Origin of the sequence: Maricaulis maris MCS10, from assembly GCF_000014745.1 — a bacterium.
GTDB lineage: Bacteria > Pseudomonadota > Alphaproteobacteria > Caulobacterales > Maricaulaceae > Maricaulis > Maricaulis maris_A.
In genome coordinates this window covers 1,131,660-1,182,500 of record NC_008347.1, presented here as the reverse complement: position 1 = coordinate 1,182,500, position 50,841 = coordinate 1,131,660, and the positions used below count along the sequence as shown (strand labels likewise).

The following is a 50,841-nucleotide window of genomic DNA, read 5'->3' as shown; positions in this document are numbered from 1 at the left end:
CCGTGCAGGGCCATTTCCCGGACCAGGTCGCGCTCGGACAGGACGGCGATCGGCCGCCCAGCCCCATCCTCGACCAGCAAGGCCCCGATGGCGTGAGAATCAAGCAGGCGGGCGGCCTCTTCCAACGTCGCCATTTCGCGGATCGTGATCACGTCCCGCCCCTTGCTCCGAAGAATCGCGTCAACAATCATGGCCAACCTCCCGATCAGTGGAAGTTGCACGATACCACAAAACTGACCGTCTGTCCCCGGAACCCCGCCCCGCCCTTGCGCGATGTGAATCAAGCTTTCGTGGACAGGCCTGCACGCCTCCGCCACCCTGCCCGCTTCAATCTCGCGACACGGCCTCCGGGGAGTGCTGGCAGCAGGAGAGGCAATGATGGGTTATCTGCAACGCCTGACGCAGGACCTGGATCGCTGGGTCGAGGCCGGTCTCGTCGATGGCGGGAAGCGGGCTGCGATTCTCGCTGACGCCGCACGCCCGCGCCGCGGCGCCTCGGCACTGGGCGCCCTGACCATAATGGGTGCCGTTCTGCTGGGCCTGTCGGCGCTGACCTTTATCGGAGCCAATTGGGAGATGATTCCCCGCCTCCTGCGCTTCGGCCTGATGCTGGGCCTGTTATGGACCTGCCTGCTGGCGACCGGGCAGGCCTTCAAGCGGGACGCAAAAACACTGGGCCACGCCCTTGCCCTGCTGGGCGTGGTGTTGTTCGGCGCCGCGATCATGCTGACCGCCCAGACTTTCAACATGACCTCCTTTCGCAATACAGCCGTCCTGGTCTGGGCGGTCGCCGGCGGCCTGACCGCCTGGCAGGTCGGGTCGCGGCCGGTGCTGATCCTGGCCACCGGGCTCGGTGCACTGTGGGCGGGGCTGGAAGCGGGCAATGTCCATGTCCCGGGCACGGTCTGGGCCTACCTGCCGGTAGCCGCAGCCAGTGCCTTTCTGGCCGTGCGAATGCGCTCCTTGGTGTCCGTGCATCTGGTCTCGCTGGCGCTGGCAATCTGGACCGCACACGCGCTCTATGTGTGGCAGGACCGGCATGCCGTCGGCGCCCTGGAAACCCAGTCCGCGGCAATACTGGCCTTCGCAGCGCTGGCGTTGGCCGGCTCGGCCCTGCGCGACCGCAATATTACCGGCGCCGGCATTGTCGCCGGCTGGATGACGCTGATCACCCTGTTTGCGGCCTTGTTGATCCAGATCCCCCTGGACGGTCACCTCTCCGCCCATGACACGTCGGACGGCATCGGCTACGGCGCCCTCGCCCTGCCGGCACTGGCTGTCATCGCCCTCCTGTGTGTGCTGCGCGTGATCGCCGGACGGTTGAAGGTCTGGGAAGCAGGGTCATTGTTTGCCACTGCGCTGGCCATCGGTGCCCTTCCCGTCGCCCTGGGTGGCGAGCCGGACGCCGCGCCGCTGGTCCTGCGCATGCTGGTCGGCGGGTTGATCTACAGCGCCTGCGTGGCGCTGATCCTGATCGGGTCGCGCCAGTCGGCCACAACGCTGCGCACCATCGGCATCATCGGTTTCGTGGCACAGACGCTTTATGTCTATGCGGAGACCTTCGAAGGCCTGCTCGACACGGCCTTGTTCTTCTTCCTCGGCGGGTTGCTCCTGTTTGGAGCCAGCTTCGTGCTCTGGCAGGTAGATAAACGGCGGTCATCAACGGACCGGCCCTTCGACGATGCGTCTGCGGGAGGTCGATCATGAGTATCCTGATGCGACTGGGACTGATCGCCGCGGCGATGACCGGATTTCTGGTTTTCATGCTGGTCAGCCACCAGACTGCCCGAAACACCGGCGCCGAGCTGGTGATGGAGGTCGAGGGCTATGATCCGCGCGATATTTTCCTCGGTCACTACGCGATGATCCGCACACCACTGGCCGCGCTTGATCTCGCGACCCTGGATGGCGATGACGCGTTCGAGGACCACGCCCCGGTGTTTGTGACGCTGGAAATCGGCGCCGACGGGCTGGCCCGACCGGTCGCCGTGCATCAACACCATCCTGGCCGCGGCCTGGTGGCGGAAGGTCGTGCCGTATGGTCCGGGGACATCCTGCGCGCCCGGTTCAACATCGAGCGCTATTACGCCAGCCGTGACGCCGCGCTGGCCCTGGAGGACATGTTGCGCCAGCCACCGCGCGACGGCGAGGAGGACGAGACGTCCGATGTCCGGCTCATTCTCTCCCTGCCCGCCTCCGGGCGTCTCCTGATCAAGGGGTTCGAGATCGACGGCGAACGCCATATCGACAGGTTGTGGTAATCAGTCAGGCTGTTCCTCGAACACCGCGATCACCAGCGGCGTCAGGACGATGCCACCCAGCGTGCCGCCGATATGCCCGAGCCAGGCGATCGGGATCGGCATCATGTCGCCGAGAAGGCCGATCACCAGATTGATGCCGATCCACGGCAGGGCCAAGCCCGCCATGCCACGCCAGCCGCCCCGGACCCAGCCGGCGGCAGCGATCAGGCCGGAGACCGCCGTTGAGGCGCCCGCCATCGATACGGGTGGGCCCTGATGCAGGAAAGCTTCAAGCGAGGCACCGGTCGCCGCGCAGGCAAAGAACAGAAAGATGAAGCCCGCCGAGCCCAGAAGGCCCGGACCCAAACGCTGGCTGACGGCCCGACCGGTTGCCACCAGAATCGCCAGATTCATGGCGATATGGAGCAGACCGGCATGGATGTAGACGTGCAGGAACACGGGCGCGACCGGTCCCAGCGGCTGGCTCGGCAACGCGGCCCCACGTTCGGCCGCGATGAAGATTCCGGCATTGAAAACCCAGCGCTGGAAGTCTGGCCAGACCTGACCGAGCAGTGACACGCCGGCAATACTGAGGGCGATCAGCAATACGGCCGGTGGCATGGCGTTGAAAACCGGCGCTCGTGGTGGCGGCGGCGATTGCCAGGGCCCGTCCGACCCGTCCCGCTGCGGCACACTCATGGCGTCCACTCCCGTTTCACATTGCCCCAATCAGGCATTGCCCGATCAAGGGCGACACGATTCCCCCAACAGGGGAACGGCTTTAGCACGGCACACCCTTTGGCATGCGCGTTGCAACTCCGGACACAGAAAATCGCGTCGTAGAGGACATGACACAATGAAAACGCGCAGCTTCCCCACCGTTGTCGGTGCCGCTCTTGCCCTCGCAGCCATCAGTGCCGCGGCCCAGGCTCAGCAGGTCCAGACCACGGCCGGTTGGGAGCAGCCCTATGGCGGCACATCGGCCCAGGCCAGCCAGCCCTGGTCGGGTGCCACCGCCAGCGCCGGCGCCGCAGCGCGCTCAAGCGCCGGCAATCGCGTGATCATCGACGGAATCATCCAGACCGGTGTCGGGGTTTCCACCCAGGTCGGCCTGTTTGGCAGTGGCGGCGTCGGCGCAAACGCCTCCGCTATCGGCAACCAGCTCAACGTCAATGTGAGCGGCCAGTGGAACACGGTCATCGTGAATTCCACCCAAATCAATAATGGCGACATCAACGCCAGCGCGACGGCCCAAGGCAATGTGAGTACGGACAATGATCAAGACTAAGCTATTGATGGCGACACTCGTCAGCGCGCTGGCGCTGACCGGTTGTGCCACGACGGCCCGCACAGGTGGGGCCGACGGTAATTATGCGACGCCAATCGGCGGCGCGCCGGTCACCGCCAATCCGACGCCCTATTCCGAGGCGCTGGTCTGCCTCGCCAATTATGCCCGCCAGCATAATCTGCAATCGCCCCGCATCGCTGTCGGACGGCTGGCGGATTATACCGGCCGGGCCTCACTGGAAGGCGGAGCCGCGGTCACCCAGGGCGCGTCCCTGATGGCGATCTCGGCCTTTGCCAAGGCAGGTGTTCGCCTGGTGGAGCGTTTTGACACATCGGTGTCGGAGCTCGAGCTGCGCTACGCCAATAATTCGCTGATCGGCGATAATGGTACCCAGCGCCAGATCCACGCCGCCTCCCTGCCCGGCTCCGACTATCATCTGGTCGGCGGCATTACCGAGCTCAACTACAATATCCGCTCCTCGGGCATCGACGTCCTGGGCGGCGACCGGATCGACAGCGATCCGACCGGCGTCTTCAATCGCCGCATGTGGGTGATGAATATCGGCCTCGACCTGCGCCTCAACGAGACGCGCACGATGGAGACCGTCGACGTCATTTCCTACCAGAAACAGATTGTCGGCCGTGAAATCTCTGCCGGCGTATTCGCCTTCTGGGATGACGCGGTGATCGATATTTCCGGCGGTGGTCGCTCGCTCGAGCCGGTCCAGCTGGCCGTGCGTTCGGTGATCGAACGCGCCGTGCTGGAAATCTCGGCGCAAATGTATGGCGTCGATCCGGCTGCAGCCTGCATCTATGCCGATCCGATCGGCGGCAGCACTGACGGCCACACCAATGTTACCGGCGGCGTCAACGCCACCCACACCTACGGTCAACGGGAGACCTCCAATGTCCAAGCGCGCAGCAATGTTGATCGCGGGCATGAGCGCCGCGACGATCACGTGCGCTCCTATCTTCGCGGACGATACGACTGAGATCCTGAACGGCCAGGTCAATCTGGACGCCGCGATCACGGTCGTGACGGAGGGTGAAACCGATCAGGCCAATTCCGTATCCCAGTCCGCCATTGGCGCCGCCAACGCGCTGACCGTGGATGTGGTGGAGCGGCATGATATCCAGTCTGACCAGACCTTCTCCGGTTCGGTCGATGCCCGCGCGGAAACGCGTGCCACGATCATAGACGGCGCAGCCATCACCACCGCTTCGGCGATGGGCAATTCGGCCAGCGTGATCAATGACAATGGCATGGACGCGCAAATCAACCAGACGGCGCTGGACGGTTCGACCGTCTCGGCAACCGCTCGCCTGGAAGTCGGCAGCTATGCCATCTCCTCGATCACCTCGGCGACGGCCTCGGCAAATGCCTTTCAGGGCACGAGTTATGGCAGCGACACCAATCTCGCCCTGCGCCAGGATTCAGGTGCCGATGTGAGCGCCGACGGCTATGTCCTCGCCCCCGATGGCGGGCTGGGCTATGCGGCGAACGTACTCGGTGCAGCGAACGGCAATTCGGCGCAGCTGGAGGGCTATTACAATAGCCCGTCGCAAGTCGTCGATGTTGACCAGGACAATCGCGGCGCTGTCACGGCCCGCGCCCGCACGGACGCCGGCGGCACGGCGCGCACGCAGACCGTTGTCTCGTCCGCGAACGGCAACTCGGTGTGGATGCAAAACGAAAACGGCTATGCCCATATCCAGGGCGAGCAGGACAATGACGGCGCGGTCACCGCTGAATCGGAAATCCTGGTCGGCAATTTCGACGCCGATGTGCTGAGCGTCTCGGCCGAAGGCGTGGGCAATTCCGCCATCATCTCCAATATCGGCGCGGACGCTTTCATGGGCCTTGACCAGACCAATAATGGCGCCGTCATCGCACGGGCCAACCTGGGCGGCGATGCCGGCGGTTCGGCCCTGGTCTCGGCGACCGCCTTCGGCAATGCCGCCACGACCTATGTCTGTTCGGAATGTCCGGTCACCGCCTGGGGCAATACCAACCAGACCAATAATGCTGCGGTCAGCTCCTTTGTGACCGGCAGCATGAATACGGGTGGGATCCTGTCCGGCGCGGCCACCGCGATCGGTAATTCCGCCACCTACCAGACAGTGAACCCGCACGCGGGTAACTAACGAAATCCCATAGCCTTGGGAAACCCTGCCCCGGTCGCGTGTTGTGCGACCGGGGCTTTTTTTTTCTGGATTGAACGTGGCGGCCCGCCGGTGCTCAGTTGGCGACGAGTTCGAATGCCCCTTCGGCGGGACCGTCGATAGTCGTGCTGCAACTCTCCTCATCGATGCCGGCGTCGAACGGGCAGGCAAACCCGTCTGTTTCGATGAAACGGATAATCAGTTCGCCACCGTCCGACACGCCATAGGTGCAAGCGGCACTGAGCGCGTCGTCCACGCGGATGGCGTCATACGCCGAGGCCCGCGCCCGGGCGCGCCGGGTGGCGTTGCCATCGGTCGTCATGATCGCGCATTCCACGGTGCCACGACCGATGATCCGGATATTGATGTCGGCCCCGGCAGGCTCGACGCTCGCACCAGCCTGCAGGGTCACCAGCGCTGCGATAATTCCCAAAATAGCCATTCATTCCTCCCATTGGTGATGGCGGGAATGAATATGCCGATGGCCGGAATTAAATTCAATGATTCATGTATAATTGAATCAACAAGACGTCCGCAAATGCTTGCCCAGCGCATCACAAACCTCGGGATGCCCTTGGCAACAATCAGCGACCAGATAGCCGATCGTGTCCGACACGGCCGTCAGATTGATCCGATAGATGCGTTGCCGCCCCGAGGGTTCGACATCCATCAAACCGGCCTGGAGGAAGATATTGAGGTGGGCGGACAGGTTATTGCGCGAGATCTCGACGGCATCAGCGATCTTGCTGGCCGGCATGCCCGCGGGGCCCGCCGACATCACCGTCCGGAACACGCGCAAACGGACATCATGCGCGAGGGTGGAAAGCCGGGTCGCCGCGTCGTGGTCGTTCATTATATTGTCACTTCAATTATTCTTGAATCATTGAACCGGGCACGCTAAGCGGCAAGCGCCTGTGGTGCAATCATCCAATCTTGCGTGAAAATCGGGAAGAGTCATGAAGCGTTTCTGCGTATCCAAGCTGAAAACCGGTGTGTTCACCGGCCCTGCCCGGCTGCTGGCGATCATCGCGGCCTTCATGGCAGCTGCCGCCGGCGCACGGGCCCAGACCGACACATCAACCGATTTCCGGTTCGACCTCTCCGGCGAAACCCGCGCCCGCTATGAAAGCCTCAACGGCCAGTTTCGCGCCGGTCGCACCGGTTCCGACCAGGCACTCTTCCTGCGCACCCTCCTTCACGCCCGCCTGACAACCCCGGTCGCGCGCTTCGGCATCGAGCTGCAGGACAGCCGTGCCTATTTCGACGATATCGGAACTCCGCTCAGCACCGGGACCGTCAATCCGCTCGACATCTTGCAGGCCTATGTCCGTGTCGACGCCCCGTCCGTTTTCGGGGACGGGTCCGACGCCCGCCTCACCCTGGGTCGGCAGACCGTCAGTATCGGCTCGAAACGCCAGATCGAACGGATCAGCTATGCCAATGTGATCAAGAGCTATACCGGCGCCTATTACTCGGCGACCAGCGCGCGCGGCGACCAATTCCACGCCCTGATGCTGGCCCCGGTGGGGCGGCACCCGGGGGACCGCGCCGCGATCGGCGACAATCAGATGTCAGGCGATGAAGAAGAATGGAACCGCACCATCTGGGCCGTCCACTACCAACGCCCCGACCTGATTCCGGATTTCTGGCCCGGCTTGTCTGGCGACCTCTTCGTCTACGGTCTGGAGGAACGCGACACCGACGCCACGCCGACCCCGAATCGCCACTACGTCACGCCAGGCTTTCGCCTGCATCGCGCACCGGCTACCGGACAGGTGGATCTCGATCTTGAAGCGGCCTGGCGGTTCGGGCGCCGTCGGGCCGGCAGCGCCGCGAGCGACACCACCAATCTGGACGTCAGCGCCGGCATGGTCTTCGCGGCGCTTGGCTACACATTCGAGCATGCTTGGAAGCCGCGCCTGGCGTTGGAGTATTATTGGGCCAGCGGTGATGACGACCCGAATGACGGGCGCTTCGATCAGTATGAACGCCTGTTCGGTTCCCGCCGCACCGATCTCAACAATACCAGCCTGCATGGGCCGCTCACGCCGGCCAATCTCAACGCGCCCGGCATGCGGTTGGAACTGGCACCCAGCCCGGATTGGGACGGCCGGCTGGCCTGGTCTGCCGCCTCGCTCGACAGCGCACGAGACAGCTGGGTGATCGCCGGCCTGCGCGATGAAAGCGGCCAATCGGGACGTTTCATCGGTCACACCCTGGACAGCCGCGTCCGCTATCGCGGCCTGATCGACGGTCTCGAACTGGAACTCGGCGCCTCCATCCTCCTGCCCGGCGGATTTGCCGACAACGCGCCCGGCAGCCCGGCCCCCGACCGGACAGTGTTCGGCTACGCCCAGGCGACATTCACATTCTGAGACGGGCGCAATAGCGGGGATTGATCCCGAGCGTGATTGTCCGTTCTGCGGTTGTTTTTGGTGGCAGATTGAGCGGGGCTAACCAGGTCACCTCGCCTCAGTTTTGTCATCCCGGGCGGAGCCCTGACTTGATCAGGGCGAAGACCCGGGACCCATAAGCCCGGAGCAGCCGATAGCGGCGCGTACAGGTCGCGGCTCTGCCGCCTGCGCACACAGGCCATTCGGCCGGGATGACAAGATTTTTGTGCCTTTATCCCCGTCCTGCACCACTTTCCTTCTCCCGAGGGAGAAGGTGCGCGTAGCGCGGATGAGGGGGGAAATTCCTGCGGTCACCGGGATTTACCCCTCACCCTGGCCCTCTCCCCGGGGAGAGGGAACGCATCACACAGCATAAAATTCAGGAAACTTATCCTCCCCCCATTTGACCCATGGGAGACTGCCCTCGGTTTTCGGGACGGGAGGCGCGAGCTCAGTCACTTGTGCCCGGGAACTTGCGGAGCCTGTCCGCGCTTTGGATGTGACAATCCATAGCTCCGGCAGGGCGTGTGATCAGGTCCAGGGGCACTAAACGACCGACCCTCAGTACCTGACGCATTGGAATCGGGGGCGAGAGCGTCCGGGAAATCTCCGCGAACGGGATGTCGGCGATGTCACGTTTTTCAAATCAAACCGGTTGACGGCATTGGCCGACATCCCGTTCCCCTCCCATCCAAAACGCCAGGCGCAAGCGCCGTGGCGACATTGGCGCTTGGGGACACAAAAAATGCCCCGACCTGAAACCAGGCCGGGGCAGTCAGTGGATGATGATGTCTTGAAAGTCTGATTAGCGATAACCGCCGACGCCGCCGTCCAGCATGAGCGTCATGGAGACCGTCTGGCGGCTTTCACGCGAGACCTCGCGTTGCATCCGTTCGGTGTAGCGTTCCTCGCGGCGCATGAAGACCATTTTCACACCGGGCCCGTGCATGCGCAGGAGCGAGCGTTCATTGCAATTGCGGCGCGGGATCTGGGTTTCGCAACGAAGATTGCCGCCGGCTGTATGGCGCAGAGCCTCGCCCTTGCGGCACATGATGGTGGGCGCGTCGTCCCAGTTGTAGACTCCATCCAGGACCCAACCGATCGTGGTCTGCATCGCCGTACCGGCCATGCAGCGGAAAATTTCACCGTCATACGTGGTGCCGACGCGATCATCCGCATCGACACGCGAGGCCGGGTGCGGTGTGCCGTTGTCGTCCACGCAGACAGACCGGACAACCCGCCATTCCTCGACCCAACGGGTGCGCTCTTCCTCGTAATATTCGTACTCGGTCTCTTCCTCGACACCGACGACATTCAGCCCGGTAATCGCGGTCGCGGCCGGCGCTGTCGTCATCGGTGTGTAGGAGCCACCACCGATGAAGGTCACAGCACCCGCGCCCGCACTTGCGCCGGCCCCGGCATTGGCGTTGGCCGACGCGTTGACATTGACATTGGTATTCACATTGACCCGCGTCGAGACATTGACGCCGACATTGATGTTGCCGCCATGGATATTGATGTTCGGGACATTGACCGTGTGACCACCGCCATGGGTGCAGCAGGAGGGCGGCGGAGGCGGTGTACAGCATCCGTCGCCACCGCCACTGCCACCGCCGCCACCGCCGGCCGAAGCCGGTGCAGCAAACAGGGCGAACGCAGCGGTCGCTGGGATCAAAAAGGCGTGCCGGGCTGAAACGCGCATGGTCGTGCTCCTTACGTATTGCCCCCGGTCTTGCAAACGCAGGGCCAATTGGAGGGCTTGCCGTCATTTGCCGATTTCGCGCACCCGATGAATGCCGCCAGACCGCTTTCCCGCCACAGGGGTATGGCCCCGATCTTGAAGCGGGACAGGCATGAACGTCGGCCCGTGTGCCACGTCTCAACCCGACGGAATGAGTGGAGACATCCATGCGCCATGCGCAATCACAGGCCCTGCATGCCTACTGGCAGACCCGACGCCAGGGCGGCGGCGCACCGCACCGTGCCGATATCGAACCCCAGGACATTGCGCGGCTGCTGGGCTATGTCTTCATCCTGTGGCGTGCCGATCCGCAACACCACATATTCCGACTCGCCGGCACCCATCTGTGCGACCTCTATCAACGCGAATTCCGCGACCAGAACTTCCTGTCGCTGTGGCGCGGTCATGATCGCACCCATGTCCAGGCCGTGCTCGAGGCGTCGATTACCGGTTCGGCGCCGGCCTCGCTGATCGCCCGGGCCTCCAGCCTCGACATGCACCAACTGCCCGTCGAGATATCCTTCCTGCCCCTGCGCGGACCATCGGGAACCATCGACCGGACGCTGGGCCTGTTCCAGCCACTCGACTCAACCGACGCCTTCAAGGGTCGCCCGGTCGTCCGCACATTACTGCGCGAGATCCATCCACCGGCACTGCCCGACCGCATTTTTCCCGGTCTCGGGGTCGATACGGGTCTGGGCGCCCAGAAGGTTGCAAACGATCAGTGACGGCAAAACCTTTTTAACGCCTTGCGCCTAGAGTGCCGGTTCGCAGGAGGTCATTGCGATGAATGACGAACCCGGCCGGCTCGACCGACGCAAGATAAAGATTGCCGCCCGCGGCGCCCAAGAGCGCCGGCGGCATGCCCGTGTGCCGCTGCAATTGCACGGCCGGTTCTGGTCCGAAGCGAATGGTGAGCACGCCTGCCGCCTGGTCGACATTTCGCCCGGTGGCGCCCGCATCATTGCGCGGCTGAATCTGGCCGCTGAAACCCGCATCGTCCTGATGATCACATCGATCGGCCGCATTGAAGGCCAGGTCGTGCGCCAGAGCGGAGAAGAGATCTCGATCCGCTTCAATGCCCCGCTTCGCAAGCGCGACAAGCTGGCAGACGCGATCACCTGGCGTTTCAACAAGGACCGTCTCGGTCTTGAAGAGGATCGCACGGCGCCGCGCAAGCCGGGCCGCGGCCGGGCCCGCATCCTGTTGTCCGACGGCGTGGTCATTCAGGCCAATGTCGTGGACGTTTCGGTCACCGGCGCAGCCTTCGAATGCCTCGAACGCCCGCGTGTCGGTGAAGGCCTGCGTGTCGGGGAGATGTCAGGACGTGTGGCGCGCATTCTGGACAATGGCTTCGCGGTCGTGTTCGATCCGCCTGAAGCCACGGCCGCGGGCCACGAAGCAGCATAAATGAGTCGCTGATCGCCAATTTGTTCGCCTTTTCGGGGTCCTCCCCAATTGCGGCCCGATTCTTGCCGTATCAGGGTGATAGGCGGTACGTAACAAAGTGCAAAAGAGATCTGAAATGCCTCGCGATGATGGAATCGCAATGTCCTGGTTTGTGAAAGTCGAGGGTCGTGTCTACGGCCCCTATACCCCCCAGCAGATGAAAGCCTTCGTTGGCGAGGGACGCATTGCTGCGCATTCCCATGTCTGCCCGGAGCGAGATGGTCTGTGGCAACAAGCCTCGGACATCGACGCCTTCCGTGAATGGCTCGGCGAATCAAAGACTTCTCCGGAACCGGAAAAACGGGTTACGCCCGGCGCCCGACCGGCAAATTTCGTCGTCATCGCCGAGATCCAGTCTGAAAACGGCGCTGAATTCCACAAGGCCCTGTCTGCCTATGGTGATCTTGAGTCGATCACCGGCAATGTCTGGCTGTTGCGCGGCCCCACCACGTCGGCGGTCTTGCGCAATGAGCTCAGTCACATTTTGGGACGCGACGACAAGCTGCTCGTGATCGATGCCTCGCATGATCGCGCCGCCTGGTTCAATCTGGGTCGCGATGCCGACCAGAATATCCGCGAATTGTGGAGCCGCGCCCACTAGACCGGGCCGGCACCACCTTTGCCTCAGTCAATCCGGCGCAGACCGGCCTTGTGCCGTTTCCAGTTGGCGACGTAATGATCGGCCGACGCCTTGAGCAGTTCGGCCATATCCGGTCCCAGTGTCTTCATCACGCGTCCCGGCGATCCGACCACCAGAGAATTGTCAGGAATTTCCTTGCCTTCCGTGATCAGGGCATGGGCTCCAATCACACAATTCCGGCCGATTTTGGCACCGTTCAGGATTGTCGAACCGATGCCGATCAGGCAGCCATCGCCGATCGTGCAGCCGTGCAGCATGGCCTGGTGACCGATGGTGACACCTTTGCCAATGGTCAGCGGAATGCCCTCATCTGTGTGCAGGACCGCGCCGTCCTGGACATTGGAGTTCTCGCCGATCGTGATCGGATCATTGTCTCCGCGGATGATGGCGCCATACCAGACGCTGGCACCCGGCTCGAGCACGACCCGACCGATGACCTCAGCGCTCTCGGCGACCCAGAATTCATCGGCTCCCGGCACGGTCGGGCTCGAATCGCCCAATGCATAGATCGCCATTTCGGTCTCCCACTATCTTTTGCGTGAATTATTCGCGACACGGTCGTTCAGATCTTCTTCACCGGGTTACACTGACACTGTAACCGCGATTCGAGACCTGCCCATCCGGCCTCGCATCGTTTCGGCAACTCCAAGGGAGGCACCGGGTAGACGGTATGAACAGTCTGCGACCCAGCCCGCCAGGATCATCCGGTTCATCCGGATCCCTGCCCTTCGAGTCCCTCGAATCGTTTTCGTTGCAATGTGTCTTCGCCCCTCGCCTTCCGGCCGAGGGGTTTTTCATGTGTGGAGGTTCCAGCCATGGGTAAGCGTATCGTCAAACGTCGCCAGCGTGCCGAGTTCAACACGGCACACTATCAATCCGAAGAAACAAAGGTTCGTGCTCTCTTTCCTGGCACCAATTGGTCACCCGACGCCAGGGAGCCGATGCGGGACCAGCGCTTCATCAAGAATGTGAAACCGCGCTCGGATGGCCAGGCCGTCCTGATGAAGTCGATCGAGGACCACAATCTGATCCTCGCCCTGGGGCCGGCTGGCACCGGCAAGACCTTCCTCGCCGTCGCCAAGGCGGTCGAGGCGCTGGAGGCCGGACAGGTCAGCCGCATCGTGCTGTCCCGTCCCGCTGTCGAGGCCGGCGAATCGATCGGTTTCCTGCCTGGCGCCATGGAGGAAAAACTCGCCCCCTATCTGCGACCGCTCTACGACGCGCTGGCAGACCGGCTCAGCCCGAAAAAGCTCAAGGCGATGATGGCCGAGGGCCTGATCGAGATCGCGCCGATCGGTTATATGCGCGGCCGCACGCTGAACAACGCCTTCGTCGTCGTCGACGAGGCCCAGAACTGCACCTATGGACAGCTCAAGATGCTGCTGACGCGGCTGGGCTGGAACTCGACCATGGTTGTCACCGGCGACCCGGCCCAGACCGACCTCCTGCCGGAAATGTCAGGCCTGGCCCAGATCGCCGACAAGATGGAAGAGCTCGACGACATCGCGGTCTGCCGACTGGCGGCCGAAGACATCGTCCGCCATCCACTCGTGGCGACCATGCTGACGGTTCTCTGATCCGCAGCGACTGACCAGAAAAGACACAATCCACGCATTGATCGGGGCGCGGAGCTAGCCAGCTTCGCGCCCTTTTCCTTCACCAACCGGGCGGTCCGGTCGTTGCGGCTCAATGCAAGGTGACGGGCTTCTTGCGATAGCGGACGAGAATCCGCAGTGTCAGCGGGTGCCGCGCGTCAGGGTCGAGGCCCAGCTTGATCATTTCGGTCCTGGCCCGCTCGCGAAGCCGCCGGGCCCTCAGATACTGGATCGCCACGAAGGCCGCGATCAGCAGATAGGCCAGGTATTCGGCCACGCCATACCAGTCCGGCAGGAACAACCACACGCCCAGCGCGGCCATCGCCGCCAGGATGATATCCAGTGGCCAGCCCTCCGACGGATCAAAGAAAGCCAGGACCGGGAAAATAGACTGATCGATATCGCCTTCCGGATCGATCAGGGCGAGCAACCGGTCAACCTCCGCCGACTGGGTCGCCCAGATCCGGTTCAACTGGCTCATTTCGGTATAGGGCTCGGCTCCGAGCGGCAAATCCTTGTTGAGCAACATGCAGGCGCGCATCAACCACTCGCCGTCCTGAAGACGTCCGGCTCCGACATAGCCACTCATTGATTGCCTCCCGCACCCGCCTGCAAATGGTCCGACAGCCAGATTGCCGCCTGGTCCGGCGTCTGACGATCCAGATCGACAAGGCGATTGGCCTCACGCATCGCTTCACTGTCGATCGCACCAATCAGGCCGGACAACGCCTCGACCAGGGCCGGATTGGCTGCCGCATCGGGCGACAGAAGGATCACCGCGTCATAGGGCGGCAACACCGCCAGTGGATCGGCGAGGACCAGCAGGTCAAACGCCGCAATGCGGCCGTCAGTCGTATAGGCAGAGATCAAGTCGACCTGGCCGTCCCGCACAGCGCCATACATGAAGGCGGCATCCATGGCGCGGGTTTGCATCGCCCCGAGGCCGTAGCGGTTGCGGGTGTTCACCCATTCGGGCCGCGAAAAGACCTCCGCATCGCCTCCGACACTCATGCCTTCGGCCTGGGAAGCAAGGTCGGCGAGACTGTCGACTCCCAGCGCTTCGGCCCGGTCGCGGGCCATGGCAAACCCGTAGGCGTTTTCAAATCCCAGCCCGCCAAGCGCCAGAATGCCGTGTTCGGCGTACAGCCAGCCGGTCATCTCGGCGAGCATCGCATTGCGGTTGATCGGCTCGGAACGGTTCATCACCGTCGCCCAGATTGTGCCGGTATAGTCGATATAGACGTCGATCTCGCCCGTGCGCAGGGCATCGAAGGCGATGGTGGAACCCAGATTGTCGAGCCGGTCGACGCGGGCCCCGGCCTCTTCCAGACGCGTCTGCATCAGGGCACCGAGAATGTATTGCTCGGTGAAGGCCTTGGCGCCGACCACAACAGTCTGATCGGCAAGGGTGTCGGCACCGTCCTGAAGCGCCACGACCGGCCCCGCCCCTCGGAACACAGCGGCCGGCACATAGCGCGGTGCGATGGTGATGACGACCAGTGCCGAAAGCGCGACGCCGACAGCGACCGCCAACCCCTTGCGGCGATCCCGGGCGGCGACTTCCAGCAAGCGGATGATCTGATCCAGCGCAATGGCCAGCCCGGCCGCAAACAGGCAGCCGAACAGGACGGACAGCCAATTGCGGGTCTGCAGGCCGGCAAAGATGTAATTGCCCAGGCTGGAGGCCCCGACCGGCGTTGCCAGCGTCGCCGCGCCAACCACCCACACCACCGCCGTACGCAATCCGGCGACAATGACCGGCAGGGCCAGCGGCAGCTCGACCTGCCACAGCCGTTCACGCGGCGTCATGCCGATGCCGCGGGCAGCCTCGCGCACAACCGGATCAAGGCCCTGGAGCCCGACAATCGTGTTGCGCAGGATCGGCAGGATCGAATAGAGCATCAGCGCCAGGAAGGCTGGCGCATAACCGATCATCCCGCCAAGAAGCGGTACCATCAATGCCAGCAGGGCAAGGCCGGGAATGGTCTGGATGACGCTGGCCGCATTGAGCACGACCGCCGCCAGGCGCGGTCGGGACGCCGCAAGAATTCCAAGCGGCAGGCTGATCGACAGGCCGACCAGTATGGCCGCCAGCGACAACAGCATGTGTCCGGCGAGAAGGTCCGGAAGTTCAGCCCAGCGCTCGGCGAGATTGCTGCTCACTGCGCCAGCTCCGCGATGGCCCGCATCTGGCGGCGCGGCGTTTCAAGCAGGTCGGACACATAATCATCGGCCGGCGCGCTCATCAATGTGTGCGGCGTGCCCTGCTGGATGATGCGGCCGTCACGCATCACCGCGACTTCGTCGGCCATGATTAGGGCTTCGGCCATGTCATGGGTGACCATCACGGCAGCAAAGCCGAGTTCGCGCTGCAAATCCCTGAAATCCTGTTGCAGCCCGTCCCGGGTGATCGGGTCGAGGGCGCTGAACGGCTCGTCCATCAGGACCAGTTCCGGATTTCCGGCCAAGGCTCGGGCGAACCCGACCCGCTGCCGCTGCCCGCCTGACAGTTCGCCTGGCATACGCTCACCGAATTCGTGCGGGTCGAGGCGCACCATGTCCAGCATCTCGCGGACCCGCAACTCGATCCGGGCGGCGTCCTGACCGGCCATGGCGGGGATCAGCCCGACATTGCGGCGGACGCTCATATGGGGAAACAGCCCGTCGCCCTGCATGACCCAGCCGATCCGGCGCCGCAGCGCGACCGCGTCCTGGCTGGCGACAGCCTCTCCCCCAAACATGATCGAACCGCCCGAGGGTTCCTCGAGGCGGTTGATCATTTTAAGCAGGCTGGTCTTGCCGCACCCGGATGCGCCCGCAAGGACAAGGAGTTGCCCCTTTTCAACCCTGAGCGATACGCCCCGCACGGCCTCGACATGGCCCGCATAGGTCTTGGAGACATCACGGACCTCAAGGACGGGAGGCGCAGCTTCGCTCAAAGATCTTCCAGGTCGATGTCCAGAATGGTGATTTCAAACGAGTATGAGGTCTCGCCCTCATCGATGATCTTGGCGACCACACCGAGGCACTCATCGCCAATATGGATTTCGGCGCACTCATCGGGACGGTTGCGACACTGCACGACCATCTCCGGGTTGAGCTTGGCCTGCAGGAACATCTGGAGCTTGGCAGCTTCCAGCATGGTCATGTTCTTGTTCACGGGATCATTCTCCGGTCGGGGGATTCGAAGTCGGCGCCAACTAACCCTATGCAGGGGGGGCACGTCCAGTCAGATGCTGCCCGAGCGCAATGCCGAAACGCATACGAAGCGCGCTCAGCCGGAGCCTTGGGGAAGGCTCTGGTCCATGCTCTTTGCCGGTTCATCACAGCAATTGCCGACGATCTTGGCGGGCACACCGGCAACGGTGCAGCCGGCAGGGACCGGATGCAGCACGACCGATCCGGCCGCGATGCGGGCACCATCCCCGACGGTGATATTTCCCAGCACCCGGGCACCAGCCCCGATGAGGACGCCCTTGCCGATCTTCGGGTGACGGTCTTCGTGTGCAGCACCCGTACCGCCCAGGGTCACTTCATGCAGGATCGAACAATTGTCGCCCACAACAGCAGTCTCACCGATTACCACCGAGGTGGCATGATCGAGCATAACGCCCCGCCCGATCCGGGCGGCCGGGTGGATATCAAGGCCGAAGCGTTCGCCTACACGGCTTTGCAGATGAAAGGCCAATGTCTGACGGCCTTCATTCCACAGCCAGTGCGCGACCCGGTGCGCCTGCAGGGCGTGATAGCCCTTGAAGTACAGAAAGGGCTGCAACAGGGACAGGCAGGCCGGGTCCCGCTCGTCGATCGCAATCATGTCGGCGGCGGCCTGCTGTACAATATCCGGATCACCGGCGAGCGCTTCTTCGGCCACATCCCTGGCCAGCATGGAGTCGAGCTGGGCATCCGCCAGCTTTGCAGCAATGCGATAGGCCAGGGCTCCCGAAAACTTGTCGTGACGCAGAATGGCCGCGTTCAGGAAACTTGCGAGGATCGGTTCCTCGGCGGCCGCCGACGCAGCTTCGACACGCAGCCGTGCCCAGATGGACTCGATGCCGGTCCGGGCTTCGACAGGTTCTTCGACTTGGCTGAGTGACATCACGCTCTCCTCGCGCCTTGATCCAGCATGGCAGCGGCCAGATCGGCGTCCAGCTCACCCTCTCGGGCCATGTAGTATGCCTTGAACAGCATCGCCACCGTCAAGGCGTCAGTAATCCGGCCCGATTGCACCTCGTCCAGCGCCTCCCGAAAGGGAATGTCCCGCGTCCGCAGATCTTCCGTGCCTTCCGGGTCCGCTTCACCCGGCACCAGGCCAGTCGCCAGAAAGCCGATCGCCGCCTCGTCTGTGACCGAGTTGGAGAGGTCCATGTGCAGAATTTCCCGCCAGTGACTCGCGGTGTAGCCGGTCTCTTCGCGCAATTCCCGCGCCGCCTCCGCCAACGGGTCAGCATCGAGAGCCCCGCCACCTTCGGGGATTTCCCAACTGTATCGATCCTGCGGAAAGCGGTGCTGGCCGACCAGGATGATCCGGCCATCGGCAAGGACGGGCAAGATGGCAAGGGCGCGATTGGCGAAGCCGACCACCCCGTAAATGCCGGCCTTGCCGTCCGGTCGAGTGACCGAATGCTCGGTCACTCGGACCCAGTCGTTGCGATAGACCTCGCGGTCGTCATGCACTGTCCACGGACCCCGCATCCGGCTCATGCTGCACCTTCGTCCTTGTTGATGGCCAGACCAGAGCTAGGCGTGTTCGCCCAGACCGGGCAAGTGCGCCCCTTCCCGCCGTGACCGCTCGCGCTGCAGGGCATCGGCGAGGCGGCGCTTCTTCTCGGACAATCGGGTCAGGAAAGTGAAGGCCGCCGGGGCGAAGACCAGAGCCAGCAGGGCCGAGCCGGCGACACCGCCGACCATGGCAGCGGCAAAGGGAAGCCAGAAACTGTCGCCGGACAGGATGAGCGGTATGAATCCGCCGATCGTGGTCAGCGTGGTCGAGATGATGTGCCGCGTGGCGTCTATCACCGTGGTTTGCACGGCGCCTGCCTCCAGCGCCACGGCGGCCGGGTTGGCACGCAGCGCCGACAGCACGACGATGGCGCCATTGATCGACAGCCCCATCAGACCCATCGAGCCGACAATGGCATTGAAGCCCAGCGGAGTCCCGAAAGCCCAGACACCGAACATGGCCAGGCCCACGGACAGGAAGGCAACGACAAAGATCACGCCCGCATAGCGGAAGGAGTTGAAGGCCAGGACGACCGACCCGATCATCAGGACCAGCAACGGCAAGGCAGTCCCGAACAGACCGGCCATGGCATTGCCCCGCTCCGCAGCCTCTCCGGCGATCTGCAACTCATAGCCGGGCGGCAGGACGATGCCGGCCTCGTCGAGAGCCGAGAAGAAATGCTCGAGTGCCGGCGCCGGCAGGGTGTAGGGGTCGAGATAGCCATAGATCGTGTTGACGCGGCGGCCATTCTCATGGGGGATTCCGGCCACTTGCGGCGCCAGAACAACTTCTCCCAGAGCGGCCATCGGCGCTGACAGGATGTCCTGCCCCGGTGTCGCAAGAGGAGAGGCGGAAACGGCTGACAGGCTGGAACGCCGCGAGTCACGGGCAATGACCCGAACCGGCAATTCCTGGACACCTTCCAGCACGCTTCCGCCTACAACGCCGTCCAATTCGCCCCGCAACCGGTTGGCGAGGTCATCGAGACGAATTCCGGCAAGTTCTGCAGCGGCCTCATCGGCCATGATCCGGGCTACCGGCTCACCCATTTCCAGCAGGGCGAGCGTATGGGTAACGGTCGGAGTTTGCGCCAGCACGGCGCGGATTTCATTACCGAGCCGGTTCAGCTCGGACAGTTCAGGTCCGACCAAGACCAGTTCGATCGGGGCCGGGATGGGTGGGCCCTGCTCGAAGGGAAGGGTCAGCAGTCGGGCATCGGGGAATTCCGACATCACGCGGCGCTGCAGGTCCGGCAGGATGCGCGCCGTGGCCTCCGGCGACGCCATGTGCACAAAGCCGGAGGCATAGCTGGAAACGCCCGATTTATTGCCAACCACATTGTAATAGGTCCGAGGTGCACTCTCGCCGATCACCCAGGAGACCCGTTCGACATCCGGATAGGACTCGATCAGCGCGGTGGCACGCTCGGTCTGGCGCCGCGTTTCCCCGATCGACGTCGAGGACGGCAATTCCAGCGAGAGCTGGAACATGTCTCGATCAGTCGGCGGGAAGAATTGCATTGGCAGGGTGGAGGCCGCCACAAAGCCGGCAATCGGCAAAAGCAGGCCGCCGACAAGGCCGGTCCAGGGGCGACGGGTCACCGCATCCAGCACGGCCCGGTAGGGGCCGGCAAACGGGCCGGCTCCTATTCCCTGCCGCCAGAAACGTCGTGGCCCGCCGGTGATGGCCGGATCATCGAACCAGGCCGCAAAAGCGCCGACCACGGTCATGGCAAGGATGAAGGATGAGACCACGGCGAAAATCACCGATATCCCGATCATCGAAATGAATTCGCCCGCAGCCCCCGGCATCAAGGCAATCGGGGCGAAGGCAAAAACCGTCGTCAGGGTCGACGCCAGCAAAGGCGCGAACAGGTGCCGCACGGCCCGGTCCAGCGCATCAAGGGGGCCGGCACCGCGCCCCCGCATCAACCGGTATTCATCAACGACGACGATGGCATTGTCGATCAACAGGCCAAGCGCAACCACGAGGCCGGTCACCGACATCTGGTGCAGCGGCTCGTCATAGAGGCTGGTCAGCAACATCACGGCCAGAACGGTCAGCGGCAGGGCCGACCCGACGATCAGGGCCGCGCGCCAGCCCATCATCAAGAAGAGGACAGCGAACACAATCAGCGCCGAATAGCCCAGATCGCGTGCCAGGCCGCTCAGGCGGCTGTCGACATAGTCGGCCTGGCGAAAAATCGTCTCGATCTGTACGCCGGGAACCGAGGCGGCGAATTCGGCAACAACGGCATCGGCGGCATCGGACCAATGGTCGACACGCAATTCCGGCTGAAGATAGGCCGCCACAAAGACGGCGCGGCGCCCATTGGTGGTCGCCAGCGCATCAACGGGGGAGCGGGCGCCCTTCTCCACTTCCGCGACATCGCCGACCCGGATGAAACCGCCATCCGGCCCCTCACCCAGCGCGATCGACCGGATCCGGTCCAGGCCATCAAACTCACCGGCAATTTCAACATTGAGGTCCACGCCGCCTGCGCGCAGTTCACCGGCCGGTGACTTGGCGTCGGCACTGGCAGTCAGGCGGGCCAGATCGGCCATGCTGAGGCCCAGGGCCGCCAGCGTATCGGGATCGGCAAGAATTCGGATTTCTTCCTCGACCTCGCCAAAGACAGCGGTCTCTTCAGTGCCGTCCATATTGCGCAGACGGGACTCAAGGTCTGCCGCAAGGCGCGACAGGATGGCCGGGTTCTCGGTCCCCGCTCCGCCCCAGCTGAGCGAGACAATCATTGTCGCCGCACCCAGATACTGGCGCCGAACATCCGGCGCGACCACGCCCTGTGGCAAAGTGGGCCGGACACTCTCGACCTGCTCGCGGATCTGCGTCCACGCCTGGTCGACCTGTGTGGCATTGAGGTCTTCACGGATCTGCAGATGGACGACCGACACGCCCGATTGTGAGGTCGAACTGGTGTCCTCGATCTCGGCCAGCTCGTGGATCGCGTTTTCGATCGGCTCGGTCACCAGCGCTTCGACGCGCTCGGCCGAGGCGCCGGGGAAAGCGGTCACGACCAGACCGAAACGTTCGGTCAGTGAGGGGTCTTCCTGCCGCCCCAGCGTCAGCAAGGCGCCGATTCCCGCCGCGACCAGCAGGATGACCGCCAGGACGGTCAGTCGGGAGTAGCGGAAAAACAGGGTGCTCATCGAGCCTGCACCTCAGGCACCGCCGGCACGACGATCTGGCCAGGGGTAATGCGCTGCAGTCCGGATGCGAGCAGCAGCTCGCCATCGGCAACGGCTCCGCGGACATAGATCCGCTCGGCTTCAACGCGGACAGTTTCGACAACCCGCGGCTCGAGCTGGAAGGTCCCGGAGTCGGCCGGTGCCAAAACATAGACTGACCACAACCCACGCCGTCCCTCGGCCAGAGCTGCTGTCGGAACCCAGAACCCGTCCGTGCCGATCGGCGTCCGGACGGTCAGTCTGGCGATCTGGCCAGCCGCGACCGACTGACCGGGCGCGAGATCAAACACGGCCGTGACGGTCCGGGTCTAGCGATCAACGACGCTCGAGGAGGCGCGGAACCGGGCAGTCACCGGCTCGCCTCGACCGTTCACCATGAACAGGGCGGGATCGCCGGGGCTGAAATCGCCCGCAACCGATTGCGGCAGACCGACATTGATCTCCAGCTGATCCAGCTCGACCAGTTCGAGCAGAGGCTGTCCCGGTGACGCGATCGCACCTTCGTCAGAACGGCGGGCTGTCACTACACCGTCAAAAGGCGCGACCATCAGGGACAGGTCGAGTTGCACCCGCAAGGCGTCGGCAGCCGCTGCGGCGGCGTTCTGGCGTGCGAGGGCGGCCCGGGTCGAGGTGCGGACCTCGTCAAACCGCTGTTGTGAGATGTGACCGCGCTCCAGCAACTGGGCCTGCCGGCTTTCGGTCTCGCTGGCGAGCGCCGTCTGGGCGGCGGCCTCGGCAGTCTGGGCTTCAGCGGCCGCGATCTGCGCCTGCACAGCCCGGACATCCAGGCGCGCCAGCACATCCCCGGCAACGACCCGGTCGCCGACATCCACAAGCACGCGGTCGATACGACCGGCGCGCTCGAATCCGAGCGCACTCTGGCGGCGAGCCGCGATCAGGCCCGGAAAGAACTCGGCTATACTGGCCTGCGGATCATGACTGGCGGTGATCACGGAGACGCTGATGGGTGTGGGGGCGGCGGCAACGAGATTCGCTTCAGCCCTCAGGGCCGTCACGCCAAAGACCAGTATGGCAACCAGAAGCGCTGCCAGGCTGACAGCTGCACCGGCGCCAAGACGCCGTTTGTAAAGAGACATGTGAACACCCTCGTCCTGTCACTGACGAGGACATAGGTGATTAAATACCGTTTGAAAAGTGAACGTCGTTCACATTTATTCGAATACCAATTATTCGGTTTTGGTGAGCCCGCGCATGATCATGTCCATATGCAGGTCGATCACCGAGTCCATGGTGACGTGCTCGGATCGCGGCATGCCATTGGGAAAGTCGTCAATACAGACGATCAACATGGTCAGGCCATGCAGGCTGGCCCAGACGCTCTTAGACGCGACATGCGGGTCGATCTCGCGGAACGTCCCTTCCTGCTGGCCCGCCTGGATCATGTCGACCAGTTTTTCCTCGGCCTCGAACGCCACTTCCTTTTCATCATGCAGGTGAGGCTTGGCCGTCACCGACGGGGAGAAGGCCATCATGTAGTGATTGGGCTCTTCCATGCCAGTCTCGACATAGGCGCGCATGCAACGGGCGCAAAGCGGCCCAGTTTCACCGCCCTCCTCCATCGCCGCATGGATGCGCGCGAGCAAGCGCTCGAAAAACATTTCACGGATCGCCGTGAACAACTCATCCTTCGACGCGAAATATTTGTAGATGGCGGCCGGAGAGTAATCGATGGCTTCCGCCAGGCGACGCATCGATATCCCCTCCTCCCCCTCCGAGGTGAAGATGGTCTCGGCGGCGTCGATGATAGCCTCGCGCACCTTGCGGCGACGGCGGTCAGCCGGCGTGTCATCTTCAATGGCGATTTCAGCGTTCATACTTGATACGTATCCCCAACGAACTCATTTTGAGTGCAGTCCCCGACAACAGGTATACCGACCACGGACCGTTCAGGTCAAAGATAGTCTCGCAGTTGGCAAGGTGCCGATCATAATGAATGACCCTGAAATCACGCAGTTTCCCGCACCCGGCGACCAGCTCCCACCCTGCAATCCCTGCGAAGGCACGCTGACACTGCTGGCTCGCCGGCGCTCCACGACAGCGGTCACCATGACAGGACCCGGCCCGTCGCAGCATCAGATCGATCAGCTGTTGCGCATCGCCGCTCGCGTGCCGGACCACGGCAAGTTGGCGCCCTGGCGCTTTCTGGTTTTCGATGGCGATTCTCGAGCCAGGATTGGTCGGGAGCTAGGCGAAGTCTTTGCAGCAGCCAATCCTGATGCGACCGCCAGCCAGATCGAATTCGAGACCAATCGCTTCGTCCGCGCGCCGCTGGTAGTCGCGGTCATTTCCCGAGTGATCGAACGGCACAAGGTCCCGGAATGGGAGCAGATTCTATCCGCTGGCGCAGCCTGCCAGAACCTGCTGATCGCCGCATCTGCGATGGGCTTCGCGGCGCAGTGGCTCACCGAATGGTATGCGTTCGACCCGGCCATCAAGGACGCCATGGGTCTGCGCTCGGGAGAGCGCATCGCCGGCTTCATCTACATCGGTACCGGACCACAAGAGGTCCAGGAACGCCCGCGGCCCGAACCTCAAATCGACCGTTGGAACGGCTAGTCACCCTGTCAGACAGGCGTCTGCGGGACGGAGCGCCCTGACACCCACCCCACTGCCGGGCCCGGCGATGGGCCAGTCGTCGCGATCGGAGCCTCAGCCCCGACCGCGATAGCCGGGCACGTCCTGATCCGGGATCCAGACACCCTTGGGCGGCTCGCCAGTCGCAAAGAAGACATCGATCGGAATTCCGCCACGCGGATACCAATAGCCGCCAATACGCAACCAGACCGGGTCCAGCTCCTTGACGAGGCGCTGGCCGATACCCGTGGTGCACGCCTCATGGAAGGCGCCGTGATTGCGGAAGCTGCCGAGATAGAGCTTCAGCGACTTGCTCTCCACAATCCAGTCACGCGGCACATAGTCGATCACCAGGTGCGCGAAATCCGGCGCGCCGGTCACCGGGCAAAGCGAGGTGAATTCCGGGCAGACGAAGCGCGTCATGTAGGGCGCATCACACGGATTGGCGACGCGCTCGAGCGCAGCTGTGTCCGGATTGTCGGGCAGCGGGGTGGATGTCCCGAGCTGGCCCAGATTGTCGTAGCGATTATCAGTCATGGCGCCGACTTAGTCCCCGCCCCGCCTGGAGGCAAGCCTCTCAATTGACCGCCACCTCGTCCGGCACCGGCATGGCGGTGCGTGAGAAAACCCGGCGGATGGTGAAGCTGGAGACCAGTCGTGTCACGCCCGGCAGGCTCGACAGCACTTCACGATGGACGCGCTCATAGTCATTTGCATCGCGCACCAGCACCCGAACCAGATAGTCCGCATCACCGCTCATGAGATAACATTCCATCACTTCCGGCACGTGCTCGACTGCCTCTTCAAAGGCAACGAGCGTATCGCGCTTCTGGTTGTCGAGCGTGACCTGGACATAGACGGTGATGCCCCGACCCAGGGCAAGTTCCGACAGGATCGCTACATAGCGGTCAATGACACCGGCATTCTCCAACGCCTTGACCCGCCTATGGCAGGCCGAGGCCGACAGTCCGACCCGCTCGGCAAGCTCGGCATTCGTCAACCGCCCCTGTTCCTGCAGACGGTTGAGTATAGAGATATCAACGCTATCAAGGCGCAAGGCACACCCTCCCGATCAAAGCGGCAAATTCCGCACATCATTCTGGCTTGTCGCGAAAAGTTGGTATATACGTCGCAATCAGCACCGAATGTTGCACGATAATTCACAACAATCGGTTTGAGTTGTCAATTTCAATCGCGCAGGCTGCTTTCCGGTCAAGATTATCGAAGGAAGCAGCGCACTGCCCAGCCCTTGAGGGATGATCATGCGTATCGGGGTGCCCAGAGAAATCAAAGTCCGCGAATACCGGGTTGGCCTGACGCCCAACAGCGTCGCGGAATTCGTGCGCCACGGCCACGAAGTCGTCGTCGAAACCGATGCCGGTGAAGGCATCGGCTTCAGCAATGATGACTACATCGCGGCCGGCGCCTCTATCATGCCGGACGCGGCCGCCGTCTTCGACGCGGCGGAAATGATCGTCAAGGTGAAAGAGCCCCAGCCGTCCGAAACGGCGATGCTGAAGCCGCACCACACGCTCTATACCTATCTCCATCTTGCAGCCGACCCGGTGCAGGCGGAAGGTCTGCGCAAGTCGGGCTGCCTGTCGATTGCCTATGAAACAGTGACCGATCGCGAGGGCCGCCTGCCCCTGCTCACCCCGATGAGCCAGGTCGCCGGCCGCATGTCCGTCTCCGTTGCAGCCCATTGCCTGATGAAAGCCCAGGGCGGTCGCGGCACCATGCTGGGCGGCGTGCCCGGCGTGCTGCCGGCCAAGGTGGTGATCATCGGCGGCGGCGTTGCCGGCACCCATGCGGCTGAAATGGCGATCGGCGCCCGCGCCGACGTGACCGTGTTCGATCGCTCCAACCGCCGCCTGGCCGAGCTGGACGAACAATTCTCCGGCGCCGTAAAGACCGCCTATTCGACCCAGGCCGCGCTCCAGGATGCCGTCCGCGAAGCCGACGTCGTCATCGGCGCCGTTCTGATCCCCGGCGCTGCGGCACCCAAGCTGGTGACCCGCGAGATGCTCAAGGAGATGAAGGATGGCGCCGTGCTTGTCGACATCGCCATCGACCAGGGCGGTTGCTTCGAGACCTCCAGGGCCACCACGCATGACGACCCGACCTACATCATCGATGGGGTTGTTCACTACTGCGTCGCCAACATGCCGGGCGCCTATGCCCGCACGTCCACGCTGGCCCTCAACAACGCAACCCTGCCGCTGGGCCTCGAGATCGCCAACAAGGGCACCAAGCGGGCGATCAACGAAAATGCCTACTTGCGCGAAGGCCTGACGACCGCCGATGGCGAAGTCTGCCACCAGCTGGTCGCCGACGATCTCGGCCTGCCCTGCGTCAAGCCGGGCTGGCTCGAAGGCTGATCGACAAGACCCATGTCAAAGTCATCGGGGCGGGCATCGCAAGATGTCCGCCCCTTTGCTTTTCGGGCTGTCACGGTTACAGCGTGCAACTGTCACAAGAATCGGAAAGCCTGTGACGCTCAAGCCGTTGGTCAAGCGCGGCGACATGGGAACAGGGCACGTGCAGAACCGTTTTGATCTGGTCATCTTCGATTTCGATGGCACCTTGGCCGACAGCCTGACCTGGTTCCGGGGTGAACTGCCCGACCTGGTGGACAAGCACGGTCTTACCCCGATCTGCGCCGACAGGGCTGAAACACTGCGGGGGCTGACGCCCAAGGCCATCATGGACGAGCTGTCCATCCCGGCCTGGAAACTCCCCTTCATTGCCGCGGACGTTCGCGCCCGGGCCGCCGAGAATGTCGACAAGATCCACCTGTTCGATGGCATCCGTGACTTGATCCAGGACCTTCGCGCCCGTCAGGTAGACCTCGCCGTGGTTTCCTCGAATGGCGAAACCGCCGTGCGCGCTGTCCTCGGCGAGCAACTGGCCGGCCATTTCAACCAGTTCGCCTGCGGGGCAGCCCTGTTTGGCAAGGCCTCAATCTTCCGCAAGGTGATCGCACGGGCCGGCACCACGCCCGCGCGAACCTTGTGCATCGGCGACGAGGTCCGCGATATCGACGCGGCGCGAGAGGCCGGCTGTGCTTCCGGTGCTGTTGATTGGGGCTTTGCGACGGCGGAAATACTCAGCGCGCAAGCACCGACCCATCTGTTCAGCCGCCCGTCTGAAATCATTGATCAACTCGGCCGAGTCGAATCGCGCCGGTCGAACGGCTGATCCTCGGCGCCGAAGAGCTCCAACGCAAAACCCCGCCCGGTTTTCACCAGACGGGGTTCATGATGGGTTGCGTAGAGTTGGCTATGCGAGCAGACGGGCTCGGGCGGCGTCATACTCCGCCTTCAGCTGGTCAATATAGTCAGCGGCCGGACGGACGGCCTTGACCGAGCCGATACCCTGTCCAGACCCCCAAATGTCTTTCCAGGCCTTCGCCTTGGAGCCGCCGCCAGAGCCGAAATTCATCGCCGAGGGGTCACTTTCCGGAAGGGCGTCCGGATCGAGCCCGGCATCGATGATGGATTTCTTGAGATAATTGCCGTGAACACCGGTGAAGAGGTTGGTGTAGACGATATCCTCAGCGGAGCCCTCGACAATGCCCCGCTTGTAGGCCTCTTCGGCACGGGCTTCGGCTGTCGCGATAAAGGCTGAGCCGATATAGGCATAGTCGGCGCCCATGGCCTGGGCCGCCAGAACACCGCCACCGGTCGAGATGGCTCCCGAGCAAAGGATCGGACCATCAAACCAGGACCGGGTCTCGGCGATAAAGCCGAAGGGCGACAGGGCGCCCGCATGTCCGCCGGCGCCGGCCGACACGCAGATCAGGCCCGTCGCGCCCTTCTCGATCGCCTTGTGGGCAAAGCGCTGGTTGATCACGTCATGCAGGGTAATGCCGCCCCAGCTTTTCACGGCCGTATTCACTTCCTCGCGCGCACCGAGCGAGGTGATGACAACCGGGACCTTGTATTTTTCACAAAGCGCGATGTCTTCTTCGAGCCGGTTGTTGGAGCGGTGGACAATCTGGTTCACCGCGAACGGCGCCGCCGGTGCATCCGGATTGGCGCGGTTGTAGCTTTCCAGCTCGGACGAAATCTGGTCCAGCCACTCATCCAGCTGACTGACCGGCCGGGCATTGAGTGACGGAAACGAGCCGACAATACCCGCCTTGCACTGGGCAATGACGAGGTCTGGATTGGAAATGATGAAAAGCGGCGCGCCTATGACAGGCAGGCGCAGCTTGCCCTTGAGGACATCGGGTTCGGCCATGAGAAATTCCCCTCTTAGATCGACCAGGCTCGCGATCGCTTCTATGGCGATCCGCGATTGAACAGGGTTCACTCCGGACGTTAGAGAGAGCGGTATGGGATGTCGAGCACGCGGTGAAGCGGCTTACTCATCATGACTGGCCGCCGCCTGCACGCCTTCACCCGCGCCGGAAAAAATCACGGCAAGGATGAGACCGATCATGACGCTGTCGGTCAGAAGCCAGCCGAGCAGCCAGCCGCCGGCGAACAGTCCGGCATCGATGAGTAGGCGTCTTGTCATTAGGGCATCAAGCCACCCGATCCCGGCCAAGATAAGGCCGTTTGGTGGCATGTTCAGCGGGACGCTGCGACATTCCGTCCCTGTTGTGCGTCGTTGGCCCGGCTGTAGCCGCCTGGGCCCGCGACGGGGAACAGCAATATCAGTCGGGGGGCGCATCGACATGGGCCCACATATAGTAGGCCAGCCAGGACCGGTATGGCTTGAACATTGCGGCCGTCCGCACGGTCTTGCGCCGCTTCGAGGTGAGGCGTTCCAGCGTCTTTCGGGCCGCGACATCGCCATCAGGCCAGACATCCGGCTCGCCGAAATAGAAGATGTTCATCATGTCGGCAGTCCATTGGCCGACGCCCCAGATTTCGGTCAGGCGTTCGGTCCGTCCGGCAATGCTCATGTTTTTCAACGCCTCGGTATCAAGACCGACCGACCGGTGCGTCTCGGCAATCGTGATGATGGTTCGGGTCTTGGCGCCCGAAAGGCCGCAGGCGCGCAAGGTCTCGGTGTTCTCGGGACAGAAATGATCCAGCAGCGGCTGCCTCCCGGCGCTGGCCTCGACACGCCCCCAAATGCTCTGCGCCGCCTTGACCGATATTTGCTGGCCGGAGATTGCCCGGCACAGATAGTCGGGAAATGGCAGATCATTGCGCCGCGGCAGCTGCAGCGGCCCCAATCGGCGCAGGGCCGCCTCCAGTTCGGGGAAAAGCGGCGCGGCACAATCGAGCAACTGGCGATGGACATCACGATGCGGCATGCCCGCAGGCTAGCGCCAAGCCGCACCCGGGTCGATATCAGCACCACAGCAAATCCGGCCGCCATCGGGACACCTGACCCGCTGCAGGTATTGCCGAAACGGCGTGCCAGACCGGCAAGCGGTGTGATTTGACGCATGGCAAAGCCGGATGACCAGTGCTACCGGCGGCCCATGATGTCGGATCTGGGACATATGCGCGGTATCCTTGCCCGGTGGCTGTTTGCCCTCGCGGTCATCGCCGCTGTGCAACAATCCGCCATCCCGCGCGGCTATATGCTCGATCGCAGTGATAGCGGCCAGCTGGCCGTTGTCCTGTGTACCGGCCAGGGCTCGATCACACGCTGGCTAGACCTGGAAAGCGGCGAGCTCAGCGAAGAGCCCGGTGACGGGCAGACCGGCAATACGGCCCAGCATTGCGCCTTTGCGGCCGCGACCTCGCTACTGGCCCTGCCACAAGTCGCGGACCTGGCTCCGCCACCCAATGACTTCCCGCTCGCAACACCCGCCCGCACCGTACGGGTTGCTGTCGCGCGCCAGCAAGCCCGGCCGCCGGCCCGGGGCCCGCCAGCCACGCTCTGATTCCGTCCTTACCCTTCTGAATCAACGGCCCGACCGGCAGTCGCCGGCGTGCGCCCTGGAGCGTTTACATGTCCCGTTTCTCCCTGCAGCACAGCTGCGCCTTTTTCGCCCTGTCCGCTGGCCTGGCCCTCATGGCCCCTGCGGCATTTGCCCAATCCGCAGACAACCCGCTGACCGACATCATCACGGTCAGCACGCCGCGCCTGCAAAGCCCGACGCGCGATCAGCTCGACCCGCAGGAACAGCCTGTCATCGCCGCGCCGGACACAACCCATCTCCTTGCCCGGCTGCCGGGCGCTGCGGCGGTTGCCAACGGCGCCCTGTCCGGCCAACTCCAGTACCGCGGACTGTTCGGGCCGCGGCTGAATATCCGGGTCAATGATCAGATGATCGCCTCCGGCGGCCCCAACCTGATGGATCCGCCACTGCATTATGCGCCGTCTGTCCTGGTCGAGCGGATCGAGTTTGCGCGCGGTGTCAGCCCGGTCAGCGACGGGCCGGGCCTGGGCGGCGGCTTCGACGCCTCGCTGATCACCAGCACTTTCACCGACCAGGCCGGGTTCAGCCTCAGCCACACCCTCACCCTGGCTGCCCGCTCAGCCGATGCCAGCAGCGCCATTGGCGGCCTTGTCGGGCTGTCCAATGACAATTTGCGTGTTCATGTCCTCGGCTCTCATGAGACCGGCGGCGATCGCGAAACACCCTATGGCACGATCCACGGCAGCGCGTATGAGCGCAGCGTTTACGGTTTCGGCGCCGCCTGGCGCTCGGGTTCGCACACCCTGTCCGTCGACCTGCGCCGCAACGAGACCGGCCGGACTGGCAATCCGCCCTTCTCAATGGATATCCGCTTCATCGACACCGACACCGCACGGATTGCCTATCGCGGCGCCTTCGACTCGATCCGCCTGGACCTGGCGGCCGGCTGGAGTGATGTCGGTCATGGCATGAATAACTTCTCGCTGCGCCCGGCGCCGGGATCACCAATGATGTGGCGCGAGACCTTCGCCTATGCCGAGAGCCGCACCCTCTCGGCCGCTCTCGCCCTTGCCGCCATGGGCGGCGAATTGCGGGCCGGGATAGACCATGCCGACATCGCCCACGACGTCACCATCACCAATCCGATGAATGCGGATTTCTACCTGCACAACCTGCCTGATATCGACCTCTCCCGGACCGGCGCCTTCGTCGAATGGGGCGGCCCGATGATAGCCGGATGGCAGGGCGAGCTTGGCCTGCGGGTCGATCGTCACGAGGCGAGCGCCGGCCTCGCCGCAACGGGGAGCGCAGTGCCCGCCATGCCGGGCATGCTCGCCATGGTTGCCAATATGGCCGATCGCGACTGGCAGGGCAGCACGCTTGATGCGGCCCTGCGCCTGTGGCGGCCGCTGTCGGAGACAGTTACGGTCCGCCTCAACCTCGCCCGCAAGACCCGCGCGCCCGGCTATCTGGAGCGCTTCGCCTGGCTGCCAACTGCAGCCAGCGGTGGCCTGGCGGACGGCAATACCTATGTCGGTGACCTGGAGCTGGAGCCGGAGACCGCCTGGATCGCCGAGGCCGGGTTGGACTGGTCCAATGCTCAGGCCTATGCCCGCCCGACCCTCTTCATCCGCCGTATCGACGACTATATCCAGGGCGTGCCCTTCGACGCGACGCCGGGCCTGATCAACTCGCCGGTCGAAATGGTGTCGGCCATGAATGGCGACCCCACCCCGTTGCGCTTTGCCAATGTCGATGCCGAACTGTTCGGGCTGGACGCTAATTTCGGCTACCGGATCGATGCTCACTGGCGTCTCGACGGGGCCGTCAGCTGGGTGCGGGGCAAGCGCCGCGACATCAAGGACGACCTCTACCGCATCGCGCCGGCACACCTGCGGATTGGTGCCAGCTATGACGCCGAGACCTGGACGGTGACGCTGGAGAGCCTGGCGACCGCCCGGCAGGACGACGTGTCGCTGGCCAATGGCGAAACGGCCACGCCGGGCCAGGTCGTGGCGAACCTGTATGGTCGTTGGGACGTCCGGCCGGGCGTTTCGCTTGCCTTGGGCGTGGAAAACCTGCTGGATCAGCCTTGGCGTGACCATCTTGCCGGGGTCAACCGCAATGCCGGGTCCGATATCGGCCTCGGTGAGCGACTGCCCGGCTATGGCCGTTCTTTCGGCCTGCGCCTCGCCATTCGAGGCTAGACCGGATCAGGGCCGCGCCGGCAGGCCCGGTGCGGCCCCAATGGAGGACGAGACATGAAACTCTTTCGACTGATGGGCCAGATCCATCTCTGGCTGGGCGTGGCCTTTGGCGTGCAGGTGATGTTGTGGCTGATCTCCGGCCTGGTGATGGTCATCATCCCGATCGAGGAGATTCGGGGCGAGCATCTGCGTCACGAGGTGAGCGAACGAGCGATCGACTGGAGCGACGGGGCCCTGCCGCTCGCCAGCATCATCAATGCGCAGACCAGCGAAGTCGTGTCGGCCCGAACCGGCTGGCTGGCAGGCCAACCGGTCTGGCAGCTGGAGACCGGCGAGGGGCCGGTCATGATCGACGCCCGAAGCGGTGACAGCCTGTCGCCGATCAGTGCCGAGCTCGCCCGCAATATCGCCCTGGCGCGCCAGAACGGGCTGGGTGAGATCAGCGCCATCAACCGCATTGCCGAGCCACCACGCGAAGCCGGCCTCTCCGTCCCGGCCTGGCGGATTGATTTCGAGGCCGGAGACACCACGCCGCCGGTCACCTTCTACATCAACAGCCAGACCGGCGAGCTGCGCGCCGTGCGCACCACTGCCTGGCGGGTCTATGACGTTTTCTGGGGCATACACATCATGGATTGGTCGAGCCGGGAGAACTTCAATTCCTGGTGGATCAAGGTGACCTCGATCATCGCCATCCTGTTCGGCCTGGCCGGCGTCTATCTGACCGTCCATCGGCTATGGATGATGGTCCGGCGGAGGAAGGCGGAACGGCTTGGAGGAGTCGGCTCCTGACCGCCGAGGGCGACCGACGACAGCATGGAAAGCTGGTGCGGGCGGCCGGACTTGAACCGGCACGACCTTGCGGTCGACAGATTTTAAGTCTGCTGCGTCTACCGATTCCGCCACGCCCGCAGGTCGGTATCGGGCAATCCTACACGGCTTCGCCGCACTGGCCATAGGGTGGTTCAGGTGTCGCGCAGCCAGTTTCCGTCCGCGTCGATCACACCGCCATCGCGGAGAATGGACCGCACCGGCATCAGCGCTTCGGCGTGCCGTTGCCAACGACCGATTGAGCTGGAATAGAGCGGCTGGCGGACCTGGACCGAGCTCGCGGTTGCCACACTGCCGGCCTGGTTGTGGAAGTCGAGGCAGGCCGGGTCCCAGTCAAGGCCGCAATGTTCGATCAGGCGCCTTGCCTCGCCCTCCAGGTCACCGACAATGTCCTCATAAGCGACTTCGGTATAGCGGTCGGCCGGAAGGCTGGCCGCCCAATGGCCTCGCAGCCGGTCAAACTCGAGATAGTAGCGGGCGCAGTCGGTCAGCTCGTAGGCGTAATTGTAATAGGAAAAGCTGGTCGCGAAGAGCTGGCGGTAATTGCTGAGACAGGCGTCGAGCGGGTGGCGGCGCAGACAGATGATGCGGGCATTCGGCAAAGCGCGATGGATGTGCCCGGCCCAGACAATATTGAGCGGCATCTTGTCGGTATAGCGCGCGGCGTCACCGGCGAGGCCGGCCACGCTGGCCTCATAGGCCTGGCCAAGGGCTTTCGGGTCGATGGACGTTGTCGCCCCGATCGTCGCCGCATCCATGACATACGGGCCTGGCGTCCCGGCCATCTGCTTCGCCAGGAGGGCAAAGTTCGACAACTCACCCAGCGGTCGAACCGCGGGATGCGCCGCCAGAATCCGGTCGACCAGTGTCGTCCCGGTCCGGGGAAGCCCCACAATGAACACTGGCCGGTCGCTGTCCCAGCCGGGCGCGGCCGGGCTGGGGCTCGTCTCGCTCGTGCGGGCCGCCGCAGCAAACAGATCGGCATCGACCCGGGCGTCGTACTGGCGTACCGCACTGACAACCGCCTTGGCGCGGCCCAGCCAGTCGAGCGCCTCGTCGTGCCGACCCAGGTCTTCAAGCGTCTTGGCAATGGCATGGCCGAGATGCAGCTGGGCTTCCTGATCATTTTTGTCTCGCGCCTTGAACGCCGATTCCAGCGCATCGAGCCGGTTGTCGGCCTCGGTCTGGCGTCGCAAGCCGACCACCGCTGACAACGCCTTGACGTGGCCGGGTTCCAGCTCGAGCGTACGCTCATAGCCAGCGGCAGCGAGATCGAATGCGCCAGCGAACTGGCGCGACGCGGCGAGATTGTAGTGATACGCCGCCCGCTGGCCGTCCTGCCTGACCGCCGCTTCGAACAGTCCGATGGCCGAGGCATGATCGCCGAGACGCGTGAAGACCACGCCGATCGTGTCAAAGGTCAACGCATCGCGGGGACCCAATTCCGCCGCTTTTTGCGCCGCATCAGCCGCCGCGTCGCGGCGTTGAAGCGCCAGCAATGACTTGGCGCGATGGGCATGAAATCGGGAGTCCCCGCTGTCCAGGGCGATTGCCCTGTCCAATATATCCACCGCCTTGGCGTGATTATCGTGATCGGCCGTGAGCAATCCGAGCAGGAAAAACGCCTCGGCATTCGGCCCCTGGGTCTGCAACACCGACATGCACAGCCGGTGGGCTTGGCGATAGTCTCGGGCGCCCAATGCCGCCGCTGCCGATTCAAGTTGCGATTCGGTTTGAGGCTTCATTGACTTGCCAGTCGGCTATGCAGACGGCCACAGACGCGGAAATGCTGCAATTGCGAAGGCCGTTCGCGGACGCAGCGTGTCGCCCGTGCAACAGGTCTGAAAAGAAAACGGAAATGTGACACGAATTTAACGCCCGGCAATTGCTTTCGTTTGGCACGACAGACCATGATTAAGGCACAATTTCATTCGGAGAATCCAGTCATGGCCGCAAAAACCCGAGCGACACTCCGCTCACGTCTCGCCTGTTCGATCAGCGTGCTCGCCCTTCCGCTCGCCGGAATGGCGGTCGCAGGCACGGCGCAAGCCCAGTCGACCGGCACGTCCCAGGACGTCATCGTCGTCACCGCGACGCGCCGCTCCGAAACCGTGCAGGACGTTCCGCTCAACATTGCTGCCATCGGCGGGTCGCAGATTGAAGAGCAGGGTTTCGAGGATCTCGCGGACGCCCTCGCCTATGTGCCGGGCATCAACATTGTCGATCGCGGCGGCCGCCAGGGCAATCCGATCATCGTGCGCGGCCTGAACGCCGACCCGATCGGTTCGGGCGATGGCGACAATAGCGGTGGCGGCACCGTGGCAACCTATCTCGGTGAAATCCCGCTCTTCATCGATCTCAAGATGAATGATCTCGAGCGCGTCGAAGTCCTGCTCGGGCCGCAGGGCACCCTCTATGGTGCCGGCACGCTGGGCGGGGCCATCCGTTATCTGCCGAACCGTCCGGATTTCGACAGCAACATGCTGCAGGTCCGCTCCTCCTTCTACCAGTATTCCGAAGCCAACTCGCCGTCTGCCGATATCGGCTTCACTTTCAACCACGCCGTATCAGACACATTCGCTATCCGCGGTTCGCTTGACGTGCTGCATGATAGCGGCTTCACCGACTATAATTATCGCGTCCGCGAGCCCGGCGTGTCCAACCCCAATCCGGATTTCAACGATCCGGCCGATGTTGCGGCAAACCTGGCACCGGTCGCCGATGCCGACGGTGAAGAGGCCCTCTCCGGCCGCATCGCGGCGCGTTGGGCGCCGACCGATTGGCTCGACGCCACTGCCACCTACTATTTCCAGAACCAGGACATTGAAGGTCGCCAGATTTCCTCGCGTCGTTCGCCGGTCCCGGCCAGCGCTTACGAGTCCGCCCTGCGTGTGCTTGAGCCGATCGAGCGCAACAATGAACTGCTGGCCCTCGAGCTGACCGCCGATCTCGGTTTTGCCGAGCTGACCTCGGCCACCGGCTTCGGTCGCTACAGCGAGGACGGTCAGCGTGACCAGACCGACCTGCTGATCTCGCTGGAATACTCCTATGAGAGTTTCCCGAATTTCACCGCCTTCACGCACGAGCTGGGAGAGGACGAGTTCTTCAATCAGGAACTGCGCCTTGTCTCGACCTATGAGAGCCAGTTCAACTGGATTGTCGGCTACTACTACAACAAGGCGGAATTCGTCGGGTCCTCGCAGGAGTTCACCCCGAATTACTCCGAGTATGTGAACGACAATTTCGGCTTCGGTCTGACCGAAAACCCGACCGATCTGGAGTATTTCTCCACCGGCAACACCCAGCTGACCGAAAGCGCCCTTTTCGGCGAACTGGGCTGGGACATCACGGACCGTCTCTCGGTGACCGTCGGCGGTCGCTATTACGAGTACGAGCTGGAATCTGTCTCCACGGTGGACTTCCCGCTGTTTGAAGCCCCGACCTACACCCCGCTGACCATCGACGAGATCCGCGATCTCGCCTTTGATCCGGCGCTGGCCCAGTCGGATGACGGTTTCCTCTACAAGTTCAACATCGCCTATGATGTGTCGGACGAAATCCTGGCCTATTTCACCGTATCCGAGGGCTATCGGATCGGTGCCTCCAACGGTCTGGGAACCTGCGCGGCCTATGATCCGGCCGCGACCCAGGGCGCCTGTGCCCTGGCACCGGGACAGCAATATGGCCCCAATGCCGGCGACATCGCCCAGTTTGACGAGCGCCAGTACGGCCCGGATCAAACGACCAATTACGAACTCGGTGCCAAGACGACCTGGGCCGATGGTGCCATTGTCTTGAACGGCGCCATCTTCCTGGTTGAGTGGACCGATCCGCAGGTGTCTTCGGCCACGGTGAACGCCAATATTCCGATCACGGTCAACGCGGCTGGTGCGGAATCGAAGGGCTTCGAACTGCAGGGTTCCTGGCAGGTCGCACATAATTTCGAACTGCGCGGCACCTACTCCTTCACCCAGTCGGAACTGACCGCTGATGTGCCCTTCCTGATCCGCACCATCAACACACCAGGCTTCGGCTCGGCGTTCGAGGATGGCCAGTCCGGCGACCGCCTTCCCGGCTCTCCGGAAACGCAGGCTTCGGTCTTTGGTCGCTACAGCGTCGACATGGCGAGCGGTGCCCAGCTCAACTATAATCTGGGCATCTCCTACCAGGGTGACATCCTGACCCGCACCGGCGGTCGCGGCAGCAGCTCCACGCTGGACAGCTATTTCGTCGCCAATGGCTCGATCAATTATGACGCCGGCGACTGGGGCGCGACGCTGTTCATCAACAATATCGGCAATGAATACATCGAAACCGGTATTCGCAGCACGGCGCTGTCGAACCAGACCATCAACGGTCATTCGGTCCGCAGCCATTACGCCAACGTGGCCCCGCCGCGCACCATTGGCGTACGCTTCTACTACCAGTTCGGCGATTGATCCCGGACAGGTCTGAAGCCTGAAACAGGAAGAGCCGCACCCTCCCGGGTGCGGCTCTTTTCGTTTGTGTCAGGCCCGCCCGGATCAGGGTTTGTCGCGAGCCTCATCGGCGGCCTGGGCCCGATCGACCAGGTCGAGAAACTCGGCGCGGTAACCGAATTCATCTTCACCGATCGCCCCGGCAGCGCTTTCGCGGATCGCGGCCCAGTCATAGCCCTCCGCGAGATACGCATCACCGCGCAAGCGTTGGGCGAAACCGGCGACCGCGATCGAGAAGCGGGCCTCCTGCGAGGCCTCGCCGACATCGTCGACCGTGTCGGCATCGGTCACCGCGCGCTCGATCAGGCGGCTTTCATCCTCGCCCGGCCGCTTGTAGCGCAGACGCAGGAAACCATACTCGCCGTCCAGGTCCGGCTCGACCGTCGTCGCTCCGCCATAGCGCAGCGGCTCCATCAGCACGCCTTCCGATCCCGGCGCGGCAATCTCATAGATCGCGGTGACCGAATGGCCCGAACCGATCTCGCCGGCATCGACTTCATCATTGTTGAAATCGGCCCGGTCAAGCAGCCGGGTCTCATAGCCGATCAGCCGGTATTCGGCGACACGGGCCGGATTGAACTCGACCTGGATCTTGACGTCATTGGCGATCGTAAAGAGCGAGGAGAAGCTTTCCTCGACCAGCATGCGCCGGGCTTCCTGGCGACTGTCGATATAGGCCGCCGTGCCATTGCCGGCCTGGGCGATGGTCTGCATCATCTGGTCATTGTAATTGCCGCGACCAAAGCCCATCACCGACAGGTAGATGCCGCTATCGCGCTTGCGGGCGACAAAGTCTTCCAGACGCTCATCCTGGGTCACGCCGACATTGAAATCGCCATCGGTGAGAAGCATGACCCGATTGACCGCGTCCTCGTCGAAATTCTGTTCGGCGAGGTCATAGGCCAGCGCCAGACCGGCCCCGCCGGCGGTTGAACCGCCTGCGCTCAGACTGTCGAGTGCGCGGTGGATCTCGCGGGCATTGCGGGCCTCGGTCGGCGGCAATACGACCCCGCTGGCACTGGCGTAGACAACCAGGGCCACGGTGTCGTCCGGGTGCAATTCATCAACCAGCAAGTGCATGGCCTGGACAGCCAGCGGCAGCTTGTCGGGTGAATTCATCGAACCGGATACATCGATCAGGAAGACCAGATTGGCCCGCGGCCGTTCGTCGGGAATGATCTCATAACCCTGGATGCCGATATGCATCAGCTGGGTGTCGGCATTCCACGGCGTCGGGGTGACCGTCACATGGGTCGCGAACGGCTCGTCGGGTCCCGGCGGCAGGGCATAGTCATAGTCGAAATAATTGACCATCTCCTCGATCCGCACGGCATCGGTCGGCGGCAAGCGGCCGGCCTCCAGCGAGTTGCGGACCAGCGAATAGCTGGCCGTGTCGACATCGATGGAGAAGGTCGAGACCGGCTCATCAGCCGTTGACATCACCGGATTGGGATCGACGTCTTCATAGCGTTCGCGGTCGACGACCAGCTGATCGGGCATCGTGAAATTCGCAACGCCGGCAATCGCGTCATTGCGATAGGCCGAGCTGCGGACACGGGACCCGGTCACGGTGACCATTTCCGACATGAAGGGCGCCGGCGGAGGGGGTGGCGGTGCCGGTGGCGGAGGTGGGGCCGTTGGCGGTGCAACGGTCGCTGTACAGGCTGCGAGCATGGCCAGGCCAGCCGTACCAATCAAAAGAACGCGTTTCATGGAATCCCCTTCCGGTCCCAAAATCCCTCACCGGTCAGACTGGGCCGGGTCCGGGACAACGACAAGTCGAAATCAGGGCTAATTCGGGGCAGGCAGCCCCGCCCGCAAGCACCCGCATCGCCACGGCGACATCGCCTGGCGTTTGGGTGGGAGGGGAACGGGATGCCGGCCAATGCCGTCAACCGGTTTGATTTGAAAAACGTGACATCGCCAACATCCCGTTCTCGGAGATTTCCCGGACGCTCTCGCCCCCGATTCCAATGCGTCAGGTAGATGGGGTCGGTCGTTTAGTGCCCCGCGACCTGGTCGCACGCCCTGCCGGAGCTATGGAATGTCACATCCAACGCGCGGACAGGCTCCGCTCGTTTCCGGGCACAAGTGACTGAGCTCGTGCCTCCCGTCCCGAAAACCGAGGGCATTATCGCGCTGGGTGGAGGGGGTGGGGACAAGTTTTCTGGATTTTGTGCGGCAAGGTGCTTTCCCTCTCCCCCGGGAGAGGGTCAGGGTGAGGGGTAAATCCCAGTAAAAACAGGGAGCATCCCCCCTCATCCGCGCTACGCGCACCTTCTCCCAAGGGAGAAGGAAGGTGCTGCGCAACGGGGATAAGTTGCGACTTTTCTTCCCCACATTGTGGGGAAGTGGGCCGGCGCGTAGCGGCGGGTCGTTGGGGCCGAGCATAGCGAGGTGGAAGCGTGGCATTCCGCCTGCGGCGGCGCCTCCGTCGCGCCCTTTCGGGCGCGACACCTCCCCACAATGTGGGGAGGAAAATCGGTGAGCCGTACCTGCGGGCGCTTACCTCAATCCACCGGATCAATCCGCGGCGTGATCCCCACCGCCTCGACCATCGCCGCGATGCGCTCGATCACCTGGTCAAGCTGGTCGGTATCCGTGGCCCGGGCAACGAGATGGGTGCCGCGCTTGATCTCGCCGGCCTTCACTTCGAGGAAATACGGATAGGAGCCGATCGAGACTTCGGGGAATTCTTTCGCCAGCACACCCAGCGCTTCAGCGACATCCCCCTCACGCAGATTATCGCCCTTGACCGAGCGCGATTTCGTCACCGCTCCGCCCTCAAGCCGGTGATCGATATCATTGAGCATGCCGGCGACAATCGAGGGCACACCGGCCAGTGTGAAGACATTGCCGGTCTGGAAGCCCGGTGCGCCAGTGACCGGATTGACGATCAGGCTGGCGCCATCGGGGATGCGGGCCATGCGCTTGCGGCTTTCGGTGACCGGGGTCTGGGTCTTGGCATACCAGTCCTCGATGATCGCCAGCGCATCGGCGCGGACATCGATGCCGACCCCAAAGGCCGCGGCTACAGCGTCGGCCGTGATGTCGTCATGGGTCGGACCGATGCCGCCGGTGGTGAAGACATAATCATGGCCGGCCCGCAGTGTGTTGAGGGCGTCGACGATGACGTCGGTCTCGTCCGGCACGACGCGGCATTCCATCACATTGATCCCCAGCGGGGCGAGGAAGCGGGCGATCTGGTTGAGGTTCCTGTCCTGGGTACGACCGGACAGGACCTCGTCGCCAATGAGAAGAACCGCTGCCGTCACACGTTTGCCCGTGGCCATGAGAATCGTCCTTAAGTCACATCTCTCAAGGTCCTATATGTCCCGGCAGACAGGAAGTCCAAGCCATGAAGTTTCCGACCGACCTGATCGAAGGCCGCCTGGTCAAGCGCTACAAGCGTTTCTTCGCCGATGTCGAGCTGGCGGACGGCGAAGTCGTGACCGCGCACTGCGCCAATACCGGGGCGATGACCGGCATCAAGACGCCGGGCCTTCCCGTCTGGCTGTCGCGCTCGGACAATCCCAAGCGCAAGCTGAAATACACCTGGGAGCTGGTCGAGGCAGAAGGCACTCTGATCGGCGCCCTGCCCAATCTCGCCAATTCGCTGGCGGAAGAGGCCGTGAATGCGGGCGTGATCAGCGAGCTGACCGGCTATGACAGCCTGCGCCGCGAGGTGAAATATGGCGAGAATTCCCGCATCGATTTGCTGCTGGAAGGCAATGACCGTCCACCCTGCTGGGTCGAGGTGAAGAATGTCCACTGGCAGCGTGGGCCCGGCATCGCCGAATTTCCCGATGGTGTGACCTCGCGCGGTGCCAAACATCTGGTCGAGCTGGCCAATCAGGTACAGGCGGGTGAGCGCGCAGTGCAGCTCTTCATCGTCCAGCGCAGCGATTGCGATGTCCTGCGCCCGGCCGAAGATATCGACCCGGTCTATGCCCGGACCTTGCGCGACAGCGCGGCCGCCGGGGTTGAAGTGCTCGCCTATGCCTGCGAGGTCTCACCGACGGCGGTTATCATCCACCGCCCCATGCGTGTGGAGCTGAGCCAATGAGCGACAACTGGAATGGCTGGGATCTGCCAGAGCCTTACATTCACCGCATCACCGTCACCGGGAAAGACATCGACAGCTTCGGTCACGCCAATAATGCGCGCTATCTGGAATGGGCAGACGAGGCCGCCTGGACGCACTGGTTCTCCAAGGGTGAGGCGTATTCCATGGAAGCCTGCGCAAAGGACGATCGCGGCATCGCCATCATTCGCACCGAGGCTGACTATCTGGGACATGTCCGCGAAGGCGACGAAATCGATTGCGCGGTCTGGATCAGCCAGTCGGACAGGCGCCTGCGGGCCGAGCGCCGCTACCAGTTCCGCCGCGCCAGCGACGGCGCAACTGTGTTTCGTGCCCTGACAAAGGTCGTCTGCTTCCAGCTGTCCACCGGTCGGCCAGCTCGTATGACGCCAATCTTTTCAAACCACTACTCGGTCTTGCCGTCCGTCGCGGCCGCGCTTGTGACTGAAAGTTAACAATCCGCCGAGATTGTCCCCTAGCCCCTGCCCCCTATAGTCCGCAGCAACACCAACACCTCTTTGGGGGAGGCTTTCATGAAGTATCTCATTACGGCTATTGCCGGACTCGCTCTGGCGGGTTGCTCGGTCGAGACCGACAACACGACAGACACTGCTGACGCGGCCTTCATGCCGAATGTCAGCGCCACGAATATTGAAGCGCATATCCGCTTTCTGGCATCCGATTACCTCGCCGGCCGCGATGCCGGTACGGACGGCTATGAAATCGCCGCAAATTACGTCGCCGCACAAATGCGCCTTCTGGGCCTCGAGCCGGCCGGCGATGACGGCACCTATTTCGCCGACGTGCCGATGCAGGAAGTGCGTCCCGATGCCGACTACAACCAGTTCACGCTGGACGGCGAAACCTTCGCCCATGGCACGGGTGCCTTTATCGGTACCAATCCGAGTGTTCTGGAGGCGGAAGTCGCCGGCGAGCTCGTCTTCGTCGGTCACGGCGTCTCAGCTGCCAATCGCGGCCATGATGACTATGACGGCCTCGACGTCGACGGTCGTATCGTTGTTGTCATGGGCGGTGTGCCCGAGAATGTGTTCGAGGGTTTGTCCGAGGAACGTGCCCACCACAATTCCGGCACCACCAAGCGCAATGTTGCAGCCGCCCACGGTGCCATCGGCATGATCTCGATCACCGGCTGGACGCAGGAGCGACTGACTGATTTTGCAGCCGGCTTCGGCAGCCGCCCGAGCGTACGCCTGACCGCGGCGACCGGCCCGTCTGGCTATGACACGGTTCAGGCCTCGGCCAATGTCACCGCCGAACTGGCCGCGCGCCTGTTTGAAGGCGCCGACATGAGCCTGGAGGATGTCCAGGCTGCCATGTCCGCCGACGAGCCGACCTATCCGCGCTTCGCTCTGCCCCACACCGCAACCATCCGCCAGCGCACCCTATCTGACCCCTTCAACGACCCGAATGTGGTGGGCATGATCCGCGGCTCCGACCCGGTCCTGGCCGATGAGATTGTCGTGTTGTCGGCCCATCTCGACCATATCGGTTCCGTGACCGAGCACATGCGAGCCGGCGGGTCCTGCCGCGCCACCGACGAGAGCGATGAAGTCTGTAACGGCGCCGTCGACAACGCGTCTGGCATCTCCATCATGCTTGAGACGGCCCGGACTTTCCTGGAAGAAGGCACCCCGCGTCGCTCAATCGTCTTTGTCGCCCTGACCGCGGAAGAGAAGGGCCTGCTGGGTTCGGAGCATTTCGCCCGCAACCCGTCGGTTCCGGCCGAGCAGATGGTCGCCAACGTCAATCTCGACATGCCCGTGATCGTCTATGACTTCGCGGACGTGATCGCCTTCGGGGCCAATCACTCCAATCTCGGACCGATCGCCAGCCGTGCCGCCGACCGCCTCGGCATCATGGTGAGTGAAGACCCGCTGCCGGAGCAGTCACTTTTTGTGCGCTCGGACCACTACAACTTCGTTCGCGAAGGCGTGCCGTCGCTCTTCCTGATGACCGGCTTCTCCTCGCCGGATCCGCGCTGGGACGAGGGCGAAGGCTTCATGGGCTTCTTGACCACGCATTACCACCGTCCGACCGACCAACTGGACGGCGAGCTGGAAGTCCTGTTCGAGCAGGGCGCCAAATTCGCCAACATCAACTACATGATCGCCCGCGAAATTGCTGACAGTGACGTGCGGCCGGCCTGGAATGATGACAGCTTCTTCGGCAACCTCTTTGGTGGTGACGCCGAGTAGACTTCAAGCCGCAGGCTGAGAAATGCAGGCGCGCGCCGTTCCAAACGGCGCGCGGTCTGTTTATAAGCGGGTCTTGAAGGAGTACCGACTTGACGACTGCCTACGAGACCGTGACCGATATCGACACCGCGAGCCCGCGTGATGGCCGCATCAAGCTTCATGGGCCTGAGGCGTTTGAAGGCATGCGCAAGGCGGGAAGTCTGGCTGCCGAAATTCTCGACATGCTGGTCGAGCACGCACGCCCCGGCAATACAACGGCCTACCTGGACAAGCTGGCGCGCGAATACGCCTTCGATCACGGCTCGATGCCGGCGACCCTGTTCTATCGCGGCTACCGTCACTCGCTGTGCACCTCGCTCAACCATGTGGTCTGCCATGGCATACCTGGTCCCAAACCGCTGAAAAGCGGCGACATCGTCAATATCGATGTGACCGTGGTGGTCGATGGCTGGCATGGTGATACCAGCCGCATGTACACAATCGGCGAGCCGCGCCGGAAGGCCGAACTGCTGGTCGACACGACCTATGAAGCCATGATGGCCGGCATCAATGCGATCAAGCCGGGCGTCACCCTGGGCACGATCGGCGCCATCATCCAAGAATATGCCGAGGAGCGCCGCTGCTCCATAGTCCGCGACTTTTGCGGTCATGGCCTGGGTCAGAACTTCCATGACAGCCCGAATGTGCTGCATTTCGGCGAGCATGGCGAAGGCCCCGAGCTCAAGGAAGGCATGTTCTTCACCGTCGAGCCCATGCTCAATCTGGGCCGGGCCGACGTGAAAGTCCTGTCCGACGGCTGGACCGCCGTAACCCGCGACAAGTCGCTCTCGGCCCAGTTCGAGCATTCCGTCGGCGTCACCGCCGACGGCGTCGAGATTTTCACCAAGTCGCCCAAGGGCCTCGACAAGCCCCCCTATTCCACCAACTGAACCAATGACCGCGTCGGCAACCCATACAGGCCACAGAGACCGGCTGCGCGAAAAACTAACCTCAGCGGGTGGACTCGCACTTCACGATTATGAATTGCTGGAGCTTTACCTGTTTCGATGCATCCCGCGCCGCGACGTCAAACCCATCGCGAAAGACCTGATCGCCCGCTTTGGTGATCTGGGCGGCGTTGCCTCGGCCAGCGTCGGCCAGCTCTCATCGGTGCGCGGCGTGTCGGAAAAGACCGCCGTCGAGCTGAAGCTGATCAAGGCCCTGTCGGAGCGCCTGGCTCGCGAACAGGTGATCGGTCGCCGGGTCATCACCTCCTGGTCGGCCCTGGTCGCCTATTGCCGCACCGCCATGCAACACGCCACGACGGAACAGTTCCGCGTGCTCTTCCTCGATCGCAAGAACAAGCTGATCGCCGACGAGGTGCTCGGCGAAGGCACGATCGACCATGCCCCCGTCTATCCCCGCGAAGTGGTCAAATCCGCCCTCGCCCACGAAGCCTCGGCCATCATCCTCGTGCACAATCACCCGTCCGGCGATGCCACGCCGAGCCAGGCCGATATCGAGATGACCCGGACACTGATGGAGATTTGCAAACCGTTCGAAATCGCGGTCCATGATCATCTGGTGATCGGCCGGGAGAATACGGCGAGCTTCAAGACGTTGGGGTTGATGTGAGGCGCGCGCGCAAGACCACTCCCCCCAATTTTTCATCCCTGATGGACGCCCCGCGAAGGCGGGGCGAAAGTCAGGGACCTATGTGATTGCAGTCAGCTAGATTCCCGTCTTGCGTCCGGCCTGCGCCGGACATTCAACGGGGATGACAAGACGCGCGATTACCCTTTCGGCTCGATCGGCTGCCAGAGCTCGATCTTGGTCCCGTTCGGATCCATCACCCAGGCGAAGCGCCCATAGTCGAAATCCTGGGGTTCGCCTTCCAGGGCAACGCCCTTCTCGGCGAGACGCGCCAGCATGCCGTCCATGTCGTCGATCATGAGATTGATCATGAAAGGCTTGTCGGACGGCTTGAAATAATCCGCCCCTGTCTTGAAGGCGGAGAAAATGGTCCGCGCGCCCTGCGGGAAGGCCTTGCCGCTATCGGCATGCAGGAAGTCGGCGCCGCCATAATCATTGATCTCGAGCCCCAGCTTGTCCTGATACCAAGCCATCAGGGCTGCCGGGTCCGGGCTGTGAAAGAAGATGCCGCCAACACCAATGATTTTCGCCATGCGTGCCTCCCTCGCCTGTTGTCGAAGCATAGAGCGCGAACTCCGGCCGGGCTAGGTCAGCCGGTCAATCTTGCGGAGCAGGGTCTCGCGGTCTGTTGCCTTGAGGAAGGTCGACGGGATGCGCACCAGATAGCGGGCATGGGTGCTGGCCTTCTTGATTGCCTGGCGCTCGGCGCCGGCAGCGATTAAACGGCGGATTTCCGCCAGCATTTCGGCATCCTTGGCCCACAGCGTCTCGCCACGATGATCCAGCTTGAACCAGGCGTCGGACGGCCAGTCGAGCACATGCCTGGCCGCGTGCCCGCAAGCGCTGCACCGCACATGCCCGTCCCAATTATCCGGCAATACCTCACCCGTGGCGGTGCACAACCTCACCGGCAAGGGCTTGCCATGCGAGGTCGAGAACACAGCTTGTTCGTCGCAGCCAGGGCAGACGATCGCCAGCGGGCCGCCGAGCAGTGGATGGTCGTAAATCGAACTCATGAGACAGCTTAGCGCGTCCGCCCATCTGCACAATCGCGTTGCCGCATGCGGGCGACATTGCCTGCTCGCTTCAAGCGTTTGCGCTGATAGGGTGGAGCCATGACTCACCGTACCCTTATCGCCTTCGCCCTGCCGCTCGGCCTTGTGGTCTTCATCGGCTTCATCTGCGGCATCATGCTGGCATCGCCGCGAGCGCCCGCCGCACTGGTCTTCCACAATGGCTCCATTCGCACGATGAGCGAGGCCGGCACGGTCGAGGCGCTTTACATCCGGGACGGCCGCATCATGGCGGTCGGCGCCCTGGACACCGTGCTCGCCGCGGCACCGCGCGGGGTGCGCCGGATCGATCTGGAAGGCGGCACTCTGACACCGGGCCTGATCGAACCGCATACCCACCCGCTCGCCGCCGCCCTCCTGGACACGGCCATCGACATTTCGGGTCGCACCCATGGCGACCGCGCCGCCATCATGGCGGCCATTGCCGAGGGGGTAGAAGCCGGCGGCCCCTCGCCCTGGGCCATCGCCTTTGGCTGGGATGCGGTCATGCTGGACGGTCTCACCCCGCCGAGCCTGGCCGAGCTGGACGCCCTGTCACCGGACCGGCCGCTCGTCATCCTGACCCAGATGATGCATGAAGCCTTCGCCAACTCCGCGGCACTGGAGGCCGCTGGCATCACACCCGCCACTCCTGACCCGCATGACGGTTTCTTCGAACGCGGCGAAGGCGGGGCGCTGACCGGGCGCGTGGTGGAGGTCACGGCCGTGCGTCAGCTCATGGCCGGTATTCCGCAGGCCTCTGACGCGGCCCTGACCTATCTGCTCGACGGCACTTATGACGCGTACGCGGCGGCGGGTTACACCACAATCGGCATCGCCTCCCTGGTCGGCCGCGCCGAAGACCCGCTGGGCATTCTCACCGCGGTGAGCCATGCTGAGCGGCCGGCTCTCAATACGGTGCTCTACACGGCGCCGAGCCGGAATAGTCGTGCTCTGGACATGTTCAGCGAAGCGGATGACCGCCACGCCCTGCGCCGCCTGAATGGTATCAAGCTCTGGCTCGACGGCTCGCCCTTTGCCGGCGGCGCTGCGAGCGCCGAGCCCTATGCCAATACGCCACTGACCCAGGACACACTTGGCCTGCCACCAAACTGGCTGGCGCCGCTGGCCATGCCGTCCGACAGCGTGACGGGGTTTGTCGGCGAGATGCAGGGCTTTGGCTATCAGATGGCACTTCACGTCCAGGGCGAGCGCGCCATCGATCTGGCACTCGATGCCATCGAGACCGCTCAAACCCATACGCCCAATCCAGACGTCCAGCACAGATTGGAACATCTCGCCCTGATCACGCCCGACCAGATCAGCCGGGCCAACGCACTCGGTGTCTCACTGGGCTTCTTCCCGGACCATATCGGCAATTATGGTCACCGGCTGGAAGACTTGTTCGGACCGGAACGCGCCGCGCGCTACATGCCGATTGCCGAAGCGGTCCGGCAGGGCGCGGTTGTGACGATCCATGGCGACCATCCAGCGAGCGACATTGACGCCCTGCGTGTGATGGCCCTGCCCGTCCACCGCCGCACGCTGACCGGCGAGCCGCTGGGTGAGCCGATCGATGCGGAGACGGCTCTTGCCCTGATGACAATCAATGCCGCCCGGCAATTGGGTCTCGCCGACGAGATCGGCTCCATCGAGGTCGGCAAGCGCGCCGATCTGACCTGGTTTGATACCGACCCGGTTGCCGCCATCGACGCCGACGCGCCGGTCGCGGTCCGGGGCACCTGGCTCGCCGGGCAGCCGGTGGATACGCGCGACTGGTCGCTGGACCGGATCGGCCTTGCCATTGCCGCCGCCTGGGGCCAAGTCTTCGGCTAAGTCCTTTTCATTCCGCCACAAACGAGCCTCTCCATGACGCAAGCCCCCGCCAATTACTTCACCCATCTGGAGTGTTCGGAAACCGGCGATCGCTATGAGGCCGACCAGCCGCACAATCTGTCCAAGGCCGGCAAACCGCTGCTGGCGCGCTATGACCTGGACGCGATGAAGGCCGGCATTGATCGCGACACCATCTGGTCGCGTGATGGCGGTTTCTGGAAGTGGCGCGAGCTTCTGCCGGTAGCCGACGACGCCCATGTCTGTGCCCTGGGCGAGATTGATACGCCGCTCATCGACATTCCCGCCACGGCCAAGGTGTCCGGAGCAACGGGCAAGGTCTGGGTCAAGGATGAAGGCCGCCTGCCGACGGGCAGTTTCAAGGCGCGCGGTCTCGCCCTCGCCGTCGCCATGGCCCATCAATACGGCCTCACCCGGCTGGCCATGCCGACCAATGGCAATGCCGGGGCCGCGCTCTCAGCCTATGCCAGCCGCATGGGCATGGAGAGCTGGTGCTTTGCGCCGGAAGACACGCCGGAAGCCAATCTGCGCGAAATGGCGCTGCAGGGCGCCCATGTCTTCAAGGTCAATGGCTATATCCATCATTGCGGCGCTCTCGTCGGGGCCGGCAAGGAGAAGATGGGCTGGTTTGATGTCTCGACCCTCAAGGAGCCCTACCGGATCGAAGGCAAGAAAACGATGGGCCTGGAACTCGCCGCCCAGCTGGGCTGGCGCGTGCCCGACGCGATCTTCTATCCCACCGGCGGCGGCACCGGCCTGATCGGCATGTGGAAGGCTTTCGACGAGATGGAACAACTCGGCTGGATCGGCCCGGAACGCCCGAAAATGTTCGCCGTCCAGGCGGAAGGCTGCGCCCCCATCGTCAAGGCTTACGAGGACGGCACCCGCCTCGCCGAAGAATGGATCGACGCCCAGACCGCCGCCATGGGCATCCGCGTCCCCAAGGCGATCGGTGATTTCCTGATCCTGGACGCCGTGCGGGAAAGCGGCGGCGCCGCGCTGGCTGTGTCGGAAGTCGCGATCGAAGCCGCCCGCACACGCTGCGCACGCGAGGACGGACTGCTGCTCTGCCCCGAGGGTGCGGCAACCCTGGCCGCTATGGAAAAAGCAATGGGTGACGGCCTGCTGGAGCGAGATGCCGAGTGCGTGTTGTTCAATTGCGGGTCTGGACTGAAATACGCAATGCCGGATGGGGCGAAGGCGCTGGATCGGCATGGCGATGTGGATTGGGGGAGTCTTTAGTGGCGCAGCTGCCGCTGCGCGCCCCTCACCTTTGATTCCTCTCCCCGGTCGGGGAGAGGCGGTGCTCCTTCGGACCCCGGATTAGGTCGACAATGATCCCTCTCGCCAAGGGGGGCTTCACACGCCAAGGTGCGCGGATGCGAAGACTAAACGTAAACCGTTACCTCCTAGGCTGGACCATTGTTCTACTCTGGCTCGTTCCGGCCACTCTGGAGATGATCCTCCACGACAGCTGGATTTCGGGCGGAGATGACTGGAGCGACTTTGCGCTGATCCTGCGCGATATGCTGGTGGTGCCGGACACTGTATTTGCCAACATCAATGCCGTGAGCCTGATCGCCCCGATCCTGTTGGTCCTCGTCTGCGAACCGGCGCCACCCGTGCGAACCACACTAAAAGCCATCCTGCCCGAACAACGTTTCCGGGCGGGTGTGGTCGACTATGCCGTCGCCCAAATGGTGATCGCCCTTCCGCTCCAGCTCCTGCTCATGGCCATGAACGCCTACCAGACCGGTCATGCCCTCGACCCGGCATGGCTGGGGCAACCGCGACAATTCCTCGAACCGCTCGGACCGGTGGCCTGGCTTCTCTACACCGGCTGGCACATCGCCCGGCGCAAACAGACGCTGGGCCAGTATGTGAACCGCTACCGCCTGGTCCATCCAGGCCCGCCCCACAGCCCGCGCGAGGTCATCTACCAAATCATCCGCATCATCTTCTTCGCAGTGACCAGCACGGCAGCACGGAGGTTTTCGCGCCATCACCGCGCCATCCTGACCCATACCAAGGCCGAATACGCAGCGCTCGACGAAACCGAGACCCCTGGCTGGTACGCCAGTGCCGGTGTGACAACCGAGGTTCTGGACTACCAGCCCGAGGATTAAACGCAGGAAGCCAAAGCAGCTATCGCTGCGCGCGCCACACCTTTGAGCCTTCTTGCCGGGCGGGGAGAGGCGGCGCGGCTTTCTTCTTCTCCCCGGCTGGGGAGAAGGTGCCCCGGAGGGGCGGATGAGGGGCGATCAAAAACTCTTCGCGCATGACCGGGATCACACCAATACGGCCACCCGAACCGATACTCTCACACCATGCGCCATCCGCACCGAGAGCGGGCCCGACGATTGCGCCGCGAGCAGACACCGGCCGAAGCCCGGCTGTGGGCGCGGCTGCGCGGTCGCAAGCTCCACGGCGCCAAGTTCCGACGGCAAGTCCCTGTCGGCCCTTTCATTGCGGACTTCCTCTGTAAGGATTTGTCGCTCGTGATCGAGGCTGATGGTGGGCAGCATGGCGACCAGGAAGACTATGACGCCCGCCGCACCGCCTGGCTGGAAGCCGAGGGATTTCAGGTCCTTCGCTTCTGGAACCATGACGTTTTGACGGAAATCGACA

Annotated in this window: 52 protein-coding genes and 1 tRNA gene (2 of these 53 running past the window's edge); 26 read left to right on the top strand and 27 right to left on the bottom strand. The window is 63.3% G+C overall.

All coding sequences use genetic code 11. The annotated features are described in order from the left end of the window. A protein-coding gene (locus MMAR10_RS05640) for a CBS domain-containing protein (protein WP_011643027.1) crosses the window boundary here: on the bottom strand, positions 1 to 191 show its 5' portion. It extends 238 nt beyond the left edge of the window; only the first 191 of its 429 coding nucleotides appear in the window; it begins with the start codon at positions 189 to 191; its stop codon lies beyond the left edge, outside the window. A gap of 184 nt (positions 192 to 375) precedes the next feature. Here MMAR10_RS05640 and MMAR10_RS05635 point away from each other — a divergent pair, with 184 nt between their 5' ends. Together MMAR10_RS05635 and MMAR10_RS05630 are read left to right on the top strand one after the other, a co-directional pair. Continuing rightward, positions 376 to 1,707: a DUF2157 domain-containing protein gene (locus tag MMAR10_RS05635; protein ID WP_011643026.1), complete on the top strand. Its 1,332-nt coding sequence runs from the start codon at positions 376 to 378 to the stop codon at positions 1,705 to 1,707. Next, the gene (locus MMAR10_RS05630; RefSeq protein ID WP_011643025.1) at positions 1,704 to 2,261 is read left to right on the top strand and encodes a GDYXXLXY domain-containing protein; all 558 of its coding nucleotides are present in this window, start codon (positions 1,704 to 1,706) and stop codon (positions 2,259 to 2,261) included. Before MMAR10_RS05635 ends, MMAR10_RS05630 begins: the two co-directional genes overlap by 4 nt. Here the strand turns inward: MMAR10_RS05630 and MMAR10_RS05625 are convergent, their stop codons facing one another. Beyond that, positions 2,262 to 2,939 (bottom strand): rhomboid family intramembrane serine protease, encoded by a 678-nt coding sequence (locus MMAR10_RS05625; RefSeq protein WP_011643024.1) that lies wholly within the window; start codon positions 2,937 to 2,939, stop codon positions 2,262 to 2,264. Positions 2,940 to 3,096: 157 nt separating this feature from the next. On the opposite strand from MMAR10_RS05625, the gene hfaA reads away from it, so the two are divergent. Genes hfaA through hfaD form a run of 3 tightly spaced genes read left to right on the top strand, consistent with a single transcriptional unit; the run spans position 3,097 to position 5,672 of the window. After that, a complete protein-coding gene (hfaA, locus tag MMAR10_RS05620; RefSeq protein WP_011643023.1) occupies positions 3,097 to 3,528 on the top strand; it encodes a holdfast anchoring protein HfaA in 432 nt (143 codons plus the stop codon). Further along, on the top strand, positions 3,515 to 4,519 hold the full coding sequence (gene hfaB / locus MMAR10_RS05615; RefSeq protein ID WP_011643022.1) for a holdfast anchoring protein HfaB: 1,005 nt from the start codon (positions 3,515 to 3,517) through the stop codon (positions 4,517 to 4,519). Before hfaA ends, hfaB begins: the two co-directional genes overlap by 14 nt. Beyond that, positions 4,434 to 5,672 (top strand): holdfast anchor protein HfaD, encoded by a 1,239-nt coding sequence (gene hfaD / locus MMAR10_RS05610; RefSeq protein WP_150099715.1) that lies wholly within the window; start codon positions 4,434 to 4,436, stop codon positions 5,670 to 5,672. Before hfaB ends, hfaD begins: the two co-directional genes overlap by 86 nt. A 94-nt stretch (positions 5,673 to 5,766) precedes the next feature. Here hfaD and MMAR10_RS05605 read toward each other — a convergent pair whose 3' ends face one another. Both MMAR10_RS05605 and MMAR10_RS05600 read right to left on the bottom strand, forming a co-directional pair. Continuing rightward, complete coding sequence (locus tag MMAR10_RS05605; protein WP_011643020.1) at positions 5,767 to 6,132, bottom strand: hypothetical protein; 366 nt, start codon at positions 6,130 to 6,132, stop codon at positions 5,767 to 5,769. Positions 6,133 to 6,210: 78 nt separating this feature from the next. Then, positions 6,211 to 6,543, bottom strand: a complete 333-nt coding sequence (locus MMAR10_RS05600) for an ArsR/SmtB family transcription factor (protein WP_011643019.1) — start codon at positions 6,541 to 6,543, stop codon at positions 6,211 to 6,213. Between the two features lie 103 nt (positions 6,544 to 6,646). Between MMAR10_RS05600 and MMAR10_RS05595 the strand changes: the two genes are divergently transcribed. Then, on the top strand, positions 6,647 to 8,065 hold the full coding sequence (locus MMAR10_RS05595) for an alginate export family protein (protein ID WP_011643018.1): 1,419 nt from the start codon (positions 6,647 to 6,649) through the stop codon (positions 8,063 to 8,065). 823 nt (positions 8,066 to 8,888) lie between these two features. On the opposite strand, the gene MMAR10_RS05590 is transcribed toward MMAR10_RS05595, so the two are convergent. Beyond that, positions 8,889 to 9,785 carry a hypothetical protein gene (locus tag MMAR10_RS05590; protein ID WP_011643017.1) on the bottom strand — a complete coding sequence of 299 codons (897 nt, stop codon included), beginning with the start codon at positions 9,783 to 9,785 and terminating at the stop codon, positions 8,889 to 8,891. A 206-nt stretch (positions 9,786 to 9,991) separates the two neighbouring features. Between MMAR10_RS05590 and MMAR10_RS16085 the strand changes: the two genes are divergently transcribed. The 3 genes from MMAR10_RS16085 to MMAR10_RS05575 all read left to right on the top strand — a co-directional run bounded on the left by MMAR10_RS16085 (position 9,992) and on the right by MMAR10_RS05575 (position 11,874). Beyond that, positions 9,992 to 10,552, top strand: a complete 561-nt coding sequence (locus tag MMAR10_RS16085) for a PAS domain-containing protein (protein ID WP_011643016.1) — start codon at positions 9,992 to 9,994, stop codon at positions 10,550 to 10,552. 58 nt (positions 10,553 to 10,610) lie between these two features. Next, on the top strand, positions 10,611 to 11,234 hold the full coding sequence (locus tag MMAR10_RS05580) for a PilZ domain-containing protein (protein ID WP_011643015.1): 624 nt from the start codon (positions 10,611 to 10,613) through the stop codon (positions 11,232 to 11,234). Between the two features lie 115 nt (positions 11,235 to 11,349). Further along, entirely contained in the window at positions 11,350 to 11,874 is a 525-nt protein-coding gene (locus MMAR10_RS05575; protein WP_011643014.1) for a DUF4339 domain-containing protein, read from the top strand. 23 nt (positions 11,875 to 11,897) lie between these two features. Here the strand turns inward: MMAR10_RS05575 and MMAR10_RS05570 are convergent, their stop codons facing one another. After that, positions 11,898 to 12,428, bottom strand: a complete 531-nt coding sequence (locus MMAR10_RS05570) for a gamma carbonic anhydrase family protein (RefSeq protein WP_011643013.1) — start codon at positions 12,426 to 12,428, stop codon at positions 11,898 to 11,900. Between the two features lie 300 nt (positions 12,429 to 12,728). On the opposite strand from MMAR10_RS05570, the gene MMAR10_RS05565 reads away from it, so the two are divergent. Beyond that, positions 12,729 to 13,490, top strand: coding sequence for a PhoH family protein (locus MMAR10_RS05565; protein ID WP_011643012.1), 762 nt, complete (start codon positions 12,729 to 12,731; stop codon positions 13,488 to 13,490). Between the two features lie 109 nt (positions 13,491 to 13,599). On the opposite strand, the gene MMAR10_RS05560 is transcribed toward MMAR10_RS05565, so the two are convergent. The 10 genes from MMAR10_RS05560 to MMAR10_RS05515 form a co-directional block, all read right to left on the bottom strand. Beyond that, positions 13,600 to 14,097 (bottom strand): hypothetical protein, encoded by a 498-nt coding sequence (locus tag MMAR10_RS05560; protein ID WP_011643011.1) that lies wholly within the window; start codon positions 14,095 to 14,097, stop codon positions 13,600 to 13,602. Beyond that, a complete protein-coding gene (locus MMAR10_RS05555) occupies positions 14,094 to 15,671 on the bottom strand; it encodes a glycine betaine ABC transporter substrate-binding protein (RefSeq protein WP_011643010.1) in 1,578 nt (525 codons plus the stop codon). Before MMAR10_RS05555 ends, MMAR10_RS05560 begins: the two co-directional genes overlap by 4 nt. Next, the gene (locus MMAR10_RS05550; protein ID WP_011643009.1) at positions 15,668 to 16,447 is read right to left on the bottom strand and encodes an ATP-binding cassette domain-containing protein; all 780 of its coding nucleotides are present in this window, start codon (positions 16,445 to 16,447) and stop codon (positions 15,668 to 15,670) included. The genes MMAR10_RS05555 and MMAR10_RS05550 overlap by 4 nt, the downstream gene beginning before the upstream one ends. Beyond that, positions 16,444 to 16,668, bottom strand: coding sequence for a DUF3126 family protein (locus MMAR10_RS05545; RefSeq protein ID WP_011643008.1), 225 nt, complete (start codon positions 16,666 to 16,668; stop codon positions 16,444 to 16,446). Before MMAR10_RS05545 ends, MMAR10_RS05550 begins: the two co-directional genes overlap by 4 nt. A gap of 114 nt (positions 16,669 to 16,782) precedes the next feature. Next, positions 16,783 to 17,607: a serine O-acetyltransferase gene (gene cysE / locus MMAR10_RS05540; protein WP_011643007.1), complete on the bottom strand. Its 825-nt coding sequence runs from the start codon at positions 17,605 to 17,607 to the stop codon at positions 16,783 to 16,785. Next, entirely contained in the window at positions 17,607 to 18,212 is a 606-nt protein-coding gene (locus MMAR10_RS05535) for an NUDIX domain-containing protein (protein WP_011643006.1), read from the bottom strand. The genes cysE and MMAR10_RS05535 overlap by 1 nt, the downstream gene beginning before the upstream one ends. A 36-nt stretch (positions 18,213 to 18,248) precedes the next feature. Next, positions 18,249 to 21,398, bottom strand: a complete 3,150-nt coding sequence (locus tag MMAR10_RS05530) for an efflux RND transporter permease subunit (protein WP_011643005.1) — start codon at positions 21,396 to 21,398, stop codon at positions 18,249 to 18,251. Continuing rightward, positions 21,395 to 21,727 carry a hypothetical protein gene (locus MMAR10_RS05525; RefSeq protein WP_011643004.1) on the bottom strand — a complete coding sequence of 111 codons (333 nt, stop codon included), beginning with the start codon at positions 21,725 to 21,727 and terminating at the stop codon, positions 21,395 to 21,397. The genes MMAR10_RS05530 and MMAR10_RS05525 overlap by 4 nt, the downstream gene beginning before the upstream one ends. Positions 21,728 to 21,745: 18 nt before the next feature. Continuing rightward, positions 21,746 to 22,534 carry an efflux RND transporter periplasmic adaptor subunit gene (locus tag MMAR10_RS05520; protein ID WP_011643003.1) on the bottom strand — a complete coding sequence of 263 codons (789 nt, stop codon included), beginning with the start codon at positions 22,532 to 22,534 and terminating at the stop codon, positions 21,746 to 21,748. A gap of 90 nt (positions 22,535 to 22,624) precedes the next feature. Then, the gene (locus MMAR10_RS05515) at positions 22,625 to 23,272 is read right to left on the bottom strand and encodes a TetR/AcrR family transcriptional regulator (RefSeq protein ID WP_011643002.1); all 648 of its coding nucleotides are present in this window, start codon (positions 23,270 to 23,272) and stop codon (positions 22,625 to 22,627) included. Positions 23,273 to 23,387: 115 nt separating this feature from the next. Between MMAR10_RS05515 and MMAR10_RS05510 the strand changes: the two genes are divergently transcribed. Then, on the top strand, positions 23,388 to 24,014 hold the full coding sequence (locus tag MMAR10_RS05510; protein WP_011643001.1) for a nitroreductase family protein: 627 nt from the start codon (positions 23,388 to 23,390) through the stop codon (positions 24,012 to 24,014). A gap of 93 nt (positions 24,015 to 24,107) precedes the next feature. Here the strand turns inward: MMAR10_RS05510 and queF are convergent, their stop codons facing one another. Next, positions 24,108 to 24,569, bottom strand: a complete 462-nt coding sequence (gene queF, locus MMAR10_RS05505) for a preQ(1) synthase (RefSeq protein WP_011643000.1) — start codon at positions 24,567 to 24,569, stop codon at positions 24,108 to 24,110. Positions 24,570 to 24,609: 40 nt separating this feature from the next. Further along, positions 24,610 to 25,089, bottom strand: a complete 480-nt coding sequence (locus MMAR10_RS05500) for an Lrp/AsnC family transcriptional regulator (RefSeq protein WP_011642999.1) — start codon at positions 25,087 to 25,089, stop codon at positions 24,610 to 24,612. A 205-nt stretch (positions 25,090 to 25,294) separates the two neighbouring features. Between MMAR10_RS05500 and ald the strand changes: the two genes are divergently transcribed. Together ald and MMAR10_RS05490 are read left to right on the top strand one after the other, a co-directional pair. Continuing rightward, on the top strand, positions 25,295 to 26,410 hold the full coding sequence (gene ald, locus MMAR10_RS05495; protein WP_011642998.1) for an alanine dehydrogenase: 1,116 nt from the start codon (positions 25,295 to 25,297) through the stop codon (positions 26,408 to 26,410). Between the two features lie 160 nt (positions 26,411 to 26,570). Next, positions 26,571 to 27,230: an HAD hydrolase-like protein gene (locus MMAR10_RS05490; protein ID WP_190273959.1), complete on the top strand. Its 660-nt coding sequence runs from the start codon at positions 26,571 to 26,573 to the stop codon at positions 27,228 to 27,230. 81 nt (positions 27,231 to 27,311) lie between these two features. On the opposite strand, the gene MMAR10_RS05485 is transcribed toward MMAR10_RS05490, so the two are convergent. The 3 genes from MMAR10_RS05485 to MMAR10_RS05480 form a co-directional block, all read right to left on the bottom strand. Then, a complete protein-coding gene (locus MMAR10_RS05485) occupies positions 27,312 to 28,274 on the bottom strand; it encodes an NAD(P)H-dependent flavin oxidoreductase (protein ID WP_011642996.1) in 963 nt (320 codons plus the stop codon). A 123-nt stretch (positions 28,275 to 28,397) separates the two neighbouring features. Then, positions 28,398 to 28,553, bottom strand: a complete 156-nt coding sequence (locus tag MMAR10_RS17030; RefSeq protein WP_190273958.1) for a hypothetical protein — start codon at positions 28,551 to 28,553, stop codon at positions 28,398 to 28,400. A 139-nt stretch (positions 28,554 to 28,692) separates the two neighbouring features. Next, the gene (locus tag MMAR10_RS05480) at positions 28,693 to 29,301 is read right to left on the bottom strand and encodes a DNA-3-methyladenine glycosylase family protein (protein ID WP_011642995.1); all 609 of its coding nucleotides are present in this window, start codon (positions 29,299 to 29,301) and stop codon (positions 28,693 to 28,695) included. Between the two features lie 135 nt (positions 29,302 to 29,436). Between MMAR10_RS05480 and MMAR10_RS05475 the strand changes: the two genes are divergently transcribed. From MMAR10_RS05475 to MMAR10_RS16080, 3 genes are all read left to right on the top strand, one after another. Further along, entirely contained in the window at positions 29,437 to 29,880 is a 444-nt protein-coding gene (locus MMAR10_RS05475; RefSeq protein ID WP_011642994.1) for a DUF2946 domain-containing protein, read from the top strand. A gap of 68 nt (positions 29,881 to 29,948) precedes the next feature. Beyond that, positions 29,949 to 32,066 (top strand): TonB-dependent receptor, encoded by a 2,118-nt coding sequence (locus MMAR10_RS05470; RefSeq protein ID WP_011642993.1) that lies wholly within the window; start codon positions 29,949 to 29,951, stop codon positions 32,064 to 32,066. Between the two features lie 54 nt (positions 32,067 to 32,120). Beyond that, positions 32,121 to 32,858 carry a PepSY domain-containing protein gene (locus MMAR10_RS16080; protein WP_011642992.1) on the top strand — a complete coding sequence of 246 codons (738 nt, stop codon included), beginning with the start codon at positions 32,121 to 32,123 and terminating at the stop codon, positions 32,856 to 32,858. Positions 32,859 to 32,891: 33 nt separating this feature from the next. On the opposite strand, the gene MMAR10_RS05460 is transcribed toward MMAR10_RS16080, so the two are convergent. Further along, positions 32,892 to 32,978 (bottom strand) — tRNA-Leu (locus tag MMAR10_RS05460). A gap of 53 nt (positions 32,979 to 33,031) precedes the next feature. After that, entirely contained in the window at positions 33,032 to 34,642 is a 1,611-nt protein-coding gene (locus tag MMAR10_RS05455; RefSeq protein WP_011642991.1) for a tetratricopeptide repeat-containing sulfotransferase family protein, read from the bottom strand. Between the two features lie 201 nt (positions 34,643 to 34,843). Here MMAR10_RS05455 and MMAR10_RS05450 point away from each other — a divergent pair, with 201 nt between their 5' ends. Then, positions 34,844 to 37,336, top strand: coding sequence for a TonB-dependent receptor (locus MMAR10_RS05450; RefSeq protein WP_011642990.1), 2,493 nt, complete (start codon positions 34,844 to 34,846; stop codon positions 37,334 to 37,336). A gap of 84 nt (positions 37,337 to 37,420) precedes the next feature. On the opposite strand, the gene MMAR10_RS05445 is transcribed toward MMAR10_RS05450, so the two are convergent. Together MMAR10_RS05445 and MMAR10_RS05440 are read right to left on the bottom strand one after the other, a co-directional pair. Further along, positions 37,421 to 39,088 (bottom strand): vWA domain-containing protein, encoded by a 1,668-nt coding sequence (locus MMAR10_RS05445; protein WP_011642989.1) that lies wholly within the window; start codon positions 39,086 to 39,088, stop codon positions 37,421 to 37,423. Between the two features lie 797 nt (positions 39,089 to 39,885). Next, positions 39,886 to 40,668: a competence/damage-inducible protein A gene (locus MMAR10_RS05440; protein ID WP_011642988.1), complete on the bottom strand. Its 783-nt coding sequence runs from the start codon at positions 40,666 to 40,668 to the stop codon at positions 39,886 to 39,888. 65 nt (positions 40,669 to 40,733) lie between these two features. Here MMAR10_RS05440 and sfsA point away from each other — a divergent pair, with 65 nt between their 5' ends. The 5 genes from sfsA (at position 40,734) to radC (ending at position 45,289) form a co-directional block, all read left to right on the top strand. Continuing rightward, on the top strand, positions 40,734 to 41,441 hold the full coding sequence (sfsA, locus tag MMAR10_RS05435) for a DNA/RNA nuclease SfsA (protein WP_011642987.1): 708 nt from the start codon (positions 40,734 to 40,736) through the stop codon (positions 41,439 to 41,441). Further along, positions 41,438 to 41,914, top strand: a complete 477-nt coding sequence (locus MMAR10_RS05430) for an acyl-CoA thioesterase (RefSeq protein ID WP_011642986.1) — start codon at positions 41,438 to 41,440, stop codon at positions 41,912 to 41,914. Before sfsA ends, MMAR10_RS05430 begins: the two co-directional genes overlap by 4 nt. Before the next feature lie 78 nt (positions 41,915 to 41,992). Further along, on the top strand, positions 41,993 to 43,675 hold the full coding sequence (locus MMAR10_RS05425; RefSeq protein WP_011642985.1) for a M28 family metallopeptidase: 1,683 nt from the start codon (positions 41,993 to 41,995) through the stop codon (positions 43,673 to 43,675). An 89-nt stretch (positions 43,676 to 43,764) separates the two neighbouring features. Next, positions 43,765 to 44,604 (top strand): type I methionyl aminopeptidase, encoded by an 840-nt coding sequence (gene map / locus MMAR10_RS05420; RefSeq protein ID WP_011642984.1) that lies wholly within the window; start codon positions 43,765 to 43,767, stop codon positions 44,602 to 44,604. Positions 44,605 to 44,608: 4 nt separating this feature from the next. Beyond that, positions 44,609 to 45,289 carry a RadC family protein gene (radC, locus tag MMAR10_RS05415; RefSeq protein ID WP_011642983.1) on the top strand — a complete coding sequence of 227 codons (681 nt, stop codon included), beginning with the start codon at positions 44,609 to 44,611 and terminating at the stop codon, positions 45,287 to 45,289. A 158-nt stretch (positions 45,290 to 45,447) separates the two neighbouring features. On the opposite strand, the gene MMAR10_RS05410 is transcribed toward radC, so the two are convergent. After that, positions 45,448 to 45,840: a VOC family protein gene (locus MMAR10_RS05410; protein WP_041636825.1), complete on the bottom strand. Its 393-nt coding sequence runs from the start codon at positions 45,838 to 45,840 to the stop codon at positions 45,448 to 45,450. Between the two features lie 51 nt (positions 45,841 to 45,891). Next, positions 45,892 to 46,323, bottom strand: a complete 432-nt coding sequence (locus tag MMAR10_RS05405) for a hypothetical protein (protein ID WP_011642981.1) — start codon at positions 46,321 to 46,323, stop codon at positions 45,892 to 45,894. 99 nt (positions 46,324 to 46,422) lie between these two features. Between MMAR10_RS05405 and MMAR10_RS05400 the strand changes: the two genes are divergently transcribed. From MMAR10_RS05400 to MMAR10_RS05385, 4 genes are all read left to right on the top strand, one after another. After that, complete coding sequence (locus tag MMAR10_RS05400) at positions 46,423 to 48,195, top strand: amidohydrolase (RefSeq protein ID WP_011642980.1); 1,773 nt, start codon at positions 46,423 to 46,425, stop codon at positions 48,193 to 48,195. A 33-nt stretch (positions 48,196 to 48,228) separates the two neighbouring features. Next, positions 48,229 to 49,455, top strand: coding sequence for a threonine synthase (locus MMAR10_RS05395; protein WP_011642979.1), 1,227 nt, complete (start codon positions 48,229 to 48,231; stop codon positions 49,453 to 49,455). Between the two features lie 215 nt (positions 49,456 to 49,670). Further along, on the top strand, positions 49,671 to 50,339 hold the full coding sequence (locus MMAR10_RS05390) for an RDD family protein (RefSeq protein ID WP_041636824.1): 669 nt from the start codon (positions 49,671 to 49,673) through the stop codon (positions 50,337 to 50,339). A 201-nt stretch (positions 50,340 to 50,540) separates the two neighbouring features. After that, on the top strand, positions 50,541 to 50,841 hold the 5' portion of the coding sequence (locus MMAR10_RS05385; RefSeq protein ID WP_011642977.1) for an endonuclease domain-containing protein. 62 nt of this gene lie beyond the right edge of the window; 301 of the gene's 363 nt are visible here — the first part of the coding sequence; it begins with the start codon at positions 50,541 to 50,543; the stop codon falls past the right edge of the window.

Coding starts and splice junctions, on each gene's coding strand:
- MMAR10_RS05475 (WP_011642994.1), top strand. CDS start 29,437: ATGGCAAAGCCGGATGACCAGTGCTACCGGCGGCCCATGATGTCGGAT.
- MMAR10_RS05530 (WP_011643005.1), bottom strand. CDS start 21,398: ATGAGCACCCTGTTTTTCCGCTACTCCCGACTGACCGTCCTGGCGGTC.
- MMAR10_RS05535 (WP_011643006.1), bottom strand. CDS start 18,212: ATGAGCCGGATGCGGGGTCCGTGGACAGTGCATGACGACCGCGAGGTC.
- MMAR10_RS05470 (WP_011642993.1), top strand. CDS start 29,949: ATGTCCCGTTTCTCCCTGCAGCACAGCTGCGCCTTTTTCGCCCTGTCC.
- queF (WP_011643000.1), bottom strand. CDS start 24,569: ATGACTGATAATCGCTACGACAATCTGGGCCAGCTCGGGACATCCACC.
- cysE (WP_011643007.1), bottom strand. CDS start 17,607: ATGTCACTCAGCCAAGTCGAAGAACCTGTCGAAGCCCGGACCGGCATC.
- MMAR10_RS05450 (WP_011642990.1), top strand. CDS start 34,844: ATGGCCGCAAAAACCCGAGCGACACTCCGCTCACGTCTCGCCTGTTCG.
- MMAR10_RS05570 (WP_011643013.1), bottom strand. CDS start 12,428: ATGGCGATCTATGCATTGGGCGATTCGAGCCCGACCGTGCCGGGAGCC.
- MMAR10_RS05565 (WP_011643012.1), top strand. CDS start 12,729: ATGGGTAAGCGTATCGTCAAACGTCGCCAGCGTGCCGAGTTCAACACG.
- MMAR10_RS05430 (WP_011642986.1), top strand. CDS start 41,438: ATGAGCGACAACTGGAATGGCTGGGATCTGCCAGAGCCTTACATTCAC.
- MMAR10_RS05510 (WP_011643001.1), top strand. CDS start 23,388: ATGAATGACCCTGAAATCACGCAGTTTCCCGCACCCGGCGACCAGCTC.
- MMAR10_RS05395 (WP_011642979.1), top strand. CDS start 48,229: ATGACGCAAGCCCCCGCCAATTACTTCACCCATCTGGAGTGTTCGGAA.
- hfaA (WP_011643023.1), top strand. CDS start 3,097: ATGAAAACGCGCAGCTTCCCCACCGTTGTCGGTGCCGCTCTTGCCCTC.
- MMAR10_RS05520 (WP_011643003.1), bottom strand. CDS start 22,534: ATGTCTCTTTACAAACGGCGTCTTGGCGCCGGTGCAGCTGTCAGCCTG.
- sfsA (WP_011642987.1), top strand. CDS start 40,734: ATGAAGTTTCCGACCGACCTGATCGAAGGCCGCCTGGTCAAGCGCTAC.
- MMAR10_RS16085 (WP_011643016.1), top strand. CDS start 9,992: ATGCGCCATGCGCAATCACAGGCCCTGCATGCCTACTGGCAGACCCGA.
- MMAR10_RS05630 (WP_011643025.1), top strand. CDS start 1,704: ATGAGTATCCTGATGCGACTGGGACTGATCGCCGCGGCGATGACCGGA.
- MMAR10_RS05560 (WP_011643011.1), bottom strand. CDS start 14,097: ATGAGTGGCTATGTCGGAGCCGGACGTCTTCAGGACGGCGAGTGGTTG.
- MMAR10_RS05390 (WP_041636824.1), top strand. CDS start 49,671: ATGATCCTCCACGACAGCTGGATTTCGGGCGGAGATGACTGGAGCGAC.
- MMAR10_RS05515 (WP_011643002.1), bottom strand. CDS start 23,272: ATGAACGCTGAAATCGCCATTGAAGATGACACGCCGGCTGACCGCCGT.
- MMAR10_RS05440 (WP_011642988.1), bottom strand. CDS start 40,668: ATGGCCACGGGCAAACGTGTGACGGCAGCGGTTCTTCTCATTGGCGAC.
- MMAR10_RS05485 (WP_011642996.1), bottom strand. CDS start 28,274: ATGGCCGAACCCGATGTCCTCAAGGGCAAGCTGCGCCTGCCTGTCATA.
- radC (WP_011642983.1), top strand. CDS start 44,609: ATGACCGCGTCGGCAACCCATACAGGCCACAGAGACCGGCTGCGCGAA.
- MMAR10_RS05410 (WP_041636825.1), bottom strand. CDS start 45,840: ATGGCGAAAATCATTGGTGTTGGCGGCATCTTCTTTCACAGCCCGGAC.
- MMAR10_RS05595 (WP_011643018.1), top strand. CDS start 6,647: ATGAAGCGTTTCTGCGTATCCAAGCTGAAAACCGGTGTGTTCACCGGC.
- MMAR10_RS05605 (WP_011643020.1), bottom strand. CDS start 6,132: ATGGCTATTTTGGGAATTATCGCAGCGCTGGTGACCCTGCAGGCTGGT.
- MMAR10_RS05480 (WP_011642995.1), bottom strand. CDS start 29,301: ATGCCGCATCGTGATGTCCATCGCCAGTTGCTCGATTGTGCCGCGCCG.
- MMAR10_RS05425 (WP_011642985.1), top strand. CDS start 41,993: ATGAAGTATCTCATTACGGCTATTGCCGGACTCGCTCTGGCGGGTTGC.
- MMAR10_RS17030 (WP_190273958.1), bottom strand. CDS start 28,553: ATGACAAGACGCCTACTCATCGATGCCGGACTGTTCGCCGGCGGCTGG.
- MMAR10_RS16080 (WP_011642992.1), top strand. CDS start 32,121: ATGAAACTCTTTCGACTGATGGGCCAGATCCATCTCTGGCTGGGCGTG.
- ald (WP_011642998.1), top strand. CDS start 25,295: ATGCGTATCGGGGTGCCCAGAGAAATCAAAGTCCGCGAATACCGGGTT.
- MMAR10_RS05455 (WP_011642991.1), bottom strand. CDS start 34,642: ATGAAGCCTCAAACCGAATCGCAACTTGAATCGGCAGCGGCGGCATTG.
- MMAR10_RS05625 (WP_011643024.1), bottom strand. CDS start 2,939: ATGAGTGTGCCGCAGCGGGACGGGTCGGACGGGCCCTGGCAATCGCCG.
- MMAR10_RS05405 (WP_011642981.1), bottom strand. CDS start 46,323: ATGAGTTCGATTTACGACCATCCACTGCTCGGCGGCCCGCTGGCGATC.
- MMAR10_RS05400 (WP_011642980.1), top strand. CDS start 46,423: ATGACTCACCGTACCCTTATCGCCTTCGCCCTGCCGCTCGGCCTTGTG.
- MMAR10_RS05635 (WP_011643026.1), top strand. CDS start 376: ATGATGGGTTATCTGCAACGCCTGACGCAGGACCTGGATCGCTGGGTC.
- MMAR10_RS05600 (WP_011643019.1), bottom strand. CDS start 6,543: ATGAACGACCACGACGCGGCGACCCGGCTTTCCACCCTCGCGCATGAT.
- MMAR10_RS05575 (WP_011643014.1), top strand. CDS start 11,350: ATGCCTCGCGATGATGGAATCGCAATGTCCTGGTTTGTGAAAGTCGAG.
- MMAR10_RS05590 (WP_011643017.1), bottom strand. CDS start 9,785: ATGCGCGTTTCAGCCCGGCACGCCTTTTTGATCCCAGCGACCGCTGCG.
- hfaD (WP_150099715.1), top strand. CDS start 4,434: ATGTCCAAGCGCGCAGCAATGTTGATCGCGGGCATGAGCGCCGCGACG.
- MMAR10_RS05580 (WP_011643015.1), top strand. CDS start 10,611: ATGAATGACGAACCCGGCCGGCTCGACCGACGCAAGATAAAGATTGCC.
- hfaB (WP_011643022.1), top strand. CDS start 3,515: ATGATCAAGACTAAGCTATTGATGGCGACACTCGTCAGCGCGCTGGCG.
- MMAR10_RS05445 (WP_011642989.1), bottom strand. CDS start 39,088: ATGAAACGCGTTCTTTTGATTGGTACGGCTGGCCTGGCCATGCTCGCA.